This is a genomic window from Actinomadura sp. 7K507 (assembly GCF_004348425.1).
Classification (GTDB): Bacteria; Actinomycetota; Actinomycetes; order Streptosporangiales; family Streptosporangiaceae; genus Spirillospora.
This window is the reverse complement of record NZ_SMKK01000062.1, coordinates 1-42,403: the sequence shown is the minus strand read 5'-3', so window position 1 is coordinate 42,403 and position 42,403 is coordinate 1. Positions and strand designations below refer to the sequence as shown.

Annotated in this window: 33 protein-coding genes and 3 pseudogenes; 21 read left to right on the top strand and 15 right to left on the bottom strand. The window is 66.6% G+C overall.

Translation table 11 applies throughout. The annotated features are described in order from the left end of the window. The first annotated feature begins 128 nt into the window (after nt 1–128). The 12 genes and pseudogenes from E1285_RS16315 to E1285_RS16265 all read left to right on the top strand — a co-directional run bounded on the left by E1285_RS16315 (nt 129) and on the right by E1285_RS16265 (nt 14,056). Nucleotides 129–791 (top strand): HNH endonuclease family protein, encoded by a 663-nt coding sequence (locus E1285_RS16315; RefSeq protein ID WP_243722815.1) that lies wholly within the window; start codon nt 129–131, stop codon nt 789–791. A 441-nt stretch (nt 792–1,232) separates the two neighbouring features. Further along, nucleotides 1,233–2,186 (top strand): site-specific integrase, encoded by a 954-nt coding sequence (locus E1285_RS16310; protein WP_207946618.1) that lies wholly within the window; start codon nt 1,233–1,235, stop codon nt 2,184–2,186. Beyond that, nucleotides 2,183–2,515 (top strand): helix-turn-helix transcriptional regulator, encoded by a 333-nt coding sequence (locus E1285_RS16305; RefSeq protein WP_132152837.1) that lies wholly within the window; start codon nt 2,183–2,185, stop codon nt 2,513–2,515. Before E1285_RS16310 ends, E1285_RS16305 begins: the two co-directional genes overlap by 4 nt. 157 nt (nt 2,516–2,672) lie before the next feature. Next, nucleotides 2,673–4,112 carry a hypothetical protein gene (locus E1285_RS16300; RefSeq protein ID WP_207946617.1) on the top strand — a complete coding sequence of 480 codons (1,440 nt, stop codon included), beginning with the start codon at nt 2,673–2,675 and terminating at the stop codon, nt 4,110–4,112. Between the two features lie 952 nt (nt 4,113–5,064). Then, entirely contained in the window at nt 5,065–5,487 is a 423-nt protein-coding gene (locus E1285_RS16295; RefSeq protein ID WP_132152835.1) for a hypothetical protein, read from the top strand. Continuing rightward, nucleotides 5,481–6,266 (top strand): hypothetical protein, encoded by a 786-nt coding sequence (locus E1285_RS16290; RefSeq protein WP_132152833.1) that lies wholly within the window; start codon nt 5,481–5,483, stop codon nt 6,264–6,266. Before E1285_RS16295 ends, E1285_RS16290 begins: the two co-directional genes overlap by 7 nt. Nucleotides 6,267–6,270: 4 nt before the next feature. Beyond that, complete coding sequence (locus E1285_RS47370; RefSeq protein WP_132152831.1) at nt 6,271–8,091, top strand: pentapeptide repeat-containing protein; 1,821 nt, start codon at nt 6,271–6,273, stop codon at nt 8,089–8,091. Between the two features lie 291 nt (nt 8,092–8,382). Continuing rightward, nucleotides 8,383–8,760 (top strand): hypothetical protein, encoded by a 378-nt coding sequence (locus E1285_RS16280; RefSeq protein WP_132152829.1) that lies wholly within the window; start codon nt 8,383–8,385, stop codon nt 8,758–8,760. Nucleotides 8,761–8,773: 13 nt separating this feature from the next. Further along, nucleotides 8,774–9,079 (top strand): integrase core domain-containing protein, encoded by a 306-nt coding sequence (locus tag E1285_RS16275; protein WP_207946616.1) that lies wholly within the window; start codon nt 8,774–8,776, stop codon nt 9,077–9,079. 520 nt (nt 9,080–9,599) lie between these two features. Beyond that, nucleotides 9,600–10,975 (top strand): annotated as a pseudogene (locus tag E1285_RS16270) (IS1380 family transposase). A 1,214-nt stretch (nt 10,976–12,189) separates the two neighbouring features. After that, the gene (locus E1285_RS45625; protein WP_165966638.1) at nt 12,190–12,363 is read left to right on the top strand and encodes a hypothetical protein; all 174 of its coding nucleotides are present in this window, start codon (nt 12,190–12,192) and stop codon (nt 12,361–12,363) included. Between the two features lie 490 nt (nt 12,364–12,853). After that, the gene (locus E1285_RS16265) at nt 12,854–14,056 is read left to right on the top strand and encodes an IS110 family transposase (RefSeq protein ID WP_132152827.1); all 1,203 of its coding nucleotides are present in this window, start codon (nt 12,854–12,856) and stop codon (nt 14,054–14,056) included. A gap of 394 nt (nt 14,057–14,450) precedes the next feature. On the opposite strand, the gene E1285_RS16260 is transcribed toward E1285_RS16265, so the two are convergent. From E1285_RS16260 to E1285_RS16250, 3 genes and pseudogenes are all read right to left on the bottom strand, one after another. Then, nucleotides 14,451–14,912: a DNA methyltransferase gene (locus tag E1285_RS16260; protein WP_132152825.1), complete on the bottom strand. Its 462-nt coding sequence runs from the start codon at nt 14,910–14,912 to the stop codon at nt 14,451–14,453. Next, nucleotides 14,888–15,023 (bottom strand): annotated as a pseudogene (locus E1285_RS16255) (IS5/IS1182 family transposase); the annotation flags it as partial. The pseudogene E1285_RS16255 and the gene E1285_RS16260, both read right to left, overlap by 25 nt. A 68-nt stretch (nt 15,024–15,091) precedes the next feature. Next, nucleotides 15,092–16,289 (bottom strand): annotated as a pseudogene (locus E1285_RS16250) (IS3 family transposase). A 220-nt stretch (nt 16,290–16,509) separates the two neighbouring features. On the opposite strand from E1285_RS16250, the gene E1285_RS16245 reads away from it, so the two are divergent. Both E1285_RS16245 and E1285_RS16240 read left to right on the top strand, forming a co-directional pair. Next, a complete protein-coding gene (locus tag E1285_RS16245; RefSeq protein ID WP_132152823.1) occupies nt 16,510–16,704 on the top strand; it encodes a hypothetical protein in 195 nt (64 codons plus the stop codon). A gap of 548 nt (nt 16,705–17,252) precedes the next feature. After that, nucleotides 17,253–18,704, top strand: a complete 1,452-nt coding sequence (locus E1285_RS16240; RefSeq protein WP_132152821.1) for an ATP-binding protein — start codon at nt 17,253–17,255, stop codon at nt 18,702–18,704. Nucleotides 18,705–18,857: 153 nt separating this feature from the next. Here E1285_RS16240 and E1285_RS47365 read toward each other — a convergent pair whose 3' ends face one another. The 4 genes from E1285_RS47365 to E1285_RS46635 are packed head-to-tail and all read right to left on the bottom strand — an operon-like array spanning nt 18,858 to nt 27,073. After that, nucleotides 18,858–22,538 carry an SAV_2336 N-terminal domain-related protein gene (locus tag E1285_RS47365; RefSeq protein WP_243722814.1) on the bottom strand — a complete coding sequence of 1,227 codons (3,681 nt, stop codon included), beginning with the start codon at nt 22,536–22,538 and terminating at the stop codon, nt 18,858–18,860. Beyond that, nucleotides 22,531–23,472 carry an AAA family ATPase gene (locus E1285_RS16230; RefSeq protein WP_132152819.1) on the bottom strand — a complete coding sequence of 314 codons (942 nt, stop codon included), beginning with the start codon at nt 23,470–23,472 and terminating at the stop codon, nt 22,531–22,533. Before E1285_RS16230 ends, E1285_RS47365 begins: the two co-directional genes overlap by 8 nt. Then, a complete protein-coding gene (locus tag E1285_RS16225; protein ID WP_132152817.1) occupies nt 23,472–25,505 on the bottom strand; it encodes a hypothetical protein in 2,034 nt (677 codons plus the stop codon). Before E1285_RS16225 ends, E1285_RS16230 begins: the two co-directional genes overlap by 1 nt. Beyond that, nucleotides 25,502–27,073, bottom strand: a complete 1,572-nt coding sequence (locus tag E1285_RS46635) for a transposase (RefSeq protein ID WP_279510071.1) — start codon at nt 27,071–27,073, stop codon at nt 25,502–25,504. Before E1285_RS46635 ends, E1285_RS16225 begins: the two co-directional genes overlap by 4 nt. 1,105 nt (nt 27,074–28,178) lie before the next feature. Between E1285_RS46635 and E1285_RS45610 the strand changes: the two genes are divergently transcribed. From E1285_RS45610 to ltrA, 4 genes are all read left to right on the top strand, one after another. Continuing rightward, the gene (locus E1285_RS45610) at nt 28,179–28,412 is read left to right on the top strand and encodes a hypothetical protein (RefSeq protein ID WP_165966637.1); all 234 of its coding nucleotides are present in this window, start codon (nt 28,179–28,181) and stop codon (nt 28,410–28,412) included. 208 nt (nt 28,413–28,620) lie between these two features. Beyond that, the gene (locus E1285_RS16205) at nt 28,621–28,770 is read left to right on the top strand and encodes a DUF397 domain-containing protein (RefSeq protein WP_243722813.1); all 150 of its coding nucleotides are present in this window, start codon (nt 28,621–28,623) and stop codon (nt 28,768–28,770) included. Between the two features lie 8 nt (nt 28,771–28,778). Next, on the top strand, nt 28,779–30,107 hold the full coding sequence (locus E1285_RS16200) for a hypothetical protein (RefSeq protein WP_132152813.1): 1,329 nt from the start codon (nt 28,779–28,781) through the stop codon (nt 30,105–30,107). 1,513 nt (nt 30,108–31,620) lie between these two features. Then, on the top strand, nt 31,621–33,012 hold the full coding sequence (gene ltrA / locus E1285_RS16195; RefSeq protein WP_132152811.1) for a group II intron reverse transcriptase/maturase: 1,392 nt from the start codon (nt 31,621–31,623) through the stop codon (nt 33,010–33,012). Between the two features lie 169 nt (nt 33,013–33,181). On the opposite strand, the gene E1285_RS16190 is transcribed toward ltrA, so the two are convergent. Continuing rightward, nucleotides 33,182–33,952: a transposase family protein gene (locus tag E1285_RS16190; RefSeq protein WP_132152809.1), complete on the bottom strand. Its 771-nt coding sequence runs from the start codon at nt 33,950–33,952 to the stop codon at nt 33,182–33,184. Between the two features lie 177 nt (nt 33,953–34,129). On the opposite strand from E1285_RS16190, the gene E1285_RS16185 reads away from it, so the two are divergent. Beyond that, nucleotides 34,130–34,675 (top strand): hypothetical protein, encoded by a 546-nt coding sequence (locus E1285_RS16185; RefSeq protein ID WP_132152807.1) that lies wholly within the window; start codon nt 34,130–34,132, stop codon nt 34,673–34,675. A 191-nt stretch (nt 34,676–34,866) separates the two neighbouring features. Here E1285_RS16185 and E1285_RS48190 read toward each other — a convergent pair whose 3' ends face one another. The 5 genes from E1285_RS48190 to E1285_RS16170 all read right to left on the bottom strand — a co-directional run bounded on the left by E1285_RS48190 (nt 34,867) and on the right by E1285_RS16170 (nt 37,383). Then, on the bottom strand, nt 34,867–34,995 hold the full coding sequence (locus tag E1285_RS48190) for a hypothetical protein (protein ID WP_279510070.1): 129 nt from the start codon (nt 34,993–34,995) through the stop codon (nt 34,867–34,869). Next, the gene (locus E1285_RS16180) at nt 34,979–35,566 is read right to left on the bottom strand and encodes a hypothetical protein (RefSeq protein WP_132152805.1); all 588 of its coding nucleotides are present in this window, start codon (nt 35,564–35,566) and stop codon (nt 34,979–34,981) included. Before E1285_RS16180 ends, E1285_RS48190 begins: the two co-directional genes overlap by 17 nt. A gap of 21 nt (nt 35,567–35,587) precedes the next feature. Next, the gene (locus E1285_RS48185; protein ID WP_279510069.1) at nt 35,588–35,719 is read right to left on the bottom strand and encodes a hypothetical protein; all 132 of its coding nucleotides are present in this window, start codon (nt 35,717–35,719) and stop codon (nt 35,588–35,590) included. 178 nt (nt 35,720–35,897) lie between these two features. Then, nucleotides 35,898–36,722: an SAM-dependent methyltransferase gene (locus E1285_RS16175; protein ID WP_132152803.1), complete on the bottom strand. Its 825-nt coding sequence runs from the start codon at nt 36,720–36,722 to the stop codon at nt 35,898–35,900. Nucleotides 36,723–36,804: 82 nt separating this feature from the next. Continuing rightward, the gene (locus tag E1285_RS16170) at nt 36,805–37,383 is read right to left on the bottom strand and encodes a DUF5753 domain-containing protein (protein WP_132152801.1); all 579 of its coding nucleotides are present in this window, start codon (nt 37,381–37,383) and stop codon (nt 36,805–36,807) included. Between the two features lie 1,069 nt (nt 37,384–38,452). On the opposite strand from E1285_RS16170, the gene E1285_RS16165 reads away from it, so the two are divergent. Beyond that, nucleotides 38,453–39,310, top strand: a complete 858-nt coding sequence (locus E1285_RS16165) for a hypothetical protein (RefSeq protein WP_132152799.1) — start codon at nt 38,453–38,455, stop codon at nt 39,308–39,310. Between the two features lie 263 nt (nt 39,311–39,573). Here E1285_RS16165 and E1285_RS16160 read toward each other — a convergent pair whose 3' ends face one another. Together E1285_RS16160 and E1285_RS16155 are read right to left on the bottom strand one after the other, a co-directional pair. Next, nucleotides 39,574–39,900: an Lsr2 family protein gene (locus E1285_RS16160; RefSeq protein ID WP_132152797.1), complete on the bottom strand. Its 327-nt coding sequence runs from the start codon at nt 39,898–39,900 to the stop codon at nt 39,574–39,576. A gap of 638 nt (nt 39,901–40,538) precedes the next feature. After that, a complete protein-coding gene (locus E1285_RS16155) occupies nt 40,539–40,997 on the bottom strand; it encodes a hypothetical protein (RefSeq protein WP_132152795.1) in 459 nt (152 codons plus the stop codon). A gap of 304 nt (nt 40,998–41,301) precedes the next feature. On the opposite strand from E1285_RS16155, the gene E1285_RS16150 reads away from it, so the two are divergent. Beyond that, entirely contained in the window at nt 41,302–41,757 is a 456-nt protein-coding gene (locus tag E1285_RS16150) for a lamin tail domain-containing protein (RefSeq protein WP_243722812.1), read from the top strand. Nucleotides 41,758–42,403 lie beyond the last annotated feature (646 nt).

The window sequence follows — 42,403 nt, the reverse complement described above, 5'->3', positions numbered from 1 at the left end:
CACCAAGTACCGGCGCTAGAACGACTGGGACGGCCACGTCCACGATCTCCTGAGACCGTCAACCATCTCCCGGACCCGTCAAGCGTGTCCTGGAACCGATCTGTCCAAGATCTTCTGGAGCCGCACAAGTGGGGCGGTGTCTGGCCGCCTACGGGGAGCTTGTCACGGCCGCCGTCATCCTGGCCGCCATCGCCGTTGCCCCCGCGATCAGCTTCACGTTCCTCGCCTCGGCCGCCCGCGCCGACCCGCCGCCCCCGCCCGGTGTGAGCACGTCGGCTGAGCACCTGGCCGCACTCACCGTCGCGCCCGAGGGCGCTGGCAGCGGCTATGACCGCGACAAGTTCCCTCACTGGATCACCATCGCCGGGGCCTGCAACACCCGCGAGACCGTACTGAAACGCGACGGCATCGACGTCAAGACCAGCGCGGCCTGCGCGCCGGTATCGGGTACCTGGCGGAGCCCGTATGACGGGGCCACCTGGACCGCCGCGTCCGATCTGGACATCGACCACATGGTCCCGCTCGCCGAGGCGTGGCGGTCGGGCGCCGCATCCTGGACGACGTCCCGCCGACGGGCGTTCGCCAACGATCTGTCCAGTTCGCAGCTGTGGGCGGTCACCGACAACCTCAACCAGGCCAAGGGCGACAAGGACCCGGCCGAGTGGACACCGCCGCTGGCGAGCTTCCGATGCCTGTACTCCAGGTCGTGGATCGACGTGAAGTACCGCTACCGCCTCACGATCGACACAGCGGAGAAGAGGGCGCTCACCCGCCTGCTCGGCACCTGCTGACACTGGAGAGCCAGGCGCAGGTTATCCACAGGAATTCGTTTCGCCGCTGCACTTGGCCGCCGCGACTTAACGTCGCGGCATGGACACACTCGAGCCGGCGAAGCCCTTCCCGCAACGCTGCAAACCGCTCAGTAGGAGTCCACTGGAGTTCCGCGGTTGACGGTGCCGCTTGCTGGAGCCTGCAGGTCGCGCTGTTCAGCGCCTATGCCTTCCCGTGTTACCAGGGGCCGGGGAAGCGATCGAATCTCAGAAATTCTGAAGCAACGTCGGCTAGAGTGATCGCCCTGCGCTAGAGGTGAAGGAGAGGGCGGTGGGGTCGTGGCTCTGACTGCGGTCGCTGACCTGAGGGAGAGACGCGGGCCGGGCTCTGCGGATGAGATCGAGGCATTCGAGACCGACGTGCTCGCCGGGTTCGTGCTCGCTAGAGCCTCGGCTGGCCTGGTGGACGAGACCATCCGCAACGACCTGAGCAACTTGGAGCAGGTCCGAGTCTGGTTCGGACGGCCTCTGTGGGAGATGCAGCCTGCCGACGCCGACGCCTACTTCGGGCGGGTACTTCGGCAGTGCGCGCCCGCGACCCGCACGCACAAGGCAGGGGCGCTGTCGGTGTTCTTCGAGTACCTCGAACTACGCCACAAAATCGAGATCTACAACCTCACCGGCACGATGGTCGAGTCGCCCCTGGACGAGATGAACCGACCGCGCTCCCGCTCGGAGGCGCGGATCCGCGTGCCTCCCGGCGAGTCGGAGATCGCGACGCTGTTCGCTGGATGGCGCTCGGACCTGGCCAGCTGCCGCAAGTACGCGACTGCGGCTCGAAACTATGCTGCGGCTCGACTCATGTCCCAGGTGGGACTGCGGGTGAACGAAGCCCGAAACCTGGACCTGGACGACGTCAAGTGGGACGTAGGGCGGTTCGGCAAACTCCACGTGCGCCACGGCAAGGGCTCGGGAGGCAAGGGGCCCAAGGAACGGCTGGTGCCGCTCATCAACGGTGGCCGGGCGACGCTTGAGTGGTTCATCGGCGACGTGTGGGGGCACTTCGACGACTCATGGGATCTGCCCGGAGCACCGCTGCTTCCGTCCGAGCGAAGCAACCTGGACGGCTCCTGCAGGAGGGTGGGCTACGACGCTCTGCGCGCGTCCCTGCACGCCGCCACCGAAAGGCACCTCCCTCAGTGGCGAGGCCGCCTGACGCCTCACGTCCTCCGGCACTTCTGCGCGTCCGAGCTCTACCTGTCGGGGATGGACCTGCTGGCCATCCAGGAACTCCTGGGGCACGAATGGGTCGCCACCACAATGCGATACGTCCACGTGCACCGCACCCACATCGAGGACGCCTGGGCCCAAGGAGAGAAGCGAGCCGCCCAGCGCCTGGAAGGACTCCTGCCATGAAGTGGAACCTGCGGCTGACCGCCGCCAACCGCGGCATCTGGAAGGCCAGCGAGATGCAGCGCCTCCTCGCCGAGCGCGGCCTGGTGATCAGCGCGGGCAAGATGTCCGGCCTATGGTCTGGCGACCCGGCCAGCATCAAGCTGGCCGACCTGGACGTCCTCTGCGCTGTGCTCAACTGCGGCGTCGAGGAACTCCTCCTCCCCGAGCCGGAGACGGTTCAGCGACCCGACTCCGAACCGGACCAGGAGCGCCGCGTCGTCGGCCAGGAACCCGCACCGCGGGCCGTCCGGCCGCGGCCCTCGGCGCGGCGCAGCCTGCCCCCCGTCTAGCATGCCGGTCGGTAGTTGCGAAACGTGCCTGTCCTGGGGACGACTTGCGTCGGCTCGACGGTGCTCCGCCTGCTATATGTTCCGGTCGAATTGGCCTGCCCTGGGCCACTGCCCGGGGTGCCAGCGGCAGGAGAATCTCAAAAAGGACTACTGCCGCTTGTGCTGGACGGAGGCCAGTAGGCGCGTTAACCGGATAGTCGCCGGGCACGACTTCGCCGAGCCACTCGCCCCGGTCCTGCGTGAGATCACCTGCCACCAGCTTCGGTTCGCTCATACCGGCGCCGGGACCGGCCGCCCCAGGGCTCTTCCCGCGGGCGCTTCCCGAAAGCCCAAAAGGCCCTATGCCGCGAAAGCTCCGGACCCGTCGAGGAACATGCCCAGCCTGGCTGTCGGCGCCGGTCAATGCATCCTGACCGATCCACCGAGAGACCTGAAACGGTCAGTGATCTTCGCCGTGGGGTGGCATGTCCTGCCGCCGCTGGAAGTTCCCAACGTCTATCTGGCTTGGCACGCCGCCGAACGCAGAGCCGAAGGCCAGGGCTGGAGCGCGTACACGCTTCGCCACGTGAGAAAGGGGCTGGTGGCCGCTTTAGCCGGCCGGACCCCGGACGAGCAGGTGCCGTACTCCGAACTCACCCAGCTCGCCTCGATCAAGATCTCGGCAGACCGGGTCGGGGCTGTCCTCGAAGACATCGGCCTGCTCCTGGACGACCGCGTGGACAGCCTCGAAGCCACCTGGAACAGGCGACTCGAAGGTGTCGCTCCAGCCATCCGCGCCGACGTCAACGACTGGCTTCGCCGTCTCCGTGACGGCGGCCCGCGCGCCCGCCCTCGAAGCCAGCGCACGATCCGCCACTACATCTTCCACACCGAGCCCATCCTCAAGCAGTGGTCGCAGGACCATGACCACCTCCGCGAGATGACTGCAGAAGAGATCAGACGCACCCTCGACGGACTCCCTGCCGGCTACCGCCGCTCCTTCGCGCACACCGCCCTGCGGTCCCTGTTCAGCTTCCTGCACAAGAACAAACGGATCTTTCGCAACCCCACGACCGGATACAAGGTCCGAGTAGCCGACACCAAGGTCTTCCCGCTCTCGCAGGACGATTACCGGGCAGCGGTTGCAGCGGCCAAGACCCCTGCCCACCGCCTCGCGCTTGCCTTCGCGGCCGTCCACGCCATCAGGCCCCACGACATGCGCCACATGCTCATGGAGCACGTCGACCTCAGCCAACGCCGACTCACCGTCGCCGGCCGAATCCGCCCGCTCGACGGGATCGCCTACCAGGCGCTCCTCGAATGGCTCGACTACCGCCGCACGCGCTGGCCCAACACCGCCAACCCTCACCTGTTCGTCTCGATGAACACCGCCCTGGACGTCCGGCCGGTATGCCCGGACTACTTCGGAAAACCCTTCCGCGGCCTGCCCGCCCCTCTCGGCCGGCTCCGAATCGACCGGCACCTCGAAGAGGCTCTCGCCAGTGGAGCTGATCCGCTCCATCTAGCTCTCGTCTTCGGTCTCGGCGACCGGGCGGCTGTTCGCTACGCACGGGCGGCGCGCGAGATCCTGGAGAGCGGTCCCGAGCCCGATGCTTGAGTTCTCTGGAACCCGGCCCTAAGTTGCCTTTCCTGCGCCACACGCGCTCGGGTTCACGCAGACAGACCTTCAGAAAGCGTGAACTTCGGGATTTTGCCCCGCTGGCACTGCTGGCCCGAAGGCTCGCTGCGTTACCAACCCCTTGGCTCGACGCCTTGAGGGGGCTCCAGACCGGCTCCGGTACGGGACGGGGCAGCCCGGTGTGGCCGTGCTGCCCCGCTTTCGGTGTAGTCGGAGGCCTGGCGAGTCGGCCTCGGGGTGGCGGTCCAGGCTTCCGGTGACGTGGACGAGCTACGTGGCCGTGGCGGCCGCAGTCGTGGGCAGTCGTTGAGCAGGGGTGGTGACGGTGCGGACGAGGTCGGCGACGCGCGTACCGAACTCGCCGGCCAGTACACCCGACGACGCTTCCAAGGGGCGTCGTGTTCGTCGCCCGCTAGTTCGATGGGGAGTGCTCGCCTGAGGCGTGCAGGAGAAGGGTAACGAGCGCGACCACGTCGCCCCTCGTCGTGGCATATGACGAGCAGCGTCACCCGGAGGAGGAAGTTGACCGCATGCTCGGGTTCCGACAGCCCTGCGGCGCCAGTCGCCGACCAGCGGCAAAGGCCGTGCCGAGCCGTCGCCATGCGGGTTTGCCGAACCGGAGGCTCTGGACGGGACCTGTCACAAGGGCCGGCCTCGCCGCACATACTCGGTGTCTGTGCGGCGGGTGACCTCCCGCGCCGAACGCCGTGCGATGGGGCGGTCTTTCAGACCGGGGCCCTCCAAGGTCGGTTCATGTGGCGGGGGCGTGCTGCTGCAGGCGGCTGGTGGGAAGTGTGTGAGCGGCGACGCGGACCCGCAGGCGAGCCGTGCGGGTGGCCGGGACGTTCGGGGACGTCTCAGTGGTTCGGCGATCCTTGGGTCTTGATGTGGGTGAGAGTGGGGTCGCGGGGGTCCTTTGGCGAGGACGGTCATGCGGGTGTGGGTGGGGGAGTATCGGGCGTCGATCTACCGTGAGGGCGAGGGATGGACAGGGGCGATCTCGCTCGGCCGCCGGCCGGATGGCCGACGGTGCCGACTGAAGCGCAAGGCACCGACACAACGGCTGCTGATGCGCAAGCTCGTCCAGGCGGTCGATGACCTGGAGCGGGGGGTGCGGGCCGAACGCAACTACTCCGTGGAACGCGCCGCCGAGGATCTGCTGACCGTACTGGCCGGCAAGGAGTTGGCGGAGACGACCGTGCAGACCTACCGCACGCTGGTCGATCGGCATCTGATCCCGCAGCTCGGGCAGGTACCGGTGCGGACCTTATCGGCTGACCCGGTCGAGACGTGGCTTCTGGACCGTGCGCACGATCTGACGACCAGCACCCTGCGGATCGTGCACGGGTGCTGAAGCGGGCGTTGCGGCGCGCGCAGCGGCACGACAAGGTCGCACGCAACGTCGCCGAGCTCGTCGACACGCCACGCGGCCGGCCCGGACGGCCGTCATCGTCGCTGTCGCGGCAGCAAGCGGCCGCCCACGGTCGGACTTCTCCGAGACCGAGTTTCGGTCGTGGGGCCTTGCTAGGGTTGCCGGCCATGATCAATTGGCATGCGACCGCCGGTGAACTCGATGACATCTGGAAACCCATGGTGGACGTCCTCGACATGGGCGTCGCGGGCGCCATTTCGCCCGAGGTCCGTGCGGATCTCGACAAGTGCGTCTTCGGTGTGCTGCAGGGCCATGGTCACAAGCTCGCCATGGGACGAGGGACGACCATGCTAACCCCCTCGGGGCTGGTGGTCCCTCAGGGCGCTGAGTACATGGACATGCTGTCGCAGCCCGACGTCGACTTCGGCTACGACGACGACTCGGTGGCCGACGCGCTTAACGCCCTGCTCACCGAGGCTCGCGGTCGTGCCGCGGAACTGAGTTGCGTCTGCCTGGCATACCACGTCCGGATGGGCGAGCCGGGCCGCGAGGCCCGCGAGATCGAGATCCGTAAGACGACCGAGTTGCAGGACAAGGGCGCCGTCACCCCGCCCGGCACGATCCAGGCATTGGCCATCGACCTGGAGCACCGCGCCGGTCACGCCGTCGCCGTCTTCCTGCCCTACGACTGGGATACCGGCAACGGGCTTCGTATCGGCGACCTGATCGCCGGTCCCTCCCACCGCCGAATCTGGAACTGAGGCCATGTCGACCGACCTGTATGGAGTTCGCGTCCTCGACGTCGACCGGGACCGTCGCGAAGTCCGCCTTCGCGTGTTCGTCGTCTACTACGAAGCCGCGGTCCAGGGATACTGTGCGCCGCCCGAGCGGGACTGGAGCTTCTTCCTCGGCCTGCTCTGGGAGTCCGGCCGGTGGGACGGTCCCATCGGCAAGGTGATCGAGGTCGACCAGATCCTGGACGATGACTGGGCCGCGGCCAACGCCCGCTGGTTCATCGAGGACGTCGAACAGACCGCCCGCCGGAACGACCCGCCGAGCCCGGAGGACTGGGAGCACATCAAGGACTTCTACTACGAGCGCGACGGCCGTTGGGCGAACGAGCACCGGCTCGTCCAAGCCGACTTCACCGTCCGCGTCACCGACGCGTGCTGGATCCAGCACCTGAGCCCGGGCAACGCATGGGGCACCACCTGGTACGAGCGGTACGCCGACCAGCCCTGCGCCGAGGATGTGCCGCACATCCCGGACCTGCGCAACCCGTCCACCATCCTGAAGCCCTTCGAGGGTGAGTCGGACCTGGAGGACCTGGCCTTCTCCGACGACGGCCGTTTTCTGGCGGTCCTCAACGACATTCAGGGTCTCGTGGTGTACAACACCGCCGACTGGTCAGAGCGCGTGCGTGCGAGGCCGGAGTCCAGAGTGTCGGCGACCCGCCTGATGTGGGCCCTGGGCAGGCGGGTGGTCACCTTCAAGGACTTCCGGGATGAAAGCCGGCAGTTCGCTTTCGACGTGGACACCGGTTCATGGGTCGACGCCCCGCTCGAACGCGGCCGCACGCGTTCCTCCAGCGGCCGGCACAGGGCGGAGTACGGAATCGCGGTCGGGGTCGAGTTCCTCGACGGCCCGAAGGCCCTCGACTCCGATGAATTGATGATCGAGGCGGCCGCCTTCACCTCCGACGAATCCCGCTTGTTCGTCGCCGGGATGTCCCCGGACGTCTTCGTCCTGGATCCGTCGACCGGCGAGGTCCTGGACTCCTTCGCCGACACCGGCGAACGGGTGTGGGAGCTGGCGGTGAGCCCGGACGGCGCGTACCTCGTGACGTCGGCCCCCACCTCCAGCCACGAGGCCGAGTTGGAGATACGCGTCCGCCGCACACGCGACCAGCAGATCGTCGCGCGTCACCGCCTGAACGGCTATGTTTCGGGGCTGCAATGGTCGCCGGACGGCCGCCGGCTGGTGGTCATGGTCACCGGGGCCGCCCTCGGCGCGCCCGGTGAGATCCACGTCCTGCCCATCGGCCTCCCGGCCGATCCGCCCGGCGATCTGCGTCCCCCACCCCGTGACACATCGGCAGACCATGGCTTGGACCCGGACCTGATCCTCGGCATGGCCCTCGCCTCCGGTTCCGTTACCGTGGACGAACTCAACGGCATCGTCGCCGGGCACGGCCGCTGGCTGGCGTCCGGCGGCGGCGGCGGAAGCTGGCAGGTGCTGACCGTAGGGGCGTTGCCTCTCGCCGTTTACCGTGGCCCTTCCGGCACCGACGGCGAGCAGGCGGAACTCCGTAACCGCCGGTTCGAGACCGGGACCGACCTGCGCGGCCTCAACCTCGCCTGTGCCGACCTGACAGCGCTAGTCGGCGAATCGATCGACCTCCGCGGAGCGGACCTGCGCGACGCCACCGTCACCGACTCGCAGCTGCGCGGCGCCCGCCTGTCCGGCGCCGACCTGCGCGGAACGGACTTCTCCCGCGCCGACCTGTCCGGCGCCGACCTGACGGGGGCCAAGCTGGCCGGCACCGACTTCCAAGGCACCGACCTGACCGACGCCAAAGGGATCTAGCTCAGCGTTGGTCATGGGCGGAGACGGACGGCGGAGGCCGTCGACGAGGCGGGAGAGGTGGCCGATGCACCGGGTGGAGTCGACCTCGCCCGCCAGCGCGTCCAGACCGCGGCCGCCACGGGTGAGGGGTTTGGTCGAGCTCGGGCCGGTCCTGGTGCAGGTAGGTGGTGGCCAGCAGTACGTTCCGCAGGGCGCCTTCCCGAGAGTAGGAGGAGTCTTGGAGACCCAGGCCGTTGCGCAGGTGGGTGCGGGCCCGGGGGTGGTCGCCGAGCTTGAGGTAGCAGTATCCATGTGCCCGGCGTCGGCGGTCTGCCGGGCGAGCCGTTGGGCGCCTTCGTCGCCCCCTGCCCGCTCACGCATCCGAGCCAGAGCCGTCAGCGCTTTGGTGTGCCCGGCGTCGGCGGCCTGCCGGTACAGCCGTTCGGCGCCTTCATCGTCCCCGGCATCCTCACGCACCTCAGCCAGGTACGTCAGCGCTTCGGTGTCTTCGGTGTCTCCGGCGTTGAGGGCCTGCCGGGCGAGCCGTTCGGCGCCTTCGCCGTCCCCGGCATCCTCACGCATCCCAGCCAGGTACGTCAGCGCTTCGGATTCGTCAAGCTGCTCGGGCGGCGGGCCAGGCAGATGAGGGCGGCGTTGTGTTTCTTGCCCTCGGCGCGTTTGCGGTCGTAGTAGGCCCTGCTCAGTGGGTCGGGATGGCAAGTTCCCTGAGCTGTTCGACACCGTTCTGGCCGATGCCGGCGTCCAGGCGGTGCTGACCGGGGTGCGGGTGCCGAGGATGAACGCGGTGATGGAGCGGTGGGTGCTGACCTGCCGCCGTGAGCTCCTGGACCGCACGTTGATCTGGAATCAGCGGCACCTGCTCCACGCCCTTCGCGAGTTCGAGGTCTTCTACAACGAGCATCGGCCTCATCGGGGCATCGCCAACGCTCGCCCGTTGCAGCCGCTGCCTCCGCCGATCAGCGAACCAGACCAGATCTCGCCCACCTGAACGTCCGAAGAACGCAACGTCTGGGCGGGATCCTCAACGAGTACGAGAATGCAGCTTGACCTGCGCGGACGCAATTTTCGGCAAGCGCAACCTTGTCGTCTCGCTGGTCGAGCTGGCGAGCCTGGTCGATCGCATCATGGCGGGGGACCTCGACCGGTAACCCGACGTGACCGAGCCCCGGCCCACACGGTCGGGGCTTCGTGTGTCGGACGGTTCGCAGCAGGTGCATGCCGCTATCGGGACGGGCCGACCCTAGTCAGCCACGGGGGGCTCACAGAGGTCTTACGGGGGATCCCGAGGACATGGAGCTAATGCGTGAGTCGGGTAAACGCCTGCCGAAGTCCGGCTCTGGTCTCTGACCTGCCATCCAACGCCTGAGGACAGTGCGTCGGGACTAACCTCGGGCTTTCACTGGGTGGCGGGTAGGGAGTGCCCGTTTAGATAAGAAAAGTGCCCCTGCGCTGGGAGGATAGGGCTTGTTCAGGGTCCTGTCCGTACCAGTCCAGAAGGCACTTTTCAGATGAGCAAGCGTATCGGGTCCTACCCGCGTGTGGGCGTTGATGGTGACGGCCGCGGTCTGGTCTCCCAGGCCGGGGCGGTGCTGCTGGTGGAAACCGTCCGCAAGAGCGGGCTGGACGGTGCGTTGTCGCAGGCGTTGGCGCCCTGGCGCAGGCCGCGGGCGGTGCATGATCCGGGCAAGGTCGTGCTGGATGTGGCGCTGGCGGTGGCGCTGGGCGGTGACTGCCTGGCCGATGTGGCGATGCTGCGGGCCGAACCCGGGGTGTTCGGGCCGGTGGCCTCCGACCCGACGGTGTCCCGCCTGATCGACGCCCTGGCCGGTGGCGGCGAGCGGGCGCTGAGGGCGCTGCGCCGAGCCCGCGCCGACGCCCGCGAGCGGGTGTGGACGCTGGCCGGACAGGCCGCCCCGGACGCCGACGGGCACGTGACAGTGGATCTGGACGGGGTGCTGGTGCTCGCCCACTCCGACAAGCAGGACGCGGCTCCGACCTGGAAGAAGACGTTCGGGCACCATCCGCTGATGGGATTCGTCGACCACGGCGCCGGCGGGTCGGGTGAGCCGGTGGCCGGGCTGCTGCGCCCCGGGAACGCCGGCAGTAACACCGCCGCCGACCACATCACCGCCGCGAAACTGGCGCTGGCCCAGCTGCCGCGCCGCTATCGTCGCGGCCGCCGCACCCTGGTCCGCACCGACACCGCCGGCGGCACGCATGAGTTCGTCGGCTGGCTCGCCGCGCGTGGCCGGTGGTTGTCGTACTCGGTCGGGATGACCATCACCGAGCAGATTCACACCGCCGTCCTGCAGATCCCAGACTCGGCCTGGACACCGGCGGTCGAACCCGGCGGCGGCATCCGTGACGGCGCCTGGGTCGCCGAGCTCAGCGGCCGGGTCTTGCAGGGCTGGCCGGACGGGATGCGCCTGATCGTGCGCAAGGAACGCCCGCACCCGGGCGCCCAGCTGCGCTTCACCGACGCCGACGGCATGCGCCTGACCTGCTTTGCCACCAACACCACCAGCACGCCGATCGCCGAACTGGAACTACGGCACCGCCGCCGCGCCCGCGCCGAGGACCGCGTCCGCGCCGCCGCGCCACTGGCCTGCGCAACCTCCCCCTGCACCACACCGCACAGAACCAGATCTGGCTGGAGATCGTGCAGATCGCCCTGGACCTGCTGGCCTGGATGCCGATGCTCGCCCTCACCGGCCCCGCCCGATCCTGGGAACCCCGCCGCCTGCGGCTCCGGCTGCTGCACACCGCCGGACGGCTGATCACTACCGGACGCCGACACATCCTGCGCCTGCCCGAGCACTGGCCCTGGACCAGCATCATCACCGACGCCCTCGCCCGCCTCGCGGCACTGCCCAACCCCGGCTGACCAGCACCAACCCGCCCTGACAACACCAGGAAGGAGACCACAGGGCCCGTGGAACCCCGCCCACCCGGAGCGACATCCGGGCAACCAGCATGACCGGCACCACCAAACACAAGTCGGTCAAGCCGCTACGCGGCCTGACCGACACCATGAAAGATCGAGGCTAAAGGTGATTAAGACCTGACCCGAAGGTGACAGGTGGTGTTGGGAGACCTGTCCGAAATTCCAGTGGCGGGCTCCGGGCGGCCGCTACCGTTCGTGATCACGCTTCGTGACTGGCATGGGAAACGATGCAGGTCGGTGCCGGGGTGCATCCGGGAGTGACAAGCAACCAAAAGGGGCACGGTAGGACAAAGTGCCTTCTGAACGGCGTTGTCGGCGGTCTCCTTAACGGAAATACTTACCAATTGGTAACTGGTGTCCGTTTCCCCGTCCGGTGCAGTAATTTACGAAACAGAGACATGGTTGTGGCGGATCCTACACATACGCGGTGAAGCAGAGTCGTTCTTTTGCTTGTATGTTGCGGTGTTATCCCACGAGCCGACTTCCGGGGAAAGGAGTGGCGCCCGTCACATTCGCCCCGCTATTAACAACCCGTGACGCCGAGCCAGCTCGGTCATCGCCGTTCTGATTAGCGTCATGCCGTCGGCCTCCTAAAGGGGAACGCCGGTGCCTCGCTGCCCGAGACGACCCTCTACGCCGGCAGCATGTTCGACGCCTCGCAGAACTTCATTCTCCTGGTCATGCTGTCCTGGGTATCCGCGCCACCCAAGAGGGGTTGGCAAGGTCCTTGCATGTTTAGGCCAGGCCAAAAGATCCAAAGCGCCTATATATCGGAGATGTAGCATCGTGTTGCATCTTCTGGGATTTCCAGCCAGACAAATCAGTCAAAGTGTACATTCGAGTATCGAATGAACGAAAGGTGGTTCGGTGTCTGATCCCGGCGTGGGATTCTCGTTCGCTCCAAACATTTGTCGCCGACGCTTCCTACATGTATCTTGCGGGTAATCCCCGGCGCTCAGAGTCGACTCGGGCCCGTCTACGGCACGCCGGGGCACATCCCCTCGAAGTTAGGAGTACCAACTTCAACCTGTTTGATCTTTGGAACTAGTTGAGGAGCGCTCATTAGGGCTGGCCCTCGACAAAAACCAGGGGACAATACGAACATGGGTAATCGAAGTCCATGGCCATACATCCTGATTGCTATTCTGTCCGGAATGGTCATCGGGATCGTGGTCGCCGTCGCGCTCACGCTAGCTAGTGCGCCCATCGTCAGTGCATGTGTTGCTGGCCTCATGGCATTTCTCGCCAGCTCCGCCCTGATCCTGACCATCATGGGCTTCTCCGGGTTCTTCGGCCCGGACGAGCGCAAGCCAGAAGGAGAGCACTAGCCTCCCAAGAGCCGGGCCTCATTCCGGGGCCCGGCCAGTACACGACTATCAACTTCTCAGAAGACACATTGTGCGACGACTCGGGCCAACGACAGACGGTCCGATGACCGTGATCCCAGTGCCTCGTGTACTTGACTCAGACTTGCGATCTGCTCACGCTCACCAGTTTGACGGCCATCTGGTGTTAGCTGCTTCTCTGCTCGGACCGTCAGGCGACCAAGATCGCGTTAGAGCTGGCGCCTAGGCGCCCGTTACCGTTTTCACGTCCCCGCCATGGCGGGGAGCCAGGTCACCCGGCCCGGCATGACTCAAGCCCCCTGTCGCAGGCATGATCCGGGGGGTGTTGTCACCGGGCCTGGGTGGCGTCGGTGGACCGCTCATAGGGACAAGGCACCGTCTGTGACGAGGAAGATCGTCTCGCCGTAACGTGGATGCCGGCAGCCGGCGCTGAGACTTGTGACCAGGCCAAACACCGCCGATCGAGGTAGACGTGAGCGTCGAGTACGCGGTGTTCTTGGGGTTGGACGTCGGCAAGGGCGAACACCACGCCTGCGCCCTGGACCCCTCCGGCAAGAAGCTGCACGACAAGCCCCTGCCCAACGACGAGCAGCGGCTGCGTGCCCTGTTCACCCAGCTCAGCCGCCGTGGCCGGGTACTGGTGGTGGTCGACCAGCCCGCCTCGATCGGCGCGCTGCCCGTCGCCGTCGCCCGCGACGCGGGCTGCCAGGTCGCCTACCTGCCCGGCCTGACCATGCGGCGCCTGGCTGACCTGCATCCTGGCAACGCCAAGACCGACGCACGCGACGCCTACATCATCGCCGACGCCGCCCGCACCCTCCCGCACTCCCTGCGCCGCGTCGACACCGGCCAGGAGACCCTGGCCGAGCTGGAAGTCCTGGTCGGGTTCGACGACGATCTGGCAGGCGAGTCGACCCGGCTGGTCAACCGGATCCGCGGGCTGCTGGTCACCATCCACCCCGCCCTGGAGAAGGCGCTGGGGCCACGGCTGCACCACCCCGCCGCGCTGGAGCTGCTGATCGCCCACGGCGGCCCGGACGGCCTGCGCGCCGCCACCACCGACGAGCTACTGGCCACCACCAGGCCGCTGGCCCCGCGCATGGCCGGACGCCTGGTCGAAGCGGTCAAGACCGCGATGGACGCCCAGACCGTCGTGGTTCCCGGCACCACCGCTGCCACGACCGTCCTGCCTCACCTGGCCCGATCCCTGCGATCAGTCCACGACCAGCGCGAACAGGTCGCGGTCCAGGTGGAGGAGATCCTCGATGCCCACCCTCTTGCCAGGGTCCTGATCTCGATGCCGGGCATCGGGGTCAGGACCAGCGCACGGATCCTGCTGGAGATCGGTGACATCTCCGCGTTCGCGACCCCCGGTCACCTGGCCGCCTACGCCGGCCTCGCCCCCGTCACCCGCCGCTCCGGGTCGTCCATCAAGGGCGAACACCCACCCAAAGGCGGCAACAAGGCCCTCAAACGCGCCATGTTCCTGGCCGCGTTCGCCTCCCTCTCCGACCCGCGGAGCAGGGCTTACTACGACCGCAAGAGAGCCGAGGGCAAGAAACACAACGCCGCCCTCATCTGCTTGGCCCGCCGCCGCTCAGACGTCATCTACGCCATGCTCCGTGATCGACAGCCCTACCAGCCCTCGCGCACACCCGCCGCCCGAGCGGCTTGACGAATCCCATAGGGACACCCCCCCGGACTCACGCGAAGTCCTGGATGTTGATCCGGAGGCCGGGCCCTTTTACGGGCCCGGCCTCATCCGTCGCTCAGACGTCGAAGCTCATCTGTTCCGAGTCGTCCTGAGTCCGCTTCTTGGCCTGGAAGTAGGGCAGAGAGTAGTCGGCATGTTGGCTGCTTGCCAGACAGCAGCTCCTCGACGGTGATGATCTGAACCTTCGGGTACTTCTGCGAGTTCACCGGGTACGTGTAGATCCCGGAGTGGTTAGCTGCCTCAGGCATGGCCTTCGTAGGCTTCTTCATGCAGATGAAGACCCCCCATGGCCGCCTTCTCGGACTCGACCGTACCTACCAGGTCGCGGATGTGGGCAGACCCTGTGGTGCCACCCTTAACCGAGACAAGGATGCGGTGTGAGTTCCCCTTTGAGTCGATCGGTATCCGGATGACACCGTCGAATCATCCTGAACGGATCAAGGACGACGTCACCCGGATTGGTGCTGGCGACGAGAATGCGTTCCAAAAGCCCCAGCCGTTTCTGTGTGGGGTAGCCCAGACGCTCCTTATCGGATGACGTCAGGCGGATATCGCTCCAGATGTCCTGTAGCGCAACCCCTGGCTGCTCACCCAGATACCGCTTGTAGACGGGCATCCCGGTACTACGGAACTCGATTCGCCCTTCGGTAAACGTCTGATTGAGCTTCTCTCGCGAGTAAGCCCAATGACGGCCTTTTTTAGGCCGTACGCCTTTCCATTCGAAGTCGACATCTTTACCATGCTTGCCTGCCGTGAGGTCACCTCGTCGATACCGACGTCCCAGTTTCAGGAGCGCAGTTTCCGCAGGATCCGCCATGATTTGAGCTGGGGCATTCTCCCGTTCGCCCGGCGCGCGGAGCTTGGCGTGTGACCGGTTGGCCCGCTTCTGCGACTCGGGCTTGCCCTTGCCCGTGTAGGGCGTGATGACCACCGATGCTTCGGCTCCTTGATAGTGATCCGCCCCGAGGATTCCGGACAGCTCTATTTGCGGCTAATTCACGCTGTGAGCTGTAGTTCCTGATGCTCGGCGTACACCTGGTTCGGGGTTCTGTACCCTAGTCCCGAGTGGCGTCTTTTTGAATTGTACCAGAACTCGATGTACCTCGCGATGTCACGGCGCGCGTGTTCTCGAGTCGGATACTGAGTGCGGTGAACGCGTTCATTCTTCAGGGCGGCGAAGAAAGATTCGGCCATTGCGTTGTCGTAGCAGATCCCGGTTCGCCCGACCGATTGGCGCAGCCCGAGCCGGCGCAGGGTGCCGCCGAACCTGGCCGAGGTGTAATTGCTGCCGCGGCCGCTATGGGGGATCGCCTGGTCGGCGAGGCGGTGATTGCGGGCAGCCATGGTGATGGCCTTTTCGATGAGCGGGTTCTTGTAGTTGTCGTCGATCGCCCAGCCGATGACGGCTTTGGTGCAGCAGTCGATGACGGTGGCGAGATAAACCCATCCTTCCCATGTTCGACGTAGGTGACGTCGCCGACGAGTTTCCGGCCGGGGGCCGCGGCGGTGAAGTCGCGGCGGACCAGATCGGGTAGGTGCTCGCCGGTGCCGTCCTGCTCGGTCAGGCCCGCCCGCCAGGGACGCGGCTGGCAGGGCACCAGGCTCAGCTCCCGCATGATGTCTCGGACCAGTTCGGGCCCGGCGGGCACGTCGGCGCCGGCCAGGTCGGCGTGGATCCGCCGGTACCCGTAGGTGCCATCGGAGGCGTCGAAGAAATACTGCACCAGAACCTTGAGTTCCTCACGGCGCCGAGCGGTCGCCGATGCCGGCTGGGAACGCCATTCATAGAAGCCGGACCGGGGACACGCCGAGCCATTCGCACATCCGGACGATACTGGGGGTGGTGCCGTCGAGGTGTCCAGAAGGACCGGCGTACTCCGCATCGATGAACTCGTACTTCGAGGTCACCGTTGCTCCTTCGCGAAGTACGCCGCTGCTTTTTCAGGAAGTCGTTCTCCATGCGCAGTTCACGGATCTCGCGTTCCTGCTCTTTCAGCCGGACTCGCTCGTCCAACGACAACTCGGGCTCCTCACCGGCGTGTGCACGCCGGTACGCGGCCACCCAATTCGCCAGGGTACCCGCGTTGATCCCGAGTTCCTTTGCCACCTGCGCGATCGGACGCGAGGTCTCGACCACCAACTTCACTGCTTCTTCCCGGTACTCGGGAGAGAAGCTCCTCTTCGGACGAGCCAAATCACTACCTTTCCAGACCACCCCATTGTAGTGGGGCCACTGTCCGGAAACTTCGGGGCGGCTCACCCCGGTTGTTATCGATCTTCGCGAGGTCGGTTGGGTCGCGGAGCGAGCCAACCGACTCTCTGATTTCGGCGGCGGGTCCAACGTGAATGCCCGCATCCGGACATCACACGCGGGCGCACCCCCACGGCCGCATCGGCAGAGCGAAGATGTGTGCATGAGCACCGATGATGACGACGATGAGCGCAATAATGGGAGCGCGAGCGAGGACCACACCGCCGTGGTCCTGTTCGTTGTGGGCTGGATCGCCCTAGTCGTCTTCCTGGCTCTCGCGAACAGCGGCGACGAAAGCCCACCCGGATACGAGGGACCCGACGTTTGCTATGGACGAGGCGGCGCGCAGACCTGCTGAGCTCGCACGTACCCAGTTCCGGGAGGTGCCCATACCCGCCTGCACCGCCAGCGGCAAGGACCGCCGGCCCTGGCGCCGCGCCCGCGCGGAGGTCCTCGCCGAGGGCTCCGGGAACTGCTGAATCTGTGGTCACCCCGGAGCGACCTTGCGCTTGCCGGCAATTGCGTTCGCGCAGGTGAGCAGAGTAGCTGGCGGGCTCTGGCGTTGGGGGCCGCGAACGTGTTCGCCACGGTCAAGCAGGCCAGTCGCAACAGCACAGCTGTCCATCATCCCGCAGCGGCTGTCATCGGTTGGCCCAACAGCGATGACCAGCTCTGGGAGCTCCGCCGTCCTCATTCCCACCTGTCTCCCGCTAGGCGTAGCGCCGGTTCGAATCCGGTGCGGGGCACGTACCAGTGAACCCTCCTCGTGCAGGCGCGGCGGGCGTTGTCCTGACCCGGCAGCTCCCTCACACAGCCGCCTGGCCAGGCGCCGCAGCAATAACGGCGGCCTGGTGGACTTGACCGAACCGGCCCACAGCAGGACGACCCACTTCATAGAGTTCTCGCATGCTCCGCTCACCGCGCCTTGAGGCGCTCTTCGGGAAACGACTCGAACAGGTGACCTTCGCCGACGTGCAGGGGCTCGTGGGGAGAGAGGAAGCAGCCGAGGCGTCCGACCTGGATTACAAGGAACTCGTCCACGCCAAGAACCCCGAGCAGAAGGCGGAGTTCTGCAAAGACGTCGTCGCGATGGCCAACGACCGCGGCGGTGCCCTGATCGTCGGAGTCCGGGAGGACGGCGACCAGGCGATTCCCGAAGCGATCACCAAGGTCGACGTCACAGACGGTGAACGGCAACGGCTTTACGCAGTACTTACCAACACGGCACCGCACCCGCTTCCCGTCGACATCGTGCCTGTCAACGATCCTGACGATCCCGGCCGCGGTGTCCTGCTGGTCCTCGTCGAGCGCAGCGCACTCGCCCCGCATACGGTCTTGGACACGCGCGAAAAGGTCCACCACCGGGATGGCTGGCTGCGGTACCCCATACGCAACGGGGCCGCAACGCGCTGGATGCAGGAACCCGAGATCGCGACCCGGTACCGCGACCGATTCACCCACGGCCGGTCGGTGCAGGACCGGGTCAGCGAAGTGGAAATCGAGTGCCTGCTCGCCTACGAAGAGCGTGACCAGTGGGACGGTGGCGATGACGGCTCCGCCTCACAGGCGAGTTCACCCCTGGCCCCTCGCGTGCCTTACATCCCATACTTCGAGGAGAATCGAGAGCCGGCCCGCCCCATCCTGGCCGTCACTGTGGCTCCGGAAGTCGCCGGGCTGCTCGTCATCAACCGCGCGTCGCTGATGGAGTTCCAGAGGTCCATCGGCACCACATCTGTCCTGGTCGGCCGAGACGTGACCTTCGAGAACGTGCGGGTCGCGCCGGGCCGCCTCGTAGCCAGCTTCGGCGCCCCCATCATCGCTCTGTACGCCGAATTCCACGAAGACGGCTCCGGCACATTCCTCGTCACGCTGCTCCCACCTAAGAGCGACGACACGGTCGAGCTGCTTGCGCAGGACGCTATGTTCTACGTTCTCTCGGGTCTCAGATGCCTTGGACGCCATGCCCGGGATCGCACCGGCGCTACCGGTGTGGCCGCGATCCGTTGCAGCATCCTCGGAGGGATCAACGAGTTCGGTGGCGTCGAAACGGCCTTGCCCCACCGGGGCGACCCGTACGAAATCAAACTCATCTCCGAAGGCAACCACGGCGAGTACGCGAACCTGCGCTCCACTACCCGCGCCGTCGGCAACGCCTTCGCTCACGTCGACGACCTCGCAGTCGACGGGCCGGGGCTGATCTCGGCCGCCGCCATGGTCTCTAACGAGGCATGCCACGCCTTCGGGCTTCCACAGGTTCCCCTCCTGGACATCAACGGCACCATCAATTTCCACCATTGGGGCCCGAGCATGAAACCCACCATTGCCGCTTGGGCGAGAACATTCGGTGCAGCAACCTGACCGGACGTCCCGCTACGGCCCGCCGAACGCCTCCGCCAAGCGTTCGGCGTAGTCACCGGCTTGCAGGTCGAACGCCGTCAGTCCGTGCCCGAACCGGAAGGTTCCCCACAGGGCCAGCCCGAGCCGACGGCTGGCGCCGGCTCGGGCTGACGGTCACCGAACCGTCAGGAACGGGCTTGGCTTACCGGTGTAGGAGACGTACAGGTGGTCGCGGGCGCGGGTGCAGGTGACGAACAGCAGGCGCCGCTCCTTCTGGAGGTCCTGTGCGTGCGCTTTGCCGTCTTCGGCCTCGGGTGTGATGGCCAAGGACGCGGGGATCGCCCCCTCCTCGGCGCCCACCACCGCCACGCACCTGAACTCCAGTCCCTTCATCCGATGCATCGACCCGACCTGGACCCCGACCGACATGCTGGGCACCTGGTGGGCCGTGATGCCCTCAACCTTCAGCCGTCCGGTAACCCTGCGGACCATGTACTGGTAGCGGGTCGCCACCCCGATAGCGCCAGGTTCGATCCCTTCGTCGAGCCAGGCGCGGACCTGCGCGGCCAGCGCGTCCAGTTCGGCGTCCTTGTCAGCGTAGCCGCGCACTACGGGAAGGCTGCCGTGTATGGGGGAGCGGTACCCATCTAGGGTGTCGGCCGAGTCGTCGAGGCCCTGTGCGGGTTCCAGCCCGAGCAGCGGAACCGCCCAGGAGAGGATCTCTTGCGTTGTGCGGTAGTTGAGCTTCAGCTTTGTGCTGCGGCCCCGCACGTTGATACCGAGGCTGGCCAGCGAGACGTGGCTTTCGTAAATGCGTTGATGCGGGTCGGCCACCACGAACAGATCGTCGGGCCCGCTGGCAACCAGCCGGCGAAGGAGCCGCCACTGGGTGGGGTGGATGTCCTGCGCCTCGTCGATGATGATGTGGTCGTACTCGGGTGCACGGACCAGTTCGGCGGCCTGATTGGCGAGTTGCTGGAAGGTGAAGAGGCCCGCGCTGTGCAGTTCATCGACCACCCCGGAGACGGCCTGCCACACCGCTCGCCGCTGGGTCTTTCCCAGCGGCACGCCGCGGCCGGTCCGCGGGCAGGTGAGGTAGTCGTCCAGGCTCCGAAGGTCCTGGGCGAGTATCACGTGTTCCCACTCTTGCTGCAGGAACGTGGTCGAGTACGGTAGGCCCACGGCGACCTGCTCCCACAGCGGATCCAGCACGTCTGGCCCCGCGATGCCCGGTCGGCCGTGGCGCGCGACGATGCTGTGGGCGAGCCGGTCGACGTTGTCGACGGTGATGCGCTGACGCACCTGCGCGTCATCTACCAGCAGATCCAGCCGCCGTTGTAGGGACTGCGCGAGGTTCCTGGTGAACGTAGTCAGGAGCACCCGCGCGCTGGCCCGCGTGGCTAGGTACCGGGCTCGGTGTAGAGCAGCCACCGTCTTGCCCGTCCCGGCCCCGCCAGTCACCTGCGCGGGCCCGCTGTACGATTCCCGTAGCACCGCCTTCCGCTGGACGGGATGTAGGAAGATCCGCCAGGTGTCGAACGGGCGCGCCAGGATCTCACGCAGGTTCTCGGGCCCATCTACGAACACCACGTGCCCCGGCGTGCGTCGCATCGCTGTTTCCAGATCGTCGGGGTCGACGGCGGTCGGTGCCTGCTCGGCAAGTAGCGACGCGACCTCCCACCATGCCTGTTCGACGGTCATACCTTGTGCCAGTCCCAGCAGCGCGATGTATTGCGGCTCGGGCACCAGCCGCTCCAGCGCCTCTAGTTGGTGTTCGTCAGTCAGTAACCGCACTAGCGGGATCAGCTCCCGGTCGATGCCGAGCTTGTGCAGGTCCTTGTCGAAGACGTGCCCGAACAGCCGGTACGCGCTGCCCTCGGCGACCTTCTCCAGCGTGGGGGAGAGCCTCTTCAGGCGCTCCTGATCCCAGGTCTCCAGCACGCCGATCGCCTGGTTGACGCTGAACCTCTTGCTCTTGGCATAGGCGATCGCTTCATCGTGCGCCAGCACCGTCAGCAGGCAGTACACGCCGCCCCGCTCGGGCGCCAGCACCAATCCGCTCCGGTACTCGTCGATTCTGATGGTGCGGATCCGTGGGTCCCGGGCACCGTCGATCTTCTCTAGGTGCAGCCCACCCACAGTGGGCTCAGCGAACTTGACGAGAGCTACCTCGACGCTCCTGCGCACTCTGGGTTCCAGCTTGGCGTACTGCGGCATGAACGAGGCAGCGATCGCGAGCTGAGCCAAGTGGCTCGACCGGGTGATGACCGGGGCTTCCTCGGGCTCGGTGGCTTCCCGCGTGCGGATAATCGGTGTGCCCTCTGGCAGCGCGCCGAGGAAATGTAGGGCATCGCGGGCGGCGTGCGTCAGCAGGCGCAGGTCGGTGGGCAGCGCGAGGTCGCCCTCGGCGTCCTCGATCGCCGCCGCGAACGTCGCTGTCGAACCCTTTCCAGCGACGACCCGCTGCCGCAGGACGTCGTAGGTGCGCCAGGCGTCCGATGCGCCTAGCAGTTCCTGTAGCGCTTCCTGGACACCGTCGCGGAACCGCACCACGGGTCCGGACGGGGGTTCGCACAGCTCGCCCACGACGACCTCGGCGATGTCGTCATTGGACGCGGCGGATACCAGTTCCTGTCGAATGAGGTTCAGCAGCGGCAGGGTGATCTCGGCGAACGGGGAGCTGAGGATGGCAAGCCGGACGGCTCGGGGGGAGGCGACGCGCCGGAACATCTCTACCAAGCGGTCTCCCGGAGCGGGAGCGTCATCGTCCTCCTCAACCTCTTTGGGGACACGTCCTGTCGGCGGGATCAGGAGTGCGTCACATCCTTGAGGGGCGTTGCGCATCAGCGTCGCCGCCCAGCGGCCGAGCGAATGGGGGGTGAGTGTGGCCGCCGGGATCGGCATCCACTCCACATAGTGGGGTGTGTCAAACGGGTGCCGTGCTGTGAACCGGAGCCTGGTGTTGGGGGTGCCGGGAGCGTCCCCGCCCGCCCGTGCTGCGGGCAGGTCCAGGCCAGTGCGCCGCCACATGCGCGTGGGTAGCGGGCTGATCAGCGCGGTCGGTGTCGAGCTCGCCCAGGTCCGGATCGTGGTCCAGATGTCGGTGCCGGACCATCCGTGGGCGGCTCCGTCGGTCAACACGATGAGGAGACGGCGTCCGTCCGGGGCGCGTAACTGGTCCGCCGCGGCGGGCCGGCCGCTTTCGTCGCGCAGGACCGGGGATGGGTCTTCCGCGGATATCCGCCACGTGCGGATCCGACGAAAGGCCCCGAGCTGGTGCAACAGAGACGTGAACTCGGCCACCGCCTCGTCCCACACCGTCATCGAGGGCGAGCTGTCCACGACCAGGCCCAGTTCGAACCAGCGTTCTGGGGCGGGACGGAACTGGGGGATGAGTGTCCAGGTCTGGGCATAGGCCGTGATGGTGGCGTCGATGTCGAGTTGTGACCGGCGACCGCCCGGCCGGGGCCGCTTGAACGGGCGCAGGGACCGCGCGAGGGCCAGCGGGGAGGGAAGCGCGCTCGCTTTCCGGACGTTGACTTGCCGTCCGGCTGTTGACGCTGGGTGCGGGGTCGTGTCTGCCGGTTCCGAAGATGTCGACACCGCGTCGTTCCGTGCAGGAGCGGCGTCGTGCGCAGAACCGGGGTCAGGAGTCGCGCCAGCGAATGGTTCGGTCTTCGCAGGTGGCGGAGTTGAGGAGTGCGGTTCCCGGGCGGGCGGGGAGCGGTCGGTGCTCTCGTTGGGCGCCGGTGCGGTGGCGGCCAGCCACAGGGCGTTGGCGATCGAGGCGCCGTCCAGGGTCCGGTCCAGCGTCAGCATCGACCGGACGCAGTGGGCCAGGTCGGCGTCATCCATGGGAGAGTTCCCGCAGTAGGAGGGCGACTAGGTCGTCGTGCCGGGCGCCCTGGGGGGCGTCGTCGCCGGAGAGTACGAAGACCGCGCTGAGCAACTGGTCGACCGCCAGGTTGTCGCCGGCGCGTAGGCGGGTGACGAACCCTCGCACGAGGGTGGCCACCGGCCCCTCGGCGGGTACCTCCACATCCAGGTGGGCTTGGACGACCTCGCGAAGTGTCTCCTCGTCGGGTTCGGGCATCTGGAAGCGGATGCAGCGCCGCAGGAACGCTGGAGGGAAGTCGCGCTCGGCATTGCTGGTCATCACGATGAAGGGGAACTCGGTGCACTGCACTTTGCCGCGCTCGATTGTGTACGTCTCGTCGCTGTCCCACATTCGCACCGCTACCTGCTCGGCCTTGTGGCGTTCGAGTTCGAGGATCGGGTACTCGCCTCGCTCCAGCACGTCGAGCAGATCGCTGGGCAGGTCCAAGTCGCTCTTGTCGATCTCGTCGATGAGCAGTGCGCGCGGCAGTGTGGCTGGCACCAGGGCTGTCCCCAGCGGTCCGAGGCGCAGGAATGGGGCGATGTCGTCGACTGTTTCGTCGTGGCCAGCGGCGGTCCTCAGTTGCTGCTCGTGGATGCGGCCGAGCACGTCATAGCGGTACAGCGCGTCTTCCAGTGTGCTGCGGGATGTGATGTGCCATCGCAGGACGGGGCCAAGGGCCAACTCGTGCGCGACCGACTCGATCACCGTGGACTTGCCGGAGCCGGGAGCCCCAGTGACCAGCAGGGGACGGCGCAGGCTCAGCGCCGCGTTGACCGCGTCGGGCAGGCCCTCGGGCGGGCGGAACTTCTGACCGAGTGGGCGGTGCGGGAATTCCCGCCAGGGCGGGGGTGGCGCAAGCTCGACCTCGCGAGCGGTGCCGTCGCCTCGATAGTAAGAACCCCAGGACATCAGGTACTCCTCGTCTTGTAGCCGCGCGGGGGTAGCAAGGCGTCGCAGAACGCGAGCCATTCCTCGTCGTCCCAGACCGCGCGCAGGTCGGCGACCGGGTCGCAGGATTGGTCGCGCCACCGGGCGCGATAGGCGTGCAGGAAGCCCAGCGGGAGCTCGTTCCAGGAGTCCTCGACGCGCTTCTGGTGCTCGGGACCGGCGCTGGCGCTTTGCGGCCACACCACGATCGGCGCGAACCGTAGCAGCAGTTCGAACAGCTTCTCGTTGCGGTCAGGGGAGGCCAGCAGCCCCACGCCCCTCCGGTACACGCCGTTGCGGAATTCCTCGTCGAGCCGGTGCTGCTCGACGGCCTGCCCTGCCGGGATCCAGTCGAGGCGGCAGCCTTCGGTGATTGAGGCGATTTCGGTCAACCGCCGGCGCGCGCTCCGGATGGCGCGGCGGGTGTCTGGCAGCCTCTCCAGCCAGCGGCTCCAGCGGGGTAGGACGTCGTAGTCGACGCCGAGTCGCCGCTCGTAGGGGGACTCCTCGGGGCGCCACTGCAGCAGCAGTCCGGTCGGCATCGCGACCTCGATGCGGCGGAGGGGGAGGCCGAGCGCGTCGGCGTGGTCCTCGGCCCAGTCCACCGCGTTGGCGAGTGCGGTCTCGGTCCCAGGGCGGTCGCTGCCGGAGCAGTCGAAGTTCTCGTGTTCATAGACGGCTTGGTCGTGGAGCAGCCAGGCGCCGATCTGCTCCGGCCAGTCGTCGGCTAGGGCGTAGTGGAGGCTTACGATCAGGCGGAGTTGGCGCTCCACCCGGCGTTTACGCCGGTCGTGCACCGCGTCATTGAGCGCGACTAGCGTATTGATTTCCGTCGCCCAATGCCGCAGTTCGGGCTCGTCGAGGTTCCGACCTGCGTCGTCAGCCAGCTCTACCACGAACCGGGTCAGCGCTTTCCCGCATGCCCCCCTGCTAATGGGAGCGTTACGCGCGACATACTCGGCCGCGTCGATCTCGGTTTGCAAGTCACCGACTGGCTGGTCGTCGGAGACGGCCATATTTAGGGCCGCCACGGCCTGACGCAGCCGCGGCCCGGTCAACGCGGCAGGCATGAAGGACCGCAGAAACGCAGCGGTCCGGTGAGCCAGGATCAGGCGTTCAACGAGACTGGCGGCGCGTGTCCGGGCGGTTCCCGGTTCTGCCTGCGCGATCTCTTGGTGCAGCCGGTAGAGATCGACGAGAGTCCAGCCAGGCCCAACCAGCCCGCCCAAGTTCAAGGGCGCCAAGGCTGTGTTTAGCTCTACAGTCCCGTGCGGCCCGAGGGGCGACATGTTGGCTTTTGCGTGCCGGTTGCGCGAGAGCCAGAGAGGGACACAGGAATCGCTGCCGTCGTAGAAGAAATGGGTGATGCTCTGCTGCGTGATGTGCTCGCGCAGCTCGAGGGTGATCTCGGTCAGGCAGAGATGGGGGTCCGATCTGGCCAGGCCGGCATCCATGAGCCGGGCCAGCCTGCGGGACATGGCCATGTCGTAGGCGGGCTGGTTCACCGCCGCGGCCATTAGAAGCGCCAGCCGCGTCTTCCCGCTGGATGAGCCGATGGTCAGGGTGCTGGCTGGGGGGATGGCTCCCGCAGCGTCACAGGCGTCGACGATGGCGAAGACGCCTTTCACGCCAGTGTGGTCGGCGGCTTCGCCCACGAGCCGTCCGACGTCGACGCCGCTGCTCCTGTCACCGCTCTTCGAGTCGCGTGCCATGAGGTAAAGCGTGGGATCGTCGCCGGGGGTGAACCCGTGCCCGAGCAGGGCCAGCACGAGCGTGGCGCCCTTGTCGGCGGCGCGGGAGATTGAGGTACGCACCGCCGCTTCGATGTCCGGGACGGTCAGTTCACCGTGGAGGACGGACTCTCCGCCGGGCAGGCCCGGGTCACAGCCGCCAATGCTGGGATTGCGCAGGGCGTCGGCCAACTCGCGGGCGGCAGGCTCTAGAGCGGCGAGCGTGCTCATCGAGCGGCATTGCGTGGCGATCACGAGCACGTGTCGGCGGTCCGCGCCCGTCATGGCACCGCTGTGAGGCCCTGCAGGGCCTCCATGACCGGCCCGGCCACGTCAGCCTTGGCCAGATACTTGGTGGCGGTGTGCACCCATACCCCGTCGGAGTCGACCCGGCTGCTGGAGGGCACGACCCCCGCTGCGTTGGCGCGGACGTCTTCCTCCAGGACAGGCCGCGGCACGATGATGTCGTCGCGGTCCCAATAGTTGAGCCATTGGCCCACACAGCCGGGAGTTGTGGGTGGCGCTGGCCGGACCTTCGGCCAAACGACCGCGCGCATGGCCAGGGGAGAGCCGAGGGTGACCAGGAGCGGCACCGACGTCTCGTGGCCGCACAGCGTTTCGAAGCTCACGACACTTCCCAGCGAATGCGCCACAACCACGGTCGGGCCAGAGCCGAGCGCGTCCGCCACGACCGCGCGGATCCGGGCGTCAAGAGGATCGCCCTCGCCATCCTGCTCGCGCCGCGCGAGGTATCGGGCCACCTGGGCGAAATCACGGATCAACAGCTTGCCACCCGCCCACTGACCGGCACGCCCCCACGGGCCGGAGCCCAGCAGCGTTGTGCCCGCGTTGATGACCCGGCGCACGAGCTCGCCAGCGCCCTGGGCCTCACCTTGCGGACAGAGCTGAGCCAAAGCGCGTTCCACCGTGGCGTCGATTAGCCCGTTCGGATCCTCGTCGTGGGCCTGTACGTGGGCCTGCACGATCTCGGTGAACAGCCGATTGAGCAGGACCGCTTCGTCCTCATCGAGGTTGATGCCCCCGGCACCCTGGGCCTGCGGCCGCTGGAACAGGTCACCGTAGTAGGCGAAGACAACCTCGGCCAGGCTGCCGTCGATCAAGCCTCGCGCGGCCTCGCCGTGCCCGGCCCGCCGGGCGCCAGCGGCCAGCGCGTCGATCCAGCGCTCCCGATCCTCCTCGACCCGTCGAGGCCCTCCGATGCCATGGACGAAGACCAGCCGTGGTGCCACCGAACCTCCACGTGAGACGTCTTCCCATCGGGAGCGGGTGGAAAGAACGGTCTGACAAGGATTGCCTACTTTATGACACCCACCGCCGCCGGAACCACCAAATCCAACTCGGGGTCTCCTGTTTCGGTGTAACTCCTTCAAGGAGCGGGCGACTCTGACACGAGAACACCTGTGAGCTGCTCGGGCGGGTTCGAATCGGACGGTGAGGCCGAGGCGATTGGCTTCCTTGATCATCCGGCGCATGGCGCGCTCGGGGTCTCGGCGGGCGAAATAGTCGGCCCCGAGTTCCTGGTAGCCGGTCTTGTGCTTGAGGATGTGCCAGATCGCCACAGCGATCTTCCGCATGACCGCGAACTGGGCTTGGTGTCGTCCGCGGCGGGCCGCGATGCGCCGGTAGAAAGCGCTCAGGTAGCTGTCCTTCTGCCGGATCGCGGTCATGGCGGCCACGCCGAGAATGCGTTTGAGGTTGGCGTTGCCCTGGCGGGTACGGGCGGACTTGGAGACTCCGGCGGACTCGTTCATGCCGGGGCAGACCCCGATCCAGCAGGTGAGATGGGCCGCGGATCCGAAATGGGATCCGGGATCTGGCTCACATTTCGTGATCGATACGGACCCGCCCAGAGGATTACCCGACCTGGGCGGTGAGCAGGACTCGTTTGCGGAGCAGCGGTAGCCCGGCTTTCTCGAACATCTGTCTCTTGATCATTTTGGTGTGGTTCATGCGGCCCTCTACAGGGCCGGAGTTCCAGGGGCTGGTCAGGCCCTGGATGACGGCGTCAAGGTCCTGGTGCTTGCCGAAAAGTACGTCCGTGCAGGTGAGAGCCGTGATGCGCGGCGGGTCGCGGCGCAGGGCTGGGAACCGTCGTGGGACAGGCCAACGACACGGCCCTCACCCCGGGATGATGGGCGATTGTGCTGTTGCGACTGGCCTACTTGACCGTCACCAACGCGTTCGCGGTGCTGCGTCTGCTTCCGATGACCGATAGGGAGAAGGACGCCGAGATCTTGGTTCTGCGACATCAGATCACGGTGCTGGAGCGCCAACTGGACGGGGCGAGGGTGCGGTTCGTCGGCCCGGATCGAGTACTGCTCGCGGCGCTGCTGCACCGGTTGCCTTGTGGTGTACTGCTCCGGATGCGGCTGCTCGTGCGGCCGGACACGGTGCTGCGCTGGCACCGTGACCTGATCGCGGGCCGACACGCTGCCCGCTCGAAACCCAGGACTCGCGTTCGGACTCGCGGTTGGGAGAGACGCTCACAGGTGGACAGAGGAAACGCCTGGCTACGCGAAGATCAAGAGAATGGTTCGGCTGGGCCGGCGACTCGCGGTCGGGCTCGCGGTCGGGCTCGTGGGCGGGCTTGCGGTCGGGCTCGCGTCCGGGCTTGGGGCTGGGCTCGTGTCCGGGCTTGGGGCTGGGCTTGTGTCCGGGCTTGGGGCTGGGCTTGTGTCCGGGCTCGTGTTCGGGCTTATCGAGTGGGCGGAGACTCCGGCGGTCACAGGACGTTTGAACACGCCTGTCGCCACTTGGCGCGCGGACCGTGCCCTGAACCTTCTGCGCGTCTGCGTTGTCGGACTCGTAGGCGGGCTTGCGGTCGGGCTCGCCGCCGGGCTCGTGTCCGGGCTCGTGTCCGGGCTTGGGGCTGGGCTTGTGTCCGGGCTCGTGTCCGGGCTTGGGGCTGGCCTTGTGTCCGGGCTTGGGGCTGGCCTCGTGTCCGGGCTCGTGCTGGGGCTCATTTTCGGGCGGCATCGTGCCTGGCTGGCGTATCTGGTCGCCAGCTTCTGGCTGGCCCGGCAGCGGCGGCTGCCGCGGTCCTTGATGACATTTCTCGATGACGCGCACCGTTTGGGCCTGCTGAGGACCGTCGGCCCGGTCTATCAGCTTCGGCACGCCGAATTACACGACCACCTCGCCGCCGCCTACACCGCGTCAGCGGATCACTAGGCGGGAGGACCGGGCGGGTCGGCGTGCCGGGTTATGCCGCGCTCGTCCTCGGCGGTGTCTACCGCCAGCCCGCTCTACCGCTCGCACGACGGAAACTCACCGGGCCCCACCAAGGTGGAAGATGATCTAGCTTAGCGTGGAATCCGGCGGAGCGGAGGCCTCACGTTGCCGCTGATCAAAGAGTTTCGTCAGTAGACCGCCCGGGCTGGTGGCCTTCCGCGACTCCAAGGACCCCGCAGGGCCCAAGCTCTGCTTCGCCCCGGCCGCCTGGCCTGGGTTCGTTGACGGAGTGAGAGGGAGGCCACGTCGTAGGCGGGTCCAGGTAATCCAAGCGCCGGAAGTATCGCAGTACGTTTAACTTCCCCTATGAGGGACCTCGATTTTGCTGCTTGGAGGGCCGTCGATCACGGCGAGCGCGAACTGGACTGGTCCGTCTGGCTCGGGCGGCCGGAACATGCTGACCATCTAACGGCCACGGGCCGGGTGCTCATCCCTCGCATGGTGTCCGACCTGACCGCCTTCTTCGGATCAAGATGGCTTCACCGTGCCGCCTATCCGGATCCCCAGACGGGCCGTCAACTCGTCCCTGGGCTTGGGCGGTTTGCCCCCACCCTTGCGTCCTCCGACCGGATGCGTCCTGGGGCCTTCATCGAAGCAGTTCGTTGGTGGGCGCCCCTGCAACTCCTCGAAGGCAGTCAGGTTCTGGGTGTCCGGTCCGTCCGAAACGACGCGCGCAAAGACGTGAGGGCCGCCCGGCTCTTCCATACCCTGACGCAGACCAGGCTCGCAGCGATGGGGACTTCCCTCGGCGCGGACGTCACTCTGGAACCTCCCACGACTGGTGGTCCCGGTGACGTGCTACTCAAGGTGCCCGGCACCGAACTCTTCATCGAGGTTGTTACCTTGAGCCCAGAAAGCAAATTCACCCAGCAAGACGAGTACACCAATCGTCACAGGTTCTACCTCCATGCGCTTGAAGGCCGTCTGCCGGTCTATTTCGAAGGCGACGTCCCCGGCTTCCTTCACAAGGCTGAGGAGGAGCGTTGGGTCCAAAAAACGAAAGAAGTCGCAGTCCAATGCGCCCAGACCGGACGTCCAGTTGAACTATCTACTGGCGAGACTGGCTTCCTCGTCGTAAAGCCGGGGCCAGTTCCGCCTGGCACAGAGCTAATTGGGCCGTTTATTGAATCAGACCAGGGAAGCAGGCTGGTAGAGGTAATCCGCAAGAAGGGCGTAAACACCCAAGGGGCTGGGCTCGCCTGGATCTGGGTCGAAGACCACGGGGGCTTGCATCCGACCACCGAGTTCTTTCGCCGTCCGCTTGCGGAACAGCTCGACGCGATGCGAAACCTTACCAAGGAAATCTTCGACGGATACCGGCACATTGCCGGCATCATCTATTCTTATGCGCATCAGCGCGCTGCGCCGCTTCCCCCGGACGGCCAGGCTCAACGCCTCGATGGATACGCCCTTCAGCGAGGTCTGCCGATCGACCGCGTTCGTCGCACGTTCATCGTCACCCGCCGCCTATCCCTCCCAACGCCGACCGAATTTCTAGTCAAGATGTGCGATCAAGAGCCGTACTGGCTAGACCGGACACTCGCGCGCTTACACGTCGCCGACAGCGCACAAGCTTTGCTGGTACCGCCACCTGGAGCCGCAGCAAGACGATCGCCGCTATGGACCCCACCGTGACTACGCACCTGGGCCCCGAGGCGTACGCTCAGTTCATGTCTGAAGTCGAATGGTTTGGGACGGAGCCGACCAACTTCGATGCCGGCAGCGTCGCCGCCCGCGAAAGCCGCTGCACCTGGCACGGCGAGATGCATTCGGGTGATAGATGCATGGATCCACCTGTGACTGGTGTCCGCGCCGCCGGCGGACGCTGGCTGGCCTGCGAGCGTGCCGTACAGGAGATCGAAAAGCGGTACGGAGTTACAAGGCCGCCCTCTCGCTAACCCCGGATCAGCACCGAGCTCAGCCGACTGAGCGTCGGCCAAGGCGGGCTTGCTTGTGACGCCCGGCTGGCCCGCGGTCCCGTTGGTACAGGGCGTTCGGGCGGCTTGGCCTTCCGCGTGCTGGCGGGCGAACTGGGCGGCGAACGGCATCCGGACGCGGTCGTACGGGATTGCTAGGCCTGTCCCGCGGCATACCTGCTGCACTCAACGAACTGGCGGCACGAGCCGGCCGGACGGGTGCTGCTGACCTCGCCTGCTGTCCCGAGCGGAGGCCGGACCTGGCGGCCGTGCCGCTGCTCGCTGAGACGCTGGCCAGGGGGAAGGGCCAAAGAGCCCGTCGCCGGGCAGGCCGCGGATCGGGCAGGTCGCCGCGCGCACCGTCCGCCACCTAGCGTTCCTGCGGCACACCGACACCACCGCCCGCCAGGTGATCGAGTCGGTCCGGGACTGCCCGGCATCCTGGCCTCGTGGTCGCCAGCGACCAACTGCCGTATCTAGACTGAGAGCCCCAACGAGAAATGGGTCTCTGAGAACGCGGGCACGTGCCGGTCCATGCTCGCCCCAAGCGCCGGGGCGACCATGGTGCGCGCGATCACCGCCGAGGTATCGTACGCACCCGCAGCAAGGATGCTGGACAATCCGTGATGCGGCTCTAGTGAACGTTTTCCGTGCGCCCAGCAGAACGGGAGGTGATGCCGCGTGAGCGGCTGATCTTGTGGTTCGTAAGCTCGTCGTCGCTTGCCGGTGTGAGTCCGGTCCGGGTAGCTGCCAGGAGGCCCGGTAGCAGGCTGGCGGTTTCGTCTGGAAACGGGCGGGGTCGAAGCCCAGCGTCGAAGGCCCTGATGGGGGAGCGACGGTGCGGTCCGTAGCGTGAAGCGAAGCCTGCGGCGTCGTTACTCACCCGCCCGTGAGGGTGGGGCAAGGGAGTGCCGAGCCTCTCGGAATCGGGGTGAAGGCCATGGAAGCGGTGAAGAGCCTGGAAGCAGCCGCGAGGAACTCCCCGGCGTATGGGGCGCGGAACGTGCCGATAGTGGCGGCGGGAACTGGGGAGGCCCTCCCCGGCCCAGTGACCTGCGGAAATTGTTGCTGGAGTGTCGCACCTTATAACCGATGACCTCGGGAAGTGGGTGGCGTGCCGGAAGGGCGTCGGAGGTGGCCGTAGTACTGATCGAGCCGACCGGACAACATAACCGGCGGTGAGGGAAGGGCCACTGCTTCGTCGATGCATGTGATGTTGAGGAGGAGGCCCGGTGAGTGCCGGTCAGGCTATTGCCGCCGCTTCGGGATCGCGTCGGCCGTCAGTGCCGCGTGATCCGGTCCGAGCCTTGCAGCATGTGCTCTACCGGGCGGCCAAGGCCGATCCCGGACGCAGGTTCCACGCGTTGATGGACAAGGTCTATCGCAGAGACGTCCTGCAACGCGCGTGGGTGAGGGTGCGTGCGAACAACGGCGCACCGGGCATCGACCGGACCACCCTGGCCGAAGTCGAGGAGTACGGGGTTGTCCGGCTCCTGGAGGAAGTGGCCGCTGAGCTTCGGGAAGGCCGCTATCGTCCGTTGCCTGCTCGTCGGGTTCTGATTCCCAAGCCGGGGGTCAGGGACGAATGGCGTCCGTTGTCGATCCCGGCCGTTCGGGACCGGGTCGTACAGGCCGCGCTAAAGATCGTGTTCGAACCGGTCTTTGAGGCGGACATGCGCGACTGCTCGTTCGGTTTCCGGCCCCGGCGGTCAGCCCATGACGCCCTGCACGTGCTCATCGACGAGCAGGCGAAGGGGCGCCGATGGGTGGTCGAGACGGATATCGCCGACTGCTTCACGGCGATCCCGCACGATGAGTTGATGCGAGCGGTCGAGGAACGCGTCTGTGACCGGTCCCTGTTGAAACTCCTGCGGCAGATCCTGCGCGCTGGGGTGATGGAGGACGGGCAGGTGCGACGCGACGTCACCGGCAGCCCGCAAGGCGGGGTCATCAGCCCCGTCCTGTGCAACGTCTATCTGCACCGGCTCGACCGGGCATGGGACGAAGCGGATGGGGTGCTGGTCCGTTACGCGGACGATCTGATCGCGATGTGCTGGTCGCGCAGTCAGGCCGAACGGGCTCTTGCCCGGTTGACCGAGCTGCTGGCCGGGCTGGGGTTGGAGCCCAAGGCGGCCAAGACACGCATCGTCCATCTGGAGGTCGGTGGGGAGGGCCTGGATTTTCTGGGCTTTCATCACCGGCTCGTCAGATCTCGAGGCGTCAACGGAAAACGTGGCGTTGTGTTCCTCGCGCGCTGGCCCGCGGACAGGGCCATGCGGCACGCCCGCGACCGGATCCGGGAGATCACTGACCGGAGCAGGCTGCCGCGACGGCCGGAGACGATCGCGGAGGACCTGAACAGGTTTCTTCGCGGCTGGGCGGCGTACTTCAAGTACGGGCACTCGGCAGAGCGTCTCAGCAAGATCAGGAGATTCGCGCAGTGGCGGCTGGCGCGGTTCGTCAGTAAGAAACACCGGCGCAGCATGAAGTTCGGATGGTGGGTCATGAGCAATGCGCGGCCCATCGATCTCGGCCTGATCAGCTTGTATGGAATCGTCGTCGCACCCAGGGCCGGAAAGCCTTGGCGGGAAAGACCGAATGCCGGCGGTGAACGACGTCGGTAAGCCGTGTGCGGGAGAACCGCATGCACGGTTTGACGGGCGGGAGCTGGAAACGGAGTAGATCTGGCCACGGTCATCGGGGAAAGCACACCCGACCGGGAAACCGGCGGAAGACAGGCCCCGAGCCCTACCGCCAGACCACACCACCGCGCCAGCTCCCGACCCTCCAACTTCATGCGGCCTGGTGGTGAAGGGTGAGGATGGCTTGGACGATGGCGGTCAGGCGGGACGGTGAGCAGCGGGCCTTCCGCAGGATGTGCCAGCGTTTGAGGGTGGCGGCGCCCTGCTCGCCCAGGGCGCGGACGCGGGCGTGGTGCCGGTTGAACAGCTTCTTGCGTTTGCCGAGCTTGCGGCGCTTTCTGCGTTTGTACGGGGTGCCGATCGCGCCGCCGGCTCCGACATAGGCCTTGTCGGCGTAGCAGGCGATCGCGCGGCTGGTGAGGGCATCGATGATGCCGTGGGCGCGGGCGGCGGTCAGATCATGCGTTGATCCGGGCAGCGCGGGTGAGGCCCAGATCAGCCGTCCGTGCGGGTCGGTGAGGAACTGGATGTTGACGCCGTGCCGGTGGTGCTTGCCCGAGTAGTGCAGCCGGTCGCCTGCGCCTGACAGCCGGTCGGTCGGTGCGAGGGTGCCGTCCAGGATCACGAACGCCTTGCGCTGTGCGATCCGCATCGCTTCGCGCAGGTCGGGCGCGAGTTCGGTGAGCAGGGCGACGACCTCGGTGACGTAGCGGTGCGCGGTCGCCACCCCGACGCCGAACGCGGCGGCCAGGCGTTCGAAGGTCTCGTTGCAGCGCAGGTGCACCAGCACCAGCAGCGCTTGGCGGCCCGGCGGCAGCGCTCGCCACCGCGATCCGATCCGGTGGCGGTGGCCGGCGATGAGATCGGCCACGAAGGTGCGGGTAGAGGACGACAGATCCAGCGCAGCGCGGTAGAACAGCACCAGAGGCTCCTGGCAGTGCGGTTGTTTTGGTCGACTTCGCATCTACCAGGGGCCTCGCCGCATCACCGGCCGAACCCGCCTACCGCAACCAGCCCGTGACCAGCACGATCAAGATGGAAAAGGCTCACTGCAACTAGCGATGACGAGCCGGACCTGGTTCGCCAGAATGCCTTTACGATGACGGGCGTCCTCGCTGAGGTGACCCGGCCTGCCGTCACGGTCGAACTGGCCAAGCATGTCCAGGACAAGATCGGTCGACGGACCGCGCTGACCGAGCTTCAAGTCCGGGTAGCGTCTGCGTCCGGTGTGCTCCCTTACCTACGTAAGGCGCAGCGTCGCGCGTTCTTCGCGGCCTTCCTCGACGAGTTAAACCGCATTGCTCACCACTGGACCTCCTATACGTCCCACGGGGGCGTTCTTCGCCAGCTTCAGGAGTTCGGTGGGCTATGGGCTATCCCGGACCATGAACTCCACGAGATCCTCAAGTGGATGGTGCTGCTCTACGTGGGCGAGCCAGGAGGCCGCGGTATGGGGGTGAACCGGAAGGTGTTCTACAGCAACTCCGGCGCCCCGCTCGTCGCCTCGATCATCAAGGACGCCCCGGATATCGCCGGACCGGTCCTCACCGAGCTCGGGTCCGACAAGGACGTCAAGCGGGCATGTGCCCAGAGCACCCACGTAGAAAGGCGCTACCAAGACCTGCTCGACGTCGCTGAGTCGTAGAACACGTCGGCTGTTCCGAGGCGAACGGTGATGGGCGTGCGCCGCAACTCGACGGAAGATCGCGAAGTCCGCCACCGGCCCAGCGGGCAGCAACCGCATCTCTGTCAATGACCGACAATCTCGGCATGTGAGGGCGGCCCGGCCTCGCCAAAGGTCGTTGGCGATGTCTGTCGTCCGACGAGAAGTGCGGGTTATCGGTCGAGGTAGTTGCGACCGGCGGCGATCCAGCGGTCGAGGGTGCGGCGGCTCACCCCCGCCAGGCGCGCGGCGTCGCCGAGGTCGAGCAGTTCGGACAGCTCATCGTCAGCAAATAGCTGCATGGCTTCCCCCTGGCGTGCAGTTACGCCTTGCTCTCGGCGATCTGTACCGCTTCGGCAGGTCCGCCACTGTGATCCCCGCCTCGGCGTACAGTCGTGCCTTCCGGTCAAGGATGTCGCGGTCGCTCGTCACGAAGACGTCGTGACCGTGGGCGAAGTGACTCGTCAGATGCTGCACGTCCGTCATCCGCTGCCGCCACCTCGTGCCCTGCTTGTCGTTGGATGCATCCGGCATCTGCGCGTGGCTGGGGAACACGATTCCCTTGATCGCCTCGTCGGCAGCGGCGGTGGCGTCACTGACGAACCCGTCCCTCCCGTCGAGCATGCTGTAGTCGAACCGGAACGGTCCGGTGGTCAGGCCGAGGATGGGACGCTTCTCAAGCCATGCCTGATTGGCCGCCACGTAGGCGGCGCTGGCCCGATCTTGATCGTCTTGGAATCCGGCGGTGAGCCACAGTTCGATGTCGCCGGCCTTCGCGAGAGCCACGAGACGGTCGAGTTCCGCCTTGTAGTGGGTGCCGGTCACTCCGTAGATCACGCAGTTCGTGTCGAGAGTGAACTTCGTCGTCTTCACCCCTCCAGTGTGCAGGCTGTTCTACCAGCCGACCTCGTGTGCTTCCCGGAGCAGCGACGCCGCCAGCATCACGACCACGACCGCGTTCACGGGGGTGCTGTGGGCACGGCAGACCTCATGGACGGTCACGTGCCGGTTGAACCGTGTCGGCATTGGGTCACCATGGTCATTAAGTGACGGGAACCGATAGCTCTTCAGCGCCGCGCGCAGCGGCGTCAGAGCACAGGTCGAGCGCACGGCCTCCAAGGAGGTTTCGTCGTCCGGAACATCAAGGCGGTCGGGGAACCCGCCGTACTTCATCTTCTCCAGGGGGTCGTTCAGAAACGGGGCCTCAGGGTTTGCGGGCGACGCCGCAGTAGGCCTCAACGGTGCCGGGGGGGAGTGGGGAGGGGGCAGGGCGCCAGTGCGGCAAGGGGACGACGCCGGGGTCGACGAGTTGGAGGCCGGTGAAGAAGGCGCGGATCTGGTCGGGGCTGCGCAGCCGGTAGGGGTCGGCGCCGGTGTCGTCGTAGTCTTGCTGGGCTTCCAGGAATGCCTGGTCGGTGGAGGTGCCGTCGTAGAGGGCCAGGTAACTGCCCGGGGGGAGCGCGGCGATCAGGGTGGTGATGATCCGGGTGGCGGTGGTGTCGTGGGGGACGTGGCCGATGATTCCCATCAGCATCAGCGCGATCGGCTGGGTGAAGTCGAGATGTTGCCGGGCCCCGGTGAGGATCTGGTCGGGCTGGTGCAGGTCGGCTTCGAGGTAGTGGGCGGCGCCTTCGGGTTTGCTGGTCAGCAGGGCACGCGCGTGCACCAGTACTAGGGGGTCGTTGTCGACGTAGACGATGCGGGAGTCGGGGGCGGCGCGCTGGGCGACCTGGTGGGTGTTGTTCTCGGTGGGGAGGCCGGTGCCGATGTCCAGGAACTGCCGGATGCCTTTGCGGGCGGCGAGGTAGGTCACGGCGCGGCCGATGAATTCGCGGGAGGCGCGGGCCAGCGGGATGATGCCGGGGAAGGTACGTGCGTATTCCTCGCCGGCCTGCTGGTCGGCAGGGAAGTTGTCTTTGCCGCCGAGCCAGTAGTTCCAGATCCGCGCCGAGTGCGGGATGCTGGTGTCGATTCTGCCTCCGGGGTCATCGTCGGGGGCGTCCCAAAATTTCCGGTTCTCGCTGCCCACAGGTGAACCCCACCCCGCGTGGTTGCTTGCCCTTTCCTTCCATCAGACCAGACCTGGTGCGCTAGTGCACGGGACGGTGTGGTTATGGCTGGAGCCGGTCAAGCATTTTCAGTAGCAGGCTGACGCTGGCGTGGGGTTCCATGGCCTTGAGCGCCAGTTGCTGGTAGCGCAGCGCGAAGTAGTCGACGGATTCGCTGTCGTCCACATAGATGCCGTGATCGTTTTGTTCGAGGTAGACGATGTCGCCCACGCCGGGTTCGGGGAATCGCATCAGTGTGATCGGCCCGGCGGGAACGACGCGTTCGGCGTCGGTGCTGCAGACGAGCTGCAGGGTGATGTGCGGGTAGGCGGCCATGGCGATCAGGTGCCGCAGTTGTCCGCGCAGTACCGTGGGCGGGGCGGTGCGCCGGGCTAGGGCCCTGGGGTCGATGATGGCCCAGTAGCGGGGGGCGTCCGGGCGGTGCAGGACTTGCTGGCGGAGTTGGCGTAGTTCGATGCGCTGTGCCAGTTCGTCTGCGGGAATGCCGGGCAGGTCCTCGGTGATCATGTGCCGCGCGTAGTCGGGGGTCTGCAGCAGCCCGGGGACGCGACGTGGTGCATAGACGCGGATGAGGTCGAGTTCGGGCTCCAAGGTGAGGTAGGGACCGAACCACGCGGGCACCACTCGGCGGTGGTCACGCCACCAGGCATCGCCGTCATGTCGCCGAGCGCGGGCCAGAAGTCGCCGGGCGGCATCGTGTGGGTCATCACCATCGACGGGGGCTCCGAAGGCCAGGGGTGCCAGTCCGGAGGCGAGTGGGCCAGGGGAGACGAGACCGATACCGCAACCAGATGTGTCGTTGAGCGGGCTGCCTGCTTGCCCCGAGCGAGGCGGCTCCGGGAGCAGCCGCCTTTCACCCGCTGGTGGCTTGGAACGCAAGGGCGGTGGTGCGGGTTCTGGCCGAGCGGGGGAGGTGTGCGCGGGCTCTGCTGCGGGCCGCCCAGGTACCTCGTCAGCGACCTTGGACGGGGCAGGCTGGTGGAAGCGGCGATGGAGCTCTTGGCGGGAGCTCATGGCGCGGGTGTCGAGTCCTCGCTGCTCGGCGATGTGGTGAATCACTGCCCAGAGGCTCTCCACCAGTTCCCAGCGCAGTCTGTCGGTATGGATACCTCGCATTACGTCGTTGGCCGTTGAGCGGGGTAGGTGCTCGACCTGAACGCCGTGCACTATCCGCTTCGCGGACGCCAGGTCGCCTGATACGCGCGCAATGTGAGCAAATGTCGGCTTGTTGGCCGCAAGGTGATCTCGGTTCAGGAGTGCAACCACTGCGGTGAACTGCTCCACGCGATCACGTTTTGTCATGCCCTCGGTCCGATCGATCTCAGCTGCCGTCCGCCGATGTCATCGAACATAGTGGCAGCTTCCTGGCGGAAAGCCGGTCACATGACACAAAGCAGTCGACCTGGTTGACCCGTAACGCAACACGGCGCACCCAGCCGATATCCAGCGAACGTTCAGATTGCGGTGAATTCCGGATGCTCCTCGGATACCGGTCGGTATATCCGAGGAGCATCCGGGAAACGGCGTTTAGCTCGCGTCATTTCACCGGCTGCCGTCAGTGTGATCTCACCTCACACAGGATGCCCCGGGCCCCGGGCCGGCATGGGTGCCATTACACGAAAGGAACGCGATGCTGCGGTGCGCCGCATCACCACTTCAGCGCCTGATCAGCTGCTCGGATCCGGCCAGCTTGGCCGGGCCGGGTACGGGCGCTACCTGCCTGGATGACGCACGGGCCGCGCTGGCGCTGATCACCATGTGGTCGATCCAGACGGGCAAGACCCTCCCCGCGGTGCCGATCGAGCAGCTCACCGCCCGCCAGCTTGAGGACTTCTGGGCTGACGACTCCATGCTCGACTTCCGCCTCGCCCCCCCAGGCCCGCCTCGACCGCCGGTGAGCCCCGCCGTCTCGACCGCCAATCCGGCCGGGCGCCCCTTCCCGCCGCATTCCATCAACCAAGCGAGAAACCCCAAGATGCACACCACTCTCATCGCCGTCGATATCCCCAGCTTCGGTGACCGGCGACGCGACGCCGACGCCCAAAGATTCCTGCGCACGCACCTGTATCGTCACCTGCAGGAAGCCTTCGAGATGTCCAGGCTGCCCTGGGAGGCATGCCACCGCGAGGACCGCGGCGACGGCGCCCTGATCGTCACCCCGGCCGAGGTACGCCCCACCGCCGCCCTGGACCCGCTGGCCCACCACCTCACCGCGCTGCTGCGCCGCTCCAACCGACTCGCCAACGAACTCGGTCGGCTCCGGCTCCGAATGGCCGTGCACACCGGCGACATCGAGCGCGACGAGCACGGTGTGCTCGGCCAGCCGCTGACGCACCTGTTCCGGCTACTGGAGGCCCCCGCCTTCAAACAGCACCTCGCGGCCGCCGACGCCGACCTCGCCATGCTGGTCTCCCAGCAGCTCTTCCAGCACGCCGCCGCGTCCGGCCTCATCAACGCCGCCGCCTACCGGCCCATCAGCGTCCGCTACAAGGAAACCCGCACCTGCGGATACCTCTGGCTACCACCCGTCTACTGCACCGGGCACTGACCCACACGCGCCCCGGTATCAGAGGCCGTACTCAGAACACCCCCCTGCATGGCGTGCTGCTCGACCCCGCGCGGCTGAGGTTGTGGCAAGCGCAAGGTCGATGAGGCGAGTAGCCATTGCGGTTGGGTGGGCCCTTCACCCCTTCCGATGACCACTCCAGGTGGCCGCCACGGGCGATCGTCCCTTCCCAATGCGGAAGGCGGGACCCACCAGCCGGAGCTGATGAGTCCCCCGGGCGCCGCCTATAAGGCTGTGCGGGCCGGCTAGTGCGCGGCCTCGTACTGCTCGATGACGTTGGCGGGGATGCGCCCACGCTCGTTGACCTTGATCCCGTTGGCCTTCGCCCACTCGCGGATCTCGGCGCTGCGCTCACGGCTATTGGCGCTACGGGCCGAGGCCTTGCCGCCCCTGGTGGCCTTGAGCCGTCGACCGCTCTGCATGTAGGCGTGCAGAGTGACGCGAAGCTTGTCCGCATTGCCTTCGTTCAGGTCGATTTCATAGGCCGAACCGTCGATGGAGAACCGTACAGTCTCGTTCGCCTCCGAGCCGTCGATGTCGTCCGTCATCTGAACGACTACCTTCTGAGCCATGCCTGTTCCCCCTACTGCCGTTCTTCTGAATATCTCGACCGTAGCTGACATCGGCGCGAAGTTAATCCGAATCAGAGCCCGATCCGGTGTCAGCAGGGGTGACGAGTGCCCGTCGCGCCGATCGGGATGGAGTCGCCCCGGTCTTGTAAACACCTGATCGCTTGGGAGGATAGGAGCCGGCGGAGTTGGTGCGGGCCGGTCGGACACCGAACGAGCCGGCAGGGGGAGTTCGACCTCCGGCCCAGCCGATCCAGAAACTGGGTGGCCCAGGCCGACCGCAATGACGGACGCAGGACCGATGGGCCGAGCAGCGCGGAGAAGGACGATGTGTGGCCCGACTGCGCCGCGGGTCCCTCAGCTGCGTGAAGAGCGGAGATCTCGCAGAAGGCGGCGATTCTCCTCGCGCGGGAGAATGTTCGGCCAAGATGAAGCACCGGCTGATCGGTGCGGAGAAGACACACCACGGTGTCTCGCTCGGAACTGGGCTTAATGCTGTGAGCTGGGGTTTTGTTGCGGGATCAGTGGCGTGGTTGCGACCAAGGTGTCGTTGCCGCTGCTGTACCGGGTTGATGCGTGGAGTGCTCGCATTGTTCGGGGTTGGGCAGCTGAACCTGTCCCAGGACGTTCTTCTGCGAAAGTCATTGGCAGTGGAACGTCACCGGGTGCCGGTGATCGGCGGAGCAGCCGAAGAAGCCGCCGTGGCTGTAGCGGCCGACCTCCAGGCCGGTCGGCTCCTTGGCGGCCCAGTAGGCATCGCCGGGGGCACCGATGTCGAGGTCGGCGTCCTCGGTGGGCCTCCAGCGGGGCGGGCCGCCGCGGTGGTCGGACTCACCGCCCCATTCGGAACTGTCGAGTTGCAGGATCAGGTGAGCGGGTGCTCGGCACCGTGCGCACGTCGGCGGGTCTCCCATATCGGTCACGTTCCAGGACATGCCGCCGCCCATTTTGCAGCCGGACGCGATCGACAGCCCGTACTGGTACGCGGGATAGTCGGTCTCCCAATCTTCGAGCGCGTCCTGGAGCTCCTGGGGGAGCACTTCGTGGTACGGGTACTCGATGTCGGTTCGGGGTCCAGGACGCAGTTCGGAACCAGCCACTCCTTCTCGACCATGCGAGGCGCCGGCGGGTCGGCGAGGACAGCGACGAGGGCAACGAGTAACGGCAGCGGGATGCTGCGAGGGCCGGTTGGTATGTCGACAGAGTGAGGGCGTCCACTGTCGTGTGGTGGGCCAGTGGCCGGTGACGGACCATGCGTCATCCGATGGTCTTAAGGCGGCGTCCATTTAGGCCGTGACGTCGGATCATGCTTGCGGGTTGACGGGTTGTCCCGCGTTGGCCATCACCCTTTGTTACCGGCTGGTCGCCGCTACAACTGGTGCCCAACAACACGGGAGGCAATGGGTGAAGAGGATCCTCGCGACCGCGGCGACCGCGGCGACTGCGGTGGCCACGGTGACGGCGCTCGGGGTGATGGCGGTCCCGGCGGAGGCGGCGTCGCCGGTGCAGATCTACCGGGTGTATTTCGACTCGCCCGGTTCGGACAACCGGTCGAACAAATCGCTGAACGGCGAGTGGGTGCAGCTGTTCAACACCACGAACACGACGAAGCAGCTGAAGGGCGTGAGGCTCCGCGACCGTACGGGCTACACCTACACGTTCGGGTGGTTTCAGTTGAAGGGGCGCAAGAGCGTGTACGTCCACACGGGGCGGGGCTCGAACACCGCGACGCACCGGTACTGGGGCCGGAAGGCGTACGTGTGGAACAACGGCGGCGACACCGCCTTCCTGCTGTACCCGAGCGGGAAGCGGGCTGACTCGTGCTCATGGACGAGCAAGGGGTCCTCGAAGTACTGCTGACCCGGCGGGGCGTGGAGGGGGATGAGGGCTCGCGGCTGAGGCAGCGGGCCCTCATCACTTGGCGGAGCCCCGGTCCCCCATGGCCCGTGACGGCGGCGTCATGACCCGGAAGGTGTGCTCCGGGGGTGGGTGCGGCGGTAGTGGTCGCAGAGCGGGGTCTCGACGCGGCGGGCGGAGTCGGTGGTGCTCTGGTAGGCCTGGGCGGTGGGCGCCCGGTTCGAGGCCGGGACGTTCTTTATGGCGTCAGCCGCGGCCGATCGGGCACCGGTAGCGGCTCGGGCCGCCGAGCACGCGGCGGAGCGGCCAGGGGTGTCGGCCGTCTCGTGGATTCCTGCCAGGTGACAGGCTGCTGTCCATCGGGGGCAGAGCTGTGGGTGTTCTCCGGCACGGGTGGTGCAGCGTCTACGACTCTTGCGGTGTTGCGCACCTGCCGATCGGAGTCGCATGTCCCGTCTCGCTGTCCTGGTGTCAATGGCCGTTCGGAACTCCCCGTAGGCGGCCTTGAGATCTCCCCGTAGGTGTTTTGTTCCAGGACATGTTGGACGTAGCAGATCCGGGTGATCTTTGACGGTTCCGGCACATCGTTGACATTGGATGCTCGATGATCTTCCGGTGGCGGATGAGGTCGAGGGGTTCGACGATCGGG

Bases quoted from the DNA above. Each gene is read 5' to 3' on its own strand.
- E1285_RS16305 (WP_132152837.1), top strand. From the start codon at position 2,183: ATGAAGTGGAACCTGCGGCTGACCGCCGCCAACCGCGGCATCTGGAAG.
- E1285_RS16295 (WP_132152835.1), top strand. From the start codon at position 5,065: ATGCGGGTGTGGGTGGGGGAGTATCGGGCGTCGATCTACCGTGAGGGC.
- E1285_RS47370 (WP_132152831.1), top strand. From the start codon at position 6,271: ATGTCGACCGACCTGTATGGAGTTCGCGTCCTCGACGTCGACCGGGAC.
- E1285_RS45625 (WP_165966638.1), top strand. From the start codon at position 12,190: ATGGTCATCGGGATCGTGGTCGCCGTCGCGCTCACGCTAGCTAGTGCG.
- E1285_RS16260 (WP_132152825.1), bottom strand. From the start codon at position 14,912: ATGGCGGATCCTGCGGAAACTGCGCTCCTGAAACTGGGACGTCGGTAT.
- E1285_RS16245 (WP_132152823.1), top strand. From the start codon at position 16,510: ATGAGCACCGATGATGACGACGATGAGCGCAATAATGGGAGCGCGAGC.
- E1285_RS16240 (WP_132152821.1), top strand. From the start codon at position 17,253: ATGCTCCGCTCACCGCGCCTTGAGGCGCTCTTCGGGAAACGACTCGAA.
- E1285_RS47365 (WP_243722814.1), bottom strand. From the start codon at position 22,538: ATGGATGACGCCGACCTGGCCCACTGCGTCCGGTCGATGCTGACGCTG.
- E1285_RS16230 (WP_132152819.1), bottom strand. From the start codon at position 23,472: ATGTCCTGGGGTTCTTACTATCGAGGCGACGGCACCGCTCGCGAGGTC.
- E1285_RS16225 (WP_132152817.1), bottom strand. From the start codon at position 25,505: ATGACGGGCGCGGACCGCCGACACGTGCTCGTGATCGCCACGCAATGC.
- E1285_RS16200 (WP_132152813.1), top strand. From the start codon at position 28,779: ATGAGGGACCTCGATTTTGCTGCTTGGAGGGCCGTCGATCACGGCGAG.
- E1285_RS16185 (WP_132152807.1), top strand. From the start codon at position 34,130: ATGACGGGCGTCCTCGCTGAGGTGACCCGGCCTGCCGTCACGGTCGAA.
- E1285_RS48190 (WP_279510070.1), bottom strand. From the start codon at position 34,995: ATGCAGCTATTTGCTGACGATGAGCTGTCCGAACTGCTCGACCTCGGC.
- E1285_RS48185 (WP_279510069.1), bottom strand. From the start codon at position 35,719: ATGCCGACACGGTTCAACCGGCACGTGACCGTCCATGAGGTCTGCCGT.
- E1285_RS16160 (WP_132152797.1), bottom strand. From the start codon at position 39,900: ATGGCTCAGAAGGTAGTCGTTCAGATGACGGACGACATCGACGGCTCG.